Raw genomic sequence first — 57,671 nt, 5'->3', positions numbered from 1 at the left:
GGAGGTGTCGTCCCCCAGGGCAGCCGTCACAGGAACGGGGGGCGCGGCCTTCGTCATCGTCGACACTCCTTCATCGTCCGGACGCGTTCCGGCGGACGGTTGTGGCGCACGGGGCAGGCGGTGTCTCCGCAGGTTGACGGAGACACCGCCTCAGTGGTTCGGAGCCGAACGCCCGGCGGATCGGTTCAGGACACGTCGAACCCGTCGTCGACGGCCGGCTCGTCGGTGATCACGGCATCGCCGCTGCCCCAGATGACGTCGGCGTCGATGTTCCACGTCTCGTCGGTCTGCGACGTCAGCTCCTCGTTGAAGGAGTTCGTGGCCGTCCAGCTCGACGTGTCGGTGTTGTACGAGTCGTCCACGTCGAGGTGCGTCGAGCTGTCCGTCCAGGACGAGGCGTCGGTCGTCTCGTTGTACGAGTCGGTGATCGTGACGACGTGCGTCTCGTTGCCGATGTTCACGTCGCCCCCACCCGAGATCGTCGTCGAGTGGTCGACGCTCTGGCTGAGGTCGACGTCGTTCCCGGCGGCGACCGAGCCATCGCCGGAGGCGACGACGGCGTAGCCGCCGCTGCCCCCGCCGTAGCCGTCCGCGCCGTCGACGCTCTCGTTGTACGACTGGTCGACGATCGTGTTCTGGTTGTTCACCCACGTGTCACCACCGCCACCGCCACCGCCGCCCAGGCCGAGGCTGCCGATGCCGGTGCTGTAGTCGCGCGTGCCCACGTCGACCGAGTGGTCGTCGACGGACTCGTCGAGGTAGGAGTTGTACGACCCCTCGACCGTGCTCGTCGACCCGTCGTTGTACGACCCGTTGATCGAGCCGTCGCTGTTGTCGGTCTCGGAGTTGTCGCTGGTGTCCGTCCAGGAGTTGTCGCTGGTGTCCTCGGCGGAGTGGTCGGACCAGTCGTTGAACGACCCGCTCGTGTCGGCGCTCGTGTCGTGCGAGTCGACGTTCCCGACGTTGTCGAGGCTGACGTCGAGGTTGTTGCTGTCGTTCGTCGAGGAGTCGGTGTTGCCGACCTGGTCCAGGTCGACGCCCACGGTGGAGCTGGTGGTGGAGTTCGTCGTGTTGTTGGAGTCACGGACCCGGGAGTTGAACGAGTCGTCGTAGCTGGTCTCGCTGTAGTCGGCCATGATGGGTCGCTTTCGTCAGATCGAGTGGGGGTGGCACCCGGCCGTCGCGAGCTGCTCGCGTCGCGACGGCCGGGAAGGGTCAGCCGACGAAGGAGTCGTCGATGGCCGAGTCGCCGCTGTCGACGATCGCGTCGACGTCGATCGAGACGTCGGTGGACTGCCACTCGTCGGTGGTCTCGTTGAACGAGTCGTCCGCCGAGTAGGTCTCGGTCCACGAGTTGTAGGAGTCGGCCACAGAGGTGTCCGTCGAGCTGTCCTCCCAGCTGGAGGAGTCCTCGTACGTGTTGTACGAGCCGTCCACGGTGGTGATCGTCGTGTCGTTGTTCAGGTTCACGTCGCCCTCGGCCGACGAGATGGTCGTCGAGTAGTCGACGTCCGTCGTGACGTGCACGTCGTTGCCGGCCGCGATCGAGTCGTCGCCCGATGCGACCACGGCGCTGCTGCCGCTCCAGCCGCCCCCTGCGCCCGCAGCGTTGTAGGACTGGTCGACGATCGTGTTCTGGTTGTTGATCATCGTGTCGCCGTCACCGCCGGAGCCGCCGCCACCAGCGAGCGAGACGTCGCCGATGCCCGTGTCGTAGGAGCGCATCCCGACGACTGTCGAGTGGTCGTCGGTCGACGAGTCCGTCCACGAGTTGTACGAGTCGCTCACCGTGTCCGTCGACCAGTCGTTGTACGAGTCGTTGGTCGAGTCGTCGGAGTTGTCCGTCATGGAGTTGTCGGAGTTGTCGGTCATCGAGTTGTCGGAGTTGTCCGTCATCGAGTTGTCCGAGTTGTCGTTCCACGAGTCCGAGACGTCGGTGGTCGTGTCGTTCGAGTCCTGGTTGAAGGAGTCCGCGACATCCACGGCGACGTTGCCGCTGTCGTTCGTCGAGTCGTCCGTGTTGAAGGAGCTGTCGGCCGCCAGGCCGAGGGTGGTCGTGGTGGTCGTGGTCTCGGTGTTGCCCGAGCCCCAGACGCCTTGGTTGAACGACTCGTCGAAGTCGTCGATCTCGATGCTGTCCATGAGCCTTCTCCGATCCCGGGACTGTCCCTGAGGTGATGTGCCTCGAAGGTAGGAGCGGCCAGGGATCGGGCGAATCGGGGAGGACTCCGCGGCTCGCCGCCCCCTAGTAGGGGTTTTGGGGGAGCCACCGGGTAGGGCCGACCGGCTCATCGCCGCTGTGCGGCTCGGGCAGCTCGAGCACCTCAGGTGCGAGGCACGCGATCGCTCGCGAGAATCTTGGACTGTCGTAGCCGGTGCGCTGCTCGGGCGCCAGGCAGAGCTCCGGAACGCGTCGTTGAGCACGTCATCCGGTGCGAGCCCCAGTGGTCCACGTGGTCGGCTGCCGATGCTTCGCGGATGTTCTCGCGCAGGTGGTGTTCGCACCGCGTGACGAACGGAACCGGAAGCACCGCAGATGGGTCGGAGGGCCGGACCTGGCGTACGGCCTACGCAGCACTCGCGATCTGCCACAGACGGGCGCAGCAGCCCTACCGCCCGCAGACCGACCGGGACCACCGATCCTGAGAGATTTGCCAGGAACTCGACGGGCCGGGTTCGGAGAGCCGACCTAGCATCGCTGTGCCGGACCGGCGCCGGTCCGGCGCCACCGATCGAAGGACTCACGTGGGCATCCAGACCTCGCTCGACGCGCTCCGGGAGGCCGAGCGCATCGTCGACGGCATGCGGCTCGCTGACGAGCTCGCCTTCGAAAGTACCCGGGACCCCGGTGTCCGGACGATCCGGGTGCTCACTGGCGCCCTGCTCGATGACGACGAGCTGGTCGCGATCGCCGCGGTGCACGCGCTGGGCAAGATCGGCGACGACGAGGCCTCGCGCGCCGTGGCCCGGCTCCTGTCGGACGATCGGCGGTTCGTCCGCGAGCATGCCGCGTGGGTGGTGGGGTCCGGGCTGCCGCGCGCCGACGCGGTCGCGCGGCTGATCGGCATGACCGAGGCCGGCGGGTTCGGGGGGATGCTCGCCCAGCGCACCCTGGAGCAGTGGTCGGCCGGCGCCCCGGAGCCGGTGGCCGTGGGCCTGGAGGCCGCCCTGCTCGGGGTGACCGAGCCGGAAGCGCGGGCCCGGGTCGTGGAGACCCTGGGGCTCGTCCGGCACGCGGTCGCGGTCCGGCCCCTGCTCGCGATCGCCGCGGACGTCACCGAGGACGACCGGGTGCGGGGCGCGGCGGTCGCCGCGCTCGGCCAGCGTCCCGGCGACACCTCGGTGATCGGCCTGCTCGACCGGCTGGCCGCCGGAGACGACGAGCTGGCGGACGTCGCCCGGCTGTCGCTCGTCGACATCGGTGCGGCCGCGTCGTGGCGGCGCGAGCCCGGGCGCGACGGCCTGAGCGTCGCCCAGCTGTTCCTGCACGCGGACATCGACGCCCGGCTGAGCGCCGCCGGCGCCGGTGACAACGGCGGTATCGCGACGCTGCTCGTGCGGCTCGGGGACGCGCTGGTGGTCGGTGACGACCCGGTCCACCGGGTGCTCACCATCTCGCGCGGTTCGGTGGCCGAGGCGGCGGCCGATCTCGGCGCGCTGGGCGGCGGGGGGCACCACTACGGGCGGGTCCCGCTGCGCCGCGAGCCGGTGCCGATGGCGGCGGCCTGGTCGCTGCGGGTGTCGGCGCGCCGGGGGATCCGCCGCGTCCTGCGCGCCGCCGGCGGCGTCGACCTGATCCACCTGCGCATGGCGGACGTCGGCAGCCTGGCCGCCGCCGACGTGGCCAGCGAGCTCGACATCCCCGTCGTGTTCACGGTGGCGCCCGACCCGCACGCCGTCATCCAGTCGCTCGACCTCGCCGGCAGGCTCACGCGCCAGAACTTCGGCGTGGTCGACGAGGTGGAGCACTTCTGGTTCCGCGCCCGGCTGGTGCAGCGGCTCGCCGCCAACGCCGCGCACACCGTCCTGTTCCCGCGCCCGGCGCTGCGGCGTGACATGCGCGAGCTGGTCGGCATCGACGTCACGGCGCACCCGGAGCGGCACACGATCGTGCCGGAGGGCGTGGACCTCGTCGTGGTCGACCGTGCCGTGTCCGAGGCGGAGGCGCACGCGGCGGGCGACCAACCGGCGGAGGCGCTGCGCGAGCTGCGCGCCCTGATCGCGGACCTGCCGAGCGAACGCCGGGGGCTGCCGCTGATCGTGAGCGTCGGGCGGCTCCACCGGGTCAAGGGCGTGGCCACGCTGGTGCACGCGTGGGCCGACGGCTGCCTGCGCGAGCGCGCGAACCTGCTCGTCGTCGGGGGAGACCTGGCGAACCCGTCGGCCGACGAGCGGGAGCAGCTCGACCTCATCGACGCCGTCGTGCCCCCCGCCGAGCGCGCGGCGGCGGGCCTGCTGCTCCCCGGTCACCGCCCCAACGACGTGGTCGCCCGGTGGGTCGCGGCCGCGCGCACCGGCCTGCCGGGGCTCAGCGCGCCGCGGGGGATCTACGTGTGCGCGAGCCTGAAGGAGGAGTTCGGCATCGCGCTGCTCGAGGCGATGGCCTCCGGCCTGGTCGTCGTCGCGCCCGACGGTGGCGGTCCGGCCACCTACGTCGACGAGGGGGTGACCGGCTTCCTGACCGCCACCTGGCACGCCGACCGCCTCGCCGCCGCCATCGGGTCCGCGCTCGACGCGTCGCTCGCCGAGACGGACGCGCGCCGGGCGGCCCAGTCGCACCAGACCGTCGCCGAGAACTTCACCATCCAGCGCATGGCGGACACGCTCGGTGGCGTCTACCGACGGGTCGCGGCCGACGAGGTGGCGGCCCGGTCGGCCTTGGTGGGTCAGGGATGACCCTGCTGGTCATCAGCCCGGACTACGCCTCGCACCTGATCCCCCTGGCAGCCCTCGGCACGGCGTGGCGCGACGCGGGGGAGCGGGTGGTGGTCGCCAGCGGCGACGCGACCGCAGGCATCGTCGACTCGTTCGGCTACGAGCGGGCGCCTCTGCAGCTCGGGCGGGGATCCAACCCCGGCGTGATCCGGGCGGAGCAGCAGGCGGACGCGGAGGCGGACTCGCTGCGGGGGTTCTTCGACGCGACGCGGCGCGGGATGGTGCCGACCCTGGCGTACCAGGCCCGTGAGCGCCTGGTCGACCTCATGTGGCAGCCGGTCGAGAAGGCGCGCGCCACCCTGGCGGTGGTGGACGCGGTGCGGCCCGACGCCATCCTGGTCGACCACCTCGCTTACGGCGCGCGGCTCGGTCTGTGGGCGGCGCAGGTGCCGTACGCCGACGTGGTGCTCGGCCACCCGACGGCCCTGCCCGTGGGGGACGAGGTCTACGGGCGACCGCCGGTCTGGCCGCGCGCGTTCCGGCCTGACCCGGACGAGCTGGCTGAGCTGGACCGGCTGTGCCGCCGAGTGGCCGCCGGGTTCACGGCCGAGTGGAACACGGCCGGCGCCCAGCTGGCGTCGGGGGTCGCACCGGTGGACGACGCGTTCGCGCTGCACGGCCCGCTCGTGCTCTTCCACTACCCCGAGCTGCTCGCCGCGCCCGAGCGTGCCCCCGCCCTGCCGCCGCACGAGTACCTCGGGGGCAGCCTGCGGGCCGAGCCCGCCGACCCCGAGGTCGACGCGTGGCTGGCCGCCGGGGAGCCGTTCGTGTACGTCAGCTTCGGCAGCTTCCTGTCCGTCCGGGGCGACGTGCTGCGCACCGTGGCGGCGGCGCTGCGTGCAGCGGGCGTGCGGGCGGCGATCGCCAGCGGCGCCACCCCGATCGGCGACCTGGGCGAGCTGCCCGCGGGCTGGCTGGTGCGCGAGTACCTCCCACAGGTGCGCCTGCTCCGGGAGGCGGCCGTGCTGGTGACCCACGGCGGCAACAACTCGGTGACCGAGGCCGTGGGTACCGGGACGCCGATGCTGGTCCTGCCGTTCTCGACGGACCAGTTCGCCGGCGCCGCGGCGATCGAGCGGGTCGGGGTCGGCGAGGTGCTCGACCCGAACCGGGCGTCGGTGGGCGAGGTCCGCGCGGCCGTCGTTCGGCTGATCAGCGGCTCGGGCGCCGAGCTCCTGGCGTCCGCGGCCGAATCCCTCGCTCAGGACCCGGGGCCGGCCAGGGCGCTCCGCGCGGTCCGTGCCTCGGCGATCAGCTGAGCCATGGCGGTGCGGTCGGCCGCGGCCGCCTCGTAGCGCGCCATCAGGCGGGCGTTCGCGTCGTACTGAGCGCCGCGGCGCTCGGCCGGCACATGGTGCAGTGCGTACACGCGGCCGGTGATCCGCACGGGCGGTCGCCCGAGCATCGCCCGGTGGGCGAGATACCACGCGGCATCCTCGAAGCCCCACCCGCGGAACCGCTCGTCCTGCCCGCCGTGGGCGAACCACGTGCCGGGTGTCGTCACGGTGACCCCGGAGCACGCACCCCGCACCAGCTCGAAGTCGCACTCGTCGGCGGGAACTCCGGCGGCGTACTGCGCACTGCCGACCGCGCCGAACCATCGATACTCCGTGTACGGCAGGTGCACGGCCCGCACCGTCGCCGCCGCCTCGATCGCACGCAGCAGCGCTTCTCGCTCCGGGAGCGTGTCGGCGTCGTTGAGCACCACCACGTCGTCGACACCCTCGGCGCCCACCGCCTGATTGCGGCAGCGAGCGACGTTGAAGATCGCGTCGTCGGTGTCGATCGTGCGCAGCTCGACGTCCGGCAGGTGCCGCTGGTACCAGGTGACCAGCTGATCGAACGCGTCGAGCCGAGATGCCTGAGGTCGCCAGGGAACGACGACGACGACGTTGCTCATGGGCACACGCTACGGTCGCCCGGTTCCGTCGGCACGCGGGCTCGTTCGGTCGTGCACAAGCACCGCTCCCGCCGCATCGTTGGCGAAGATCCGGCTCGCCCACATCGACGTCCTTCTGGCGAGACCGACGCAGCGCCCCGCGCGCGAAGAGTCGGCCCGCCGACCTTCACCGAAGGGCCGACGGCATCGGACATGGCTCTCTGACGGCCCGGGCCCACGTCCGGCGTCACGGACGAGGCGCGCGCCTCGCCCACACGGCCCGTGCCACGAGCGTCGCGGCGGCGACGCCTCCGATCGCCGCGAGCACCCACGGACCGCCGACCACGACGGGCTCGAGCGGCTGGTGCACCCGGTCGACCCGGTGGCCCTCCGTGCGGGACCGCAGTCCGTGCCGACGGGCCTCGCTGAGCACGCCCGTCTCGGTGACCGGGTTGTCAGGGCGCGAAGTGAGGAGCGAGGAGGCGTGGTGCTCGACGGCGTCGATCCGGTCCGCGAGCACGAGCAGCAGCCAGTGTGCCGCGCGGGCTTCGCTGTAGCGCTCGTACGCGTGGGCGCGCACCACGCCTGAGAGCCCCCGCAGGGGTTGGACTGTGCCGAACACGGGCGTGAGGAAGGCGTGCTCGATCGACCGCTCGCGCGGAGCCAGCTCCTCCTGCCGGTCCGGGAAGTCCCAGTGGGCGCCGGTGTCGAGGTCGAACCTCTCCCGGGGCACTGCTGGGCGGTCCGCTGGGTCGAGGTCGGCGCCCCAGCCGGGGATGCGGGCCCGGAGCTGCTCGGTGGACTCGGTCAGCGGCGGCTTCTCCTGCGTGTACGCCATGGTGTCCCTCCTCAGGCCGCGTCCGGCACGACGAGCGTCTTGATGCACCCGTCGAGCTTCGCGGAGAACATGTGGTACCCCTCGGCGATGTCCTCGAGCGGGATCCGGTGGGTGACGATGTCGGACGGCTTGAGGTACCCGTTGCGGATGTGCTCGAACAGTCGCGGCCACTGCCGCTTCACCGGCGCCTGATTCATCCGCAGCGTGAGGCCCTTGTTCTTGGCGTCACCGAACTTCACGGCGCTGAACAGGGGCCCGTAGGCCCCCATGACGGAGACCGTGCCGCCCTTGCGCACCGAGTCGATGGCCCAGTTCAGCGCGACCGGTGAGCCTCCCTGCAGCTTGAGCTTGGCACTCGTGACGTGCTGCACCAGGTTCCCGTCCGCCTCGGCACCGACCGCGTCGATGACCACGTCGGCGCCGAGGTGGTCGGTCATCTTCTTGATGAGGACGACCAGGTCGTCGTGCTCGGCGAAGTTGATCGTCTCGGCGTACGCGAACGTCCTGGCCTTCTCCAGCCGGTAGTCGAGATGGTCGACGACGATCACGCGGCCGGCTCCCATCAGCCACGCCGAGCGCGCGGCGAACAGGCCGACCGGGCCGGCACCCAGCACGACGACGACATCACCTTCGTGGATGTCGCCGAGCTGCGCGCCGAAGTACCCGGTGGACAGCGCGTCCGTGAGCAGCACCGCGTCCTCGTCGTCCATCCACTCCGGGATGCGCTGCGGTCCGACGTCTGCGAACGGCACGCGCACGTACTCGGCCTGGGCACCGTCGTAGCCGCCGGTGGTGTGCGAGTAGCCGTAGATGCCGCCGACCGCCGTGGCGTTCGGGTTCACGTTGTGGCAGTTGGAGTACAGGCCGCGAGCGCAGAAGAAGCACGACCCGCAGTACACGTTGAACGGGACCATCACGCGGTCTCCGACGGACAGGTTCTGCACCGACGAGCCGACCTGGTCCACGACGCCGATGAACTCGTGCCCGAACGTGTGCCCGACGCGGGTGTCGGGCATCATCCCGTGGTAGAGATGCAGGTCAGAGCCGCAGATGGCGGCCAGGGTCACCCGGACGATCGCATCGTTCGGGTGCTCGATCCGGGGGACGTCCTTGTCCTCCACGCGGATCTTGTAGGGACCTCGATAGACCATCGCTCGCACGGCGCACCACCTCGACGAGTCGAGAGCGCCGCATCGCTGGACGCTCCGTCGAGCGTGCCACCGGCACGGGGCGGGCGCCTCTCGGAACGCTGCCGACGGCTGCGGGTTCGTCTGCCCGCGGTGGGCGAGGCGCCCGACGGACCGGGCCAGAGCGATCGGGCGCCGCCAACTCACCCACCTGAGCGCCCTGCCTCATCGCCCCGCGCGTGCGGTCAGACGGAGCTTGCCGACGCGGACGACATCCACCGCGTCGACGTGCAGCCCGTCGGGGATCTCCCGCACCGTCGGGTCGACCCAGACACCGGTGCTGCGCTGCCAGGGCAGGAGCTCGAGCCGCACACCGTGTCGAGCGATCGCGGACGCCCACGGCGTGAGGTCGACGTCCCAGTCGCGCCCGTGCCAGAAGTGGTCGCTGATCAGCTCGTCGCCCACGTACGCACGGCCGACGTCACCGGTCCAGCGCACCCGGAGCAGCGCGCGGTCGACGCCGTCGAACAGCTCTCGGGGGACCTCGACCTGCACGACGGCGGCGCCGGAGAAGTCCGTGGGCGCGCTGAGCCGGTCCAGGGGGCCGCCGCGCTCGGGGCGGGGGGCCGTCGCGTCGGGGCGCAGCCCGGAGATGAGCGTGCGGCGGCCGACCTGCGGCGCGCTCGCCCGCCATGACCGCCAGGGGCCGTCGTCGGACGGGTCGCTCAGGTGGCCACCCTCAGCCCGGAGGGCTTCGGGAGCGGGGAGGAGCGAGACGGTGAAGTCGGGGCTCTCCGTCTGCACGACGAGCTCGCCGCGCACGGCGTAGAGCGGCGCGGAGGACAGCACCAGCCGTTCCCGGCCGTCCACCTCGAGCAGGTAGAGCCGGTCGACGCTCTCCTGGTCGAGGACGATGATCCGCGCACCCTCGAGCTCGACGACGCACGTCGGGCCGGCCGGTGCGGCGAGGGAGATGATCGTCGCGCCCTCGCCGCGGACGGCGACACCCGCCCCGCCGACCTCGTGGTCTCCGTCGAGGACGAGTTCGACGGGGATGCCGTCGTAGGCGCCGAGCACGACGACCTCGCGGTCGTCGACGGTGACGCGGGCGAGGACCCGTGCGGTAGCACTCCGAAGGACGACACCCGGAGCGAGAGGGTACCGAAGTGGCCACACCAGCGAGACGCCGGCCGGGATCGTGACCGGCTCCGTGGGCACCGTGACGTCACCGCCGTCGAGGGTCACCGTGAGCTGCACGTCGCTCTGTTCCGGCAGCGCGGCCTTCGCCGGCTGGTACGTCGAGGCGAACAGGTAGCCGCTGCGACCGTCGGATCGCACCGCCCACCGAAGGATCTCCGGGTCGACGCTGCCCCCTCCGACCGTCGTGGCCATCGTGGCGATGCGGTGCCCGTCCTGCTGGAGCCACAGGTGCTGGGCCCGCAGGTGGTGGTGATGGGGGCGGATCTGACCGTGCTCACCGATCGGGGCGGCGAAGTCGTACGTCACGCGTGGGACGTCGTTGGGGTAGCCGGTGGCGTGAGACTCCTGCTCAGAGCCGTGTGCACCGGTGCGCTGCGTCCCGCCGGCGTACATGTAGTAGCCCTGCCAGATCGAGCCGCTGCCGAGCTTGGCCAGCGCGAGCGCGGCAACGTCGGCGGGAGCGACCATCGGCCTGCGGTGGTACGCGACGTGCATCCCTCCGCCGAGCTCGCAGGTCACGAAGGGCACGGCGTCATCGTCCTTCAACGGCACCGAGCCCGGGTCGAGGCTGATCCCGTCGAGAGCCTCGCGCAGGTCCGCCCCCACGGACAGGTCGTCGCGCACCGGGCTGTAGCGGAAGTGGAACGCAGAGAACTCAGGCCATTCCGTCTGCTCGTCGTCCCAGAATCCGTCGGAGTAGGCGCTGTACACGGGCAGCAGCGTGTCGGGGACCTGCGCACCGCCCCAGCCGGTCGCCGTCCAGATCGGGACCCGGAGCCCGAGCTCCTCGGCGAGCTCCCGCAACCGTGCCAGGTGCTGCGGCTGGTCGTAGAGCTCGTTGTCGACCTGGGCGGCGACGACCGGCCCGCCGTCGGCGTGGGCCAGACCCCGGAGCTGCGCGATGGTCTGCGCGTAGAAGGCGTGCACGAGGTCGAGGTACGCGGGGTCGTTGGTACGGGTAGCGAGCTTCCGCTCGACGAGCCAGTCGGGGAAGCCGCCGTACCGTGCCTCGCCGTGGGCCCAGGGACCGAGCCGGACCACGACGTCGAGGCCGTGCAGCCTGGCCTCCTCGATGAAGGCACGCAGGTTGAGCTGGCCCCCCCAGCGAAAGACCCCGGGCTCGGGCTCGTGGGCCTGCCAGAACACGTAGGTCGCCACGGAGGTCAGGCCGCCGGCCCGGGCGTGGCCCAGGACGTCACGCCAGCGATGGCGAGGGACTCGCGAGTAGTGGATCTCGCCGGTGAGGGGGAACCAAGGGGTGCCACCCCGCTCGACCCACCTGCTGGTCACCTCGATCCGGTCGTCGCCCGCAGGGGGCTCGCCGACGCTCAGGTGGCCGCGGCGCGGTGCCGTCGGAGCGACGACGGTGAGGTGGTGCGGCGCCACGAGGGTGCCCGGACGAACGACGCTGGTCATGTCTCTCCTTGGAGCAAGCCTGGATCCGTCGCTGAGTATGCCGTCGCTCAGCCCTTGTCGTGCGAGCGGTACGCGGTCGGGCTCATGCCGTGGATCCGGTGGAACTGGCGGGAGAAGTAGAGCGGGTCGCTGAACCCGACCTGCGCGGCGACCGACGCGACGGGGCGGTCGGTGGTGTCGAGGAGATCGCGCGCCGTGCCCATGCGCAGGCGGGTCTGGTACTCCAGCGCGCCGTAGCCCGTGGCCCGCCGGAACAGCGCGGAGTAGTGCGAGACGCTCAGCCCGGCCATGTCCGCGAGGTCGGCCAGCGAGATGCGGGTGGAGACGTTCGCGCGAAGGTGCTCGATCGTCGCCGCGACCGGATCCGACTGCTGCCTGCCGATCGCCCGACGGTCGGCCGCCAGGAGCGCCATCGCGTGCCAGGCAGCACCGGCGGACGCCAGGAGGGTCGCCATCGTCTCGTCGCGTTCCATCCGCCGGATGATGGTGTCGACGAGGGAGATGACGCGCGCCGGGTCGCCGAGGCCGACGACCGGCTGGTCGGGCGTCGCGCCGACCGCCGCCAGCAGGTCGGGCACCTGCTGGCCGATGAGGTGCATCCACCAGATGGTCCAGGGCTCGTCCGCGTCGGCCTCGTACCGGTGGGCCAGGCCCGCGGGGATGGCGACCGCCTGCCCCGCGTTCACCTGGTGCACGCCCGACGGCAGCGTGCAGGATCCTCGACCGGCTGCGCACACGATCACGATGTGCTGCGCGGCCCCGTTCATGCGGACACGCCCGTGGGCCGACGCATGCGGGAAGTACCCGACGTCGGTGACGAGCAGCTGCGACAGAGGCGGTGTTGCTGAGGCCCGCGCGACGAGCGGGCGCGGGAGCACGCGCATGCGCTGGCCGGGGAAGCCTTCCCGCCGGCGGGGCTGTGCCTCGAGCGCTGTGATCATCGATTCGTCCATGTGACTCGGGAGAATGCCCATTCTGCAGCATGGCGGCCGGAGCGTAGCGTCCTGCCCATGCTCGATGACGAGTCCCGCCTGGACCTGCCCGCCGTGCCCGCGCACCTCGTGGGCCAGGCCGTCGCCGCGTGGCGCCAGCCGGTCATGATGGACACGTACCTGCCAGACCCGCCGGACCGGTACCCGGCGTTCCTGGAGAACCGCGTCTACCAGGGCTCGTCGGGCAGCGTGTACCCGCTGCCGTTCCACGAGCGCATCAGCCCCACCAAGGCGCCCCACGCCTGGGACGCGATCCACCTCGAGAACCCGTGGATCCGGCTGATGATCCTGCCGGAGCTCGGCGGCCGCATCCACGTCGGGATGGACACCACCAACGGGTACGACTTCTTCTACCGCAACAACGTCATCAAGCCCGCGCTCGTCGGTCTGGCGGGGCCCTGGCTCTCGGGCGGCGTCGAGCTCAACTGGCCACAGCACCACCGCCCGGCGACGTTCCTCCCGGTCGAGGCGACGATCGAGCACGAGGCCGATGGCGCCGTCACCGTGTGGTGCTCGGACCACGACCCGTTCGCCCGCATGAAGGGGATGCACGGCATCCGCCTGCGTCCGGACTCCTCGGTGATCGAGCTTCGCGCCCGGCTGTTCAACCGCACCGACGAGGTGCAGACGTTCCTCTGGTGGGCGAACGTCGCGGCCGCCGCGAACGACGACTACCAGTCGTTCTTCCCGACCGACGTGCACGCCGTCGCCGACCACGCGAAGCGCGCCGTGACGGCGTTCCCCGCGGCCGACCGCCCGTACTACGGGATCGACTACCCGGCCCGCGCGGACGCCGACCACCCCGACGGCGACCGGATCGACTGGTACCGCAACATCCCCGTGCCGACGTCCTACATGGCGCTCGGGACGCAGGACGACTTCTTCGGGGGCTACGACCACGGCCGCCGGGCAGGCTTCGTGCACTGGGCCGACCACCAGGTGGCACCCGGGAAGAAGCAGTGGACCTGGGGAAACGGTGCGTTCGGCAAGGCCTGGGACGCGAACCTCACGGACACCGACGGGCCCTACGTCGAGCTGATGGCCGGCGTCTTCACGGACAACCAGCCGGACTTCACGTTCCTGGCACCGGGCGAGACGAAGACGTTCAGCCAGTACTGGTACCCCCTCCAGGAGACCGGTCCCGTCCACCAGGCCAACCTCGAGGCGGCCGTCCGGCTCGACGTGACGCCGGGCACCGCGGGCACGGCGAGCACCGTCGTCCGGGTCGCGGTCGCGATGACGCGGGTCCGCGCCGGAGTCGCCGTGCGCCTGACCGGACCGGAGGGCGAGACCCTCTGGCGCGTCGAGGCGGACTCGGGTCCGGATCGTCCGATCGTGCATGACCTGACTCTCGACGCTGCCTGGGCCCCCGAGGACCTGACCCTCGTCGTCGAGCACGGCGGTGCCGAGGTCATCGCCTGGCGACCCCGCGTGGTGCACGGCTCCCCGGCGATGCCCCAGCCGGCGCAGGAGCCCGCACCGCCCGCCGACGTCCCGTCCGTCGACGAGCTGTACCTCGTCGGCGTGCACCTCGACCAGTACCGGCACGCGACACGGTCGCCCGAGCCGTACTGGCTCGAGGCTCTGCGTCGCGACGAGGGTGACTTCCGCTCGAACCTCGCGCTCGCCGCACGGCGCTACACCGCAGGGCGGTACGCCGAGGCCGAGCAGCACGTGCGGGCAGCGCTCGCCCGCCAGACCCGGCTGAACACCAACCCGGGCGACGGCGAGGCGACCTTCCGCCTCGGCCAGGTGCTGGCGCGCACCGGTCGCCCGGACGAGGCGTACGAGGCGTGGGGCAAGGCGCGGTGGAACCAGGCGTGGCGAGGGACGGCGCTCCTCGCGATGGCCCGGCTCGACGCCGCACGCGGCCGCGACCGTTCCGCCCTCGACCACGCCCGCGGGGCCGCCGCGGACGCGGACAACCTGCAGGCCCAGGCGGTGCTCGTCGTCCTGCTGCGGCGCGCCGGCCGCGACGCCGACGCGGACGGCGTGCTGGCACGGGCGCTGGACCGCGACCCGCTCGACGTGTGGATCCGTGACCTGGCAGGTCACGACGTCGCGACGGACGCACCGACGCTGCTCGACGTCGCCCTCGAGTACGACTCGCTCGGCGCGTGGCGCGATGCGGTCCGGCTGCTCGAGGCCGCAGCCCAGGTCGAGCCTGCCCTCGGTCAGGTAGAGGTTCGACCGCTCGTGCACCTGCACGCCGCGCGGATCCTGCAGGCGGCCGGCGAGCACGACGACGCCGACCGCCACCGCGCCCTGGCGCGGACGGCACCCGCCGTGCACTGCCTCGCCTCGCGCCTCGACGACGCGGACATGCTGCAGGCGCACGTCGAGCGGCACCCCGACGACGCCCGGGCCTGGGCGTTTCTCGGCCACTGGCTGTACTTCCGGCGGCGCCACCACGACGCGATCGCCGCGTGGCGCACCTCCACCGACCTGGACCCGAGCGACCCGGTCGTGTGGCGCAACCGTGCGGTCGCGGCGTTCAACGTCCTGGCCGACCCGGACGCCGCGCGGCAGCACTACGAGAGTGCGCTCGCGGTCGCTCCCGGCGACCCCCGCCTGGTCTACGAGCGCGACCAGCTGGCCAAGCGGTCCGCCACGTCGCCCGAGGAGCGCCTCGCGGTGCTCGAGGGCGAGCGGTCGGCGGTCGACGCCCGCGACGACCTCACCGTCGAGCTCGCCCAGCTGCACACCGCCACGGGAAGACCGCAGATCGCGCTCGAGCTCCTCCGTGCCCGCAGGTTCCAGCCGTGGGAGGGCGGCGAGGGACAGGTGCTCTCGGCATGGGACGAGGCCCTGGTCGCGCTTGCCCGCCGCGCACTCGCCGCCGGTGACGGGCGGCTCGCGCTCGAGCACGTCGGTGCGGCCCTCGACCCCGTCGCGAGTCTCGGTGAGGCACGGCACCCGCTGGCCAACACCGCCCAGCTGCACCTCCTGCTCGGCGACGCCCTCGCCGCGACGGGTGACGACGCGGGCGCCTCCGCGGCCTGGTCGCACGCCGCCGGCTCGACGGGTGACTTCCAGAGCATGGCCCCGGTCGAGCTCTCCGAGATGACCTACTACGCCGTGCTGGGCTCGCGCCGGCTCGGCGACGACGTCCGCGCCGACGCCCTGGTCGACGGCCTCGCCGCGCACGCGGCGACGCTCCGCTCGACGCCCGCGACGGTCGACTACTTCGCGACGTCGCTGCCGACCCTGCTGCTCTTCCAGGACGACCTCCAGGCCGCGCAGACGACGACGGCGCTGCTCCTGGAGGCACAGGTCGCCGCGCTGCGGGGTGACGTCGGCGCCGCGGCAGCACGCCTCGACGACGTCCTGGCCCGCGAGCCCGGCCGGCTGCGGGCCCTCGACCTGCGGCGGGAGCTCGCCCGCCCGTGCCAGCATGAGCCGTGCTGAGCGTGAGCGTGATCGTCACCGCGTTCGACCAGGGCGGCCTGGTCGCCGACGCGGTCGAGTCGGTCCTGCGCCAGACCCGCGTCCCGGAGGCCGTCATCGTGGTCGACGACGGCTCGACCGACGACGAGTCGGTCGAGGTCGTCGAGCGGCTCCAGGCGGACGCTCGCGTCAGGGTGCTGCGTCAGCCCAACCGTGGTGTGGGCGCGGCCCGGAACGCGGGGATCGCCGCCGCGGGGACCGACCTCGTGGCCGTGCTGGACGGCGACGACCGCCTCGCGCCGACGTTCCTCGAGCGGACGGCCGCGGTCCTGGAGGGCGATCCCGGTGCCCGTGCCGCCTCGTCGTGGCTGCGGACGCACGGCGTGATCGACGCGGTCGTGCGGCCCGGCGGAGGGTCGGCGGTCGACTTCCTGCACCGCAACGCCTGCCCGGCGACCGCGGTGATCCGTCGCGGCGCCTGGCGTGCATGTGGCGGCTACGACGAGGACATGCGCAGCGGGTTCGAGGACTGGGACTTCTTCCTGTCGCTCGTCGGCGACGGCGGGCACGTCACCGTCGTGCCGGAGCCGCTCATCGAGTACCGGACGGCGCCCGCCTCCGCGAACCTGCGCTCCATGGACTCCCGGCTCGAGCTCTACGGCCGGCTCGTCGACAAGCACCGCGCCGTCTTCGAGCGGCACCTGCGGGAGGTGCTGCTGGCGCTCGAAGCCCGTGCCATGGACGCCGCCGGACGGTGGGAAGACCTCGTGGCCGCGGACCGCTCACTGCCGGTCGGGGACGTCACGTACGGCGACGGCGGCATGGCCGCCGCCGTCCGGATCGCGGTCCGCCGGGGCTGACACGACCCTCCGCGCCCTTGCGCCCTGGGTGCCGGGGGCATCGAGGCGGCGCAGGACCAGGAGCGCGATGCCCGCGGAGAGGAGCTCGCCCGCGGCGAGGCCGGTCCAGGTCCCGGTGGGGCCGGTGTGGCCCAGGGCGAGCACGAGCGGGACCTTGAGCAGAAGAAGGGTCCCGACGGAGAGGACGTAGGACGGTCGTGGTCTGCCCAGGGCCTGGAAGTACGCGGAGACCAGTGGTGTGACGCCGGCCGCGGCGAACCCGATCGCCAGGATGCGCAGCGCGGCGACGGACTCGGCCTGGACGGCGGCGTCGTCGACGAAGGCGGCGGTGATGGGCTCGGCGAGCAGCGCGACCGAGCCGGCGGCGACCGTGCTGTAGACGAGGGTGGCGCGCAGCGACAGGGTCCGGGCGCGTCGGACGCGCACGGTGAGCCGGCGACCGGCGTTGTACCCGACGATCGGCTGCATCCCCTGGCTGATGCCGAGCTGCGGCATCGCGACGAACGTCTGGAGGCGGGAGCAGATCGCGAAGGCGGTGAGCACAGTGGTGGCCGCGGCCACCCGGGAGAGCGTGGTGTTCACGACCACGACGAGCAGGGTGGTGCCGAAGCCGGCGAGGAACGACGGGGCGCCGATGCCGACGAGGGTGCGGACCGTCGGGAGGTGGGGCCGCAGGTCGGACCTGCGGACGCGGTAGGGGCGGTGCCGCTGGACGAAGAAGAACCACATGCTCATGGCGGCGGAGACGGCCTGGCCGCCGACCGTTCCCAGGGCGGCTCCACGGACGCCGAGATCGAGCCCGAAGATGAGCAGCGGATCGAGGGTGATCTGGACGGCGACCGGGACGACCCAGAGCATCGTGGCGAACCGCATCCGACCCTCGGCGCGCACCAGGCTGGAGAACCCGGTCGAGACGATCGCACCGGCCAGGATGACCACGGCGTAGTCGCGTGCGTAGTCGAGGGTCGGGCCGTGGGCGCCGAGCAGCCGCAGGAGCGGCTCGAGCCCGGTCAGCCCGATCACGGTGATCAGGACGGCGCCGGCCCAGAACGCCGTGAAGGCGTTCCCGGCGGCGCGTGCGGCGGTGCCCGTGTCGCCGGCACCGAGGTGCCGCGAGACGACCGAGGCTGCCCCGACGCCGAGGGCGGTCGAGACGGCGCCCAGCGCCAGGAGCAACGGGGCGACGAGGTTGACCGCCGCCATCGCGGTCGCCCCGACGCCGCGGGCGACGAACCAGGCGTTGGTCAGGGCGTAGATCCCGTAGACCCCGACCGCGATGGTGGTCTGGGTGCAGGCGTGCCAGAGCAGCCGCCCGACCGGGCGTTCGCCCAGGGCGGTGGCGTCGAGCGTGCGCCGCGCCGGCGCGCCGCGGTCCCTGGGGGTCACGGCTCGGTGAGCAGGCGCATCACTCGATCGATCTGCCCGCGTGCCCAGTCGTACTGGGTGGGTGTGGTGTGTCCGCGGTAGACGGTCTCGATCGCCATGATCACGACCAGGTGCAGGGTGTACAGGCGCCGGCGCGTCTGCTCCCTCGGCGTGAGGCCCGCATGGCCGTAGCCGCGCATGAACGCGGTCGGGTCGCCGAAGTCGGGCAGGTCGATGGCGGCGAAGCCGGCCTCCATCAGCGGGTCCCCGTACAGGGCGCGTTCGTGGTCGATGATCGTGACGATCCTGCCGTCGCGGACCATGACGTTGGAGTCCCAGAGGTCCCACTCGACGAACCTCGGTTCGGTGACGTCGTCGAGGACGTCGGCGTGCAGCGCGACGACCTTGCGGATCTCGTCGTAGTCCCGGCCGATGTCGACGCTGCGGGCCTCCCCGTCGGCGAGGTTGGCCTCCACGATGCCGATGAACGCGGATCGCCAGGACGGGTGACCCGGGCCGGAGAGCGGTCCGAACCAGCTGCCGCGGATGGAGTTCAGCTCGCGGTTGGCGACCCCGAGCGCCTCGTTGTACGCGTCGCGCTGCTCGGTGCTCAGGTCCTTGGTGATGATGCCGAAGTTGTCGGCGTCGACGAACGGCATGAAGAAGTAGTCGGCGTCCACGAGCTCGTGGCTCAGGTCGGCGTGGTCGACCTGCGGGACCGGGACGTCGGTGCGTTCCGCGATCAGCGCCAGCGAGTCGAGCTCGATGCGCATCGCGCCGCGCTCCGCAGTCATCACCGGCACGTCCCGCGGCGGCGCGATCTTCACGACGACGGCCCGGCCGTCGCGCAGCCGGATCCGGTACGCGACGTTGAACCAGCCGTGCCCCAGCTCCTCGAGCCAGGTGCCCGGCTCGCCCGTGGGCACCTGCTCGGCGCCGTAGGCGCGCTCGACCATCGCACGCAGCGTCGCGGGCGTCTGGCGGTTCTTCGTGATGCTCTCCATCGAGTCCTCATCGCGGTGCGGCGGGCTGCGGCCCTAGTGGTGTGGTCGTCCGGGGTCCCGACGAGTCGGAGGGTCAGCGCGGAGGGGGTCCGGTGCTCGCCCGGACGATGAGCTCCGTAGGCACGACCGTCAGGGCCGGCGGTGGTACGGACCGTGACCGGAGCTGACCGACGACGAGGGTGATGAGTGCGCGGCCGATGGCGTGGAAGTCCTGCCGGACGGTCGTGAGGGGCGGCGAGGTCCAGCCGGCGACGGCGATGTCGTCGAAGCCCACCACGGACACGTCGTCGGGCACGCGGCGGCCCGCCTCGTGCAGCGCCCGCACGAGGCCGAGCGCCATCTCGTCGTTGGCGCAGAACACGGCGGTGACGTCGGGGTCGGCCGCCAGCCGCAGCCCCGCCGCGTAGCCGTCGTGCGCGCTCCAGTCTCCGTACACCGGCTCGGGTGGACGGATCCCGGCTTCCAGCAGGCACCGGCGCCACGTGCCGCTGCGCACCAGGGCGTGCTCCGAGTCCCGGGGGCCTGCGAGATGGTGCACGGTGCGGTGTCCCAGGCCCAGCAGGTGGCGCATCGCATCCTCGCTGCCCTGAACCTGGTCGGCGGTGACGGTGGGGTAGTGGCCCGCGAACTTGGAGAAGGACACCGCGACGGGCATGCCCGCGGGGAGCGCGAGCGTCGCCGGCGACGCCTGCTCGGCCCGCATGATGACGAGGCCGTCGATGGCCTGGTGCGAGATGCGGTGCGCCGCGCTGTCCCAGCTCTCCCGAGCAGGGTTGCGCACGTGCAGGAGCGTGACCGAGTAGTCCTCGAGCGCGGCGGCCTCGACGAGGGCCTCGGCGGTGAGGGCCTCGCCGGTGCGCTGGAAGCCGGTCGAGAGCACCCCGATGGCGCCGAAGGTGCCGTTCCGCAGCGCCTGGGCCGCCCGGTTCGGCGAGTACCCGAGCTGGTCCATCGCGTGCACGACCTTCGCGCGGGTGCTCGGTCGGACCGAGTCGGCACCGGTCGAGACGCGCGAGACCGTTTGCGGCGAGACGCCGGCAAGCCGGGCGACGTCGCCGATCGAGGGGCCCGAACGGCGGCGGCCGGGCGCTGGCGCGGTTGTCATGGCGAGATGCTAGTGGTACGGAGCGATGGTGACGTCACCACATGCTCCAGCGAGGGCAAAATGCGTGTCTTTCCGTTACCAAACCGTCGCCGACGGAACCGGAACCCGCTGCTATGGTGACGTCACCAAATGCCAGAGAAGGTCGAGCGAACGCCCGCTTCGCTCGTGGTCGGAGTGGACCAGACCCCTGTGGCTTGGCGCTGGTAACCGCCTCACCACAGCACGGCGCACGACCTCACAACAGCACTGTCGACCTATCCCGCTCGACCGCCGCGACGTTGCGCCGGGGGAGTCGGGGCCGGCGACGCGGCGAGAGCCGGCACCGGTCAAGGACGACCAACAGCACGAAGGGATCACCCGATGAAGAAGACACGCACGCTCGGCGCGCTGGGCGCAGTCCTGTCGCTGAGCCTCGCACTCGCCGCTTGCAGCGGTGGAGACGGCGGCTCAGGCGGGGATGAGACGACTGGCGCGAGCGGTGGCACCGGCGACAACACCCTCACGGTCTGGGCCTGGGACCCGGCGTTCAACATCTACGCCCTCAAGGAGGCCGAGAAGGTCTACCAGGCTGACCACCCGGACTTCAAGCTCGACATCGTCGAGACGCCGTGGGACGACCTGCAGACCAAGCTGACCACGCTGGCCCAGTCGGGCGAGACCGACCAGCTGCCCGACATCTTCCTCATGCAGAACAACGCGTTCCAGAAGAACGTGATCAACTACCCGGACATCTTCGCGAACTTCGCCGACTCCAAGGTGGACTTCAGCGAGTTCCCCGATTCCGTGGTGGCGTACTCCACGGTCGACGACACGAACTACGGCGTGCCGTTCGACAACGGGACCGCCATCGGCGCGTACCGGACGGACCTCCTCGAGGCGGCCGGCTACACGATCGACGACTTCACGGACATCACGTGGGACCAGTTCCTCACCCTCGGCAAGGACGTGCTGGCGAAGACGGGCAAGCCGCTGCTCACCGGCCAGGCCAACTCGGCCGACACGATCATGATGATGCTGCAGAGCGCCGGCGCGAGCCTGTTCGACGACGAGGGCAACCCGACCATCACCGACAACGACGCGCTGCTGGCCGCCATCGACATGTACGGGCAGCTGGTCAAGTCCGGCGTCTTCGTCGAGGTGAACTCGTGGGACGAGTACATCAACACGATCGTGAACTCGAACACGGCCGGCGTCGTCAACGGCGTGTGGATCTCCGGCTCCATCCAGTCGGCCGCGGACCAGTCCGGCAAGTGGGCCGTCACCAACGTCCCGAAGCTCGACGGCGTCGACGGCGCGACGAACTACACCGCCAACGGTGGCTCGTCCTGGGCGATCACCCCGAACGGCAACGAGGCGCTCGCCAGCGACTTCCTCGACGCGACGTTCGCCGGCTCGACCGAGTTCTACGACACGATCCTCCCGAAGTCCGGCGCTCTCGCCAACTGGCTCCCGGCCGGTAAGTCGGACGTCTACAACGAGCCGCAGGCATTCTTCGGCGGGCAGCCGATCTACGCCGACGTCCTGAAGTTCGCCGCGGAGGTGCCCAGCAACAACACGGGTGCGTACTACTACGAGGGTCGCGACGCCGTGAGCGTCGCCATCACCAACATCCTCAACGGCGCGGACCCGAAGGCCGAGCTCGACCAGGCGCAGCAGACCGTCGAGTTCGCCATGGGGTGACCTCAGGGCGGGCGGCGGAGGCCAGCACACGTCTCCGCCGCCCGCTTCTGTGCCCCGTCCGTCGTCAGCGAAGAAGAGGTGAGCCGCTCGTGTCCGCTCCCACCGCACCGACCGAGGGCCGCGCGCCCAGCGCGCCCCCTCCCGGGACGAAGAAGTCCCGTCCGGCAAGGCCGCCCAAGGCGGCACCTCTGTCAGCGATACAGCGCCGCCGCAGCCTGACCGGGTGGACGTTCATCATCCCCGCCGCGGCCATCATCGTGCTGGTCAACTTCTGGCCGATGATCCAGGCGCTCTTCCTGTCGATGAAGACGGGACGCGGGACCAAGCTGACCTGGGCAGAGCCACTGTGGTTGAACTACCAGCGGCTGTTCCAGGACGACCAGTTCCGGCTGACGCTGAGCACCACGTTCATCTACCTGATCATCCAGGTCCCGATCATGCTCCTGCTCGCGATGCTGCTGGCGAACCTGCTCAACGCGCCGTGGTTGCGATGGAAGGCATTCTTCCGGACGGCCATCTTCCTGCCCTGCGCGGTGGGCCTCGTGTCGTACTCGCTGGTGTTCCGGCAGATCTTCGCGACGGACGGCCTCGCCAACGACCTGCTCACGCAGTTCGGGATACTCGACTCTCCCGTCAACTGGCTCGGCCAGACGGGCACGGCCCGGATGGTGATCATCCTCGGCCTGCTGTGGCGGTGGACCGGCTACAACATGATCTTCTTCCTGGCCGCCCTCCAGAACATCGACAGGTCGACCCTCGAGGCCGCCCGCGTCGACGGCGCGAACGGGTTCAAGACCTTCTGGTACGTGACCATGCCGCAGCTCAAGCCCATCATCCTGCTCTGCGCGATCCTCTCGACCAACGGGACGCTCCAGATGTTCGACGAGTCGTTCAACCTGACGGCGGGTGGCCCGGGCAACACGACGATGTCGGTGTCGCACTACCTGTACAACGTGTCGTTCCGCAACAGCCCGAACTTCGGGTACGCGGCCGCCATCTCCTACGCGATCCTCGTCATCGTGGCCATCCTGGCCGCCATTCAGCTGAAGGTGGGCGACAAGCGTGACTAGGACAACCCTTCGCCGGATTCCCGCATACCTGTTCCTGTCGGTCGCCGTCATCCTGTCGGTCTTCCCGCTCTACTTCATGACCGTGTCGGCGACGAACACGAGCAACGAGGTCCTCGCGTCCAAGCTGCTGCCGGGCGGCCACCTCCTCGACAACTTCAAGGCGCTCGTCGACGCCCAGCCCCTGGGGACGGCGGCCTACCACTCGGCTGTCAACGCCGTCGCGACGACCCTGCTCGCCCTGATCCTGTGCTCGATCGCGGGGTATGCGTTCGAGATCTACCACTCGCGGGCGAAGGACGCCGTCATGGGCCTCCTGCTCCTGGCGATCATGATCCCGTTCGCGGCGACGATGATCCCGTTGTTCCGCCTCTTCGCGCAGCTGGGACTGGTGAACTCGACGGTCGCGGTCATCCTGCCCCTCATCGCGACGCCGTTCCTGATCCTGCTGTTCCGGCAGGCCTCGCGAACGTTCCCGCACGAGATCATCGAGGCGGCGCGCCTCGACGGGCTGGGCGAGGTGAGCATCTTCGCTCGCATCTACCTGCCGACGATGAAGCCCACCCTTGCTGCCGCGGGTGTCATCACCTTCCTGTTCTCGTGGAACAACTTCCTGTGGCCGAAGGTGATCCTGGTCGACAACGCGTACCAGACCTTGCCGATGCTGCTCTCGAACATGCGCGCCGGGTACGTCACCGACTACGGGAGCCTCATGCTCGCCGTGTTCATCGTCTCGGTGCCGACGGTGGTCGTGTTCCTCCTGCTGCAGCGCAGCTTTGCCGAGGGCGTCACGGGGGCCATCAAGTGACCTTCGACCTCGACAGGATCGCCGACCCCGAGTACGTCAAGGAGAACCGGCTCGACGCGCACTCCGACCACCGGTGGTTCGCCTCCTCGCAGGAGGCGGCGACCGGGACGAGCTCCTTCGAGCAGTCCCTCAACGGGCTGTGGAAGCTGCACTACGCGAAGAGCCCCGCCCTCGTCGTCCCCGGCTTCGAGCGGGTGGACGTCGACGACTCCGGCTGGGACGACGTGCCGGTGCCGGCCCACGTGCAGCTGCTCGGCTACGACCGTCCGCAGTACACCAACGTGCAGTACCCGTGGGACGGCTACGAGCAGCTCGAGCCCGGGCAGGTGCCGCAGCGGTACAACCCCGTGGCGACGTACCGGCGGACGTTCGCCCTCGAGCACCCGCTCGAGCCCGGCGAGCGGCTGAGCGTGAGCTTCCACGGTGCCGAGAGCGCGGTCGCGGTCTGGCTGAACGGCGCCTACGTGGGCTACGGGACGGACTCCTTCACGCCGTCGGAGTTCGACCTCACCGACGCCCTGGTCGACGGTGACAACGTCATCGTGGCGCAGGTGGTCCGGTGGAGCGCCGGGTCGTGGGTCGAGGACCAGGACTTCTTCAGGTTCTCAGGCCTGTTCCGGGACGTCGTCCTGTACCGCCGGCCGAGCGTGCACGTCGAGGACGTCCGGGTGGTGACCGACGTCGCCGACGACCTCTCCGAGGCGACGGTGCGCGTCCGCGTCGCGCTGGCCGGTGACGGCAGGGTGGACGCCAGGGTCGGCGGTGCCGGACAGCTCCTCGGGGACGACGAGCTCGTGGTCCGCATCGAGAGCCCGCGGCTGTGGAGCGCGGAAGATCCCCACCGGTACGACCTCACGCTCGACGTGTACGACGCGTCGGGCCGGCTGTCCGAGCACGTCCCCGTGCAGGTGGGTGTGCGACGGTTCGGCATCGAGGACGGCCTGCTGAAGGTCAACGGGTCGCGCGTCGTGTTCAACGGGGTCAACCGGCACGAGTTCGGCCTCCAGGGTCGTGTGATGACCCGCGAGCAGACCGAGGCCGACATCCAGCTGATGAAGCGGCTCAACATCAATGCCGTGCGGACCAGCCACTACCCGAACAACTCGTTCTTCTACGAGCTGTGCGACGAGTACGGCCTGTACGTCATCGACGAGATGAATCTCGAGTCGCACGGGATGTGGGACCGGATCAGGTTCGCTGGGGCGGGGGTCGAGGAGGCGCTGCCCGGGGATCGTCCCGAGTGGCTGCCCACTCTGCTCGACCGCGCGGAGAGCATGCTCGAGCGGGACAAGAACCACCCGAGCGTCGTCATGTGGTCGTGCGGCAACGAGTCGTTCGGCGGGACGAACATCCTGGAGGTCGCGGAGTACTTCCGTCGCGCGGACTCCCGGCCGGTGCACTACGAAGGCGTCCACTGGGACCCGCGGCACCCGCAGACGACCGACGTCGTCTCGCGGATGTACGCGCCGGCGGCCGAGATCGAGGAGTTCCTCGCCACGCACCGGGACAAGCCCTACGTGCTGTGCGAGTACGCCCACTCGATGGGCAACTCGTTCGGGGCGGTCCACAAGTACGTCGACCTCGCCTATCGCGAGCCGCTGTTCCAGGGGGGCTTCATCTGGGACTTCGCCGACCAGGCACTTCGGCGGACCGACCCCGACGGCCGCGAGTACTTCGGCTACGGCGGGGACTTCGGGGACGCGCCGCACGACCGGGACTTCAGCGGCAACGGCATCGTCTTCGCCGATCGCACGCTCAAGCCGCTCACCCAGGAGGTGCGGTACCTCTACCAGGGCTACCGGCTGTCGGTGGGCAGCGACAAGGTCACGGTCGAGAACCGTCACCTCGCCACCCCGTCGTCGGTGCACGAGTGCGTCGTGACCCTCGCCCGGGAGGGCCGGGTGCTCCAGGAGGAGGTGCTCGAGACGGCCGTCGCCCCGGGGGCGTCGCAGATCTACGCGCTCCCCGTCACGGCGCCGACCGCGCCCGGGGAGTACACCGTCGACGTCTCCTTCCGGCTGCGGCGCACCACGCGCTGGGCGTCGGCCGGGTACGAGGTGGCCCACGAGCAGGCGGTCGTGGTCGTCCCGGCCCCGGCCTCGTCGCCGGCTCGCCGGCCCGCCGCACCCGAGGTCGTCCACGGCATCCACAACGTGGGCGTGCGGGGGCGGCACTTCACCACGCTGTTCTCGCGACTGCACGGGGGACTGGTCTCGTACCGCTACGGCCTGACACCGGACGGCGGCCGCGAGCTGCTGCGCTCGGTGCCCCAGCCGAGCTTCTGGCACGCACCCACCTCCAACGAGCACGGGTGGGGCGGCCCCGCGCAGGACGGCGCGTGGCTCGTCGCCAGCCGGTACGCGACGGCCGTCCGAGGCCCCGAGGAGCCCGCGGTCGAGCAGACGGACGCCGGCGTTCGCCTGCGCTTCCGGTACGAGCTGCCCGCACACGCGGGGGAGTGCGACCTCTCCTACCTCGTGGACGGTGACGGTCGCGTCGAGGTGACCCTCACGGTGAGACCCGGCGCCGGGTTGTCGGACATGCCGGAGCTCGCGCTCCTCATGACGACCGACCCCGCGTTCCGCCACCTGCGCTGGTACGGGGACGGGCCCGAGGAGTCCTACGTCGACCGTCGCGCAGGCGCGCGGCTGGGCGTGTGGGGGGCCGACGTCCGTACCTCGCTCACGCCCTACCTGCGTCCGCAGGAGGCGGGTAGCCGGACGGGCGTGCGTTGGGCGACCGTCACGGACGAGCAGGGTGCCGGCCTGCGGTTGGAGTCGGAGCAGGGCATGGAGCTGTCGGCCCTGCCGTGGACGCCGTTCGAGATCGAGAACGCCGCGCACCACACCGAGCTTCCGCCGATCTACCAGACGGTCCTGCGGCCGGCGCTCCAGCGGCGTGGGGTCGGTGGCGACGACTCCTGGGGTGCACAGACCCATGCCGAGTACCGACTGCCCACGGAGACCGAGCTGACGTTCCGGTTCGCCTTCCGGGGGCTCCTCTAGGCCGGGCCCGGACACAGGCGGACGGGACGTCGCCGACGGGAGCGCACGCGCTCCTGTCGGCGACCGGTTCACCGCGGCCGGGCGCAGTTTTCACCACCACGGAGAGACCACCATGGCTGTGCAGCACGACCGAGTGCGCTTCGGCGCGGCGTACTACTACGAGTACGCAGGCCCGGGTCAGGACCCGAAGCCCGAGACGCTCGAGCGCGACCTCGACCTCATGCAGGCCGCCGCGTTCTCGGTGATCCGGGTGGGGGAGTCGGTCTGGTCCACGTGGGAGCCGGACGAGGGCAGGTTCGAGCTGGACTGGCTCGAGCCCGTCCTCGATGCGGCGCGGGCCCGGGGGATCGACGTGGTGATCGGCACGCCGACCTACGCGCTGCCCCTGTGGATGGTCCGGCGCTACCCCGAGGTCGCCGGGGAGGACCGCACGGGCAGCCCGATGGGCTGGGGCGCCCGGCAGGAGGCCGACTTCACGCACCCCGTGTTCCGGCTCTACGCCGACCGGATCCTGCGCAAGATCGTCGAGCGCTACCGGGACCACCCCGCCGTGATCGGCTTCCAGGTGGACAACGAGCCCGGCCTGCACCTCCTGCACAACCACGGCGTGTTCCAGCGGTTCGTCGACCACCTCCGGCACACGTACGGCGACGTCGAGACCCTGAACCGGGAGTGGGGGCTGGTCTACTGGTCGCACCGGCTGTCGTCGTGGGCGGACCTGTGGACGCCGGACGGCAACGCCCAGCCGCAGTACGACCTCGCCTGGCGCGAGTTCCAGGCGACCCTGACCACCGAGATGATCGAGTGGCAGGCCCGTGCGGTCCGCGAGCTCGCCCGGCCGGACCAGTTCGTCACCACCTGCATCGCCTACGAGCGCCCGGCCCTCGACGACGCCGATCTCGCCGCCGTCCTCGACGTCACGAGCGGGAACCCCTACTACCGCATGCAGGACGGGCTCGCGCACCCCAGCGCAGCCGTGGTGCCGCAGTACTGGACGACCAACGGCACGTGGACGCTGTTCCAGTCGGGCGACACGATGTTCTCCAGCCGTGGTGAGCCGTTCCTGGTGACCGAGACGGATGCCCAGGCGATCGGTGGCCCGAGCTCGAACTACCCGGCCTATCCGGGCCAGTGGCGTCAGGCAGCCTGGGCGCTGGTCGCGCGCGGAGCACGAATGGTCGAGTACTGGCACTGGCACACGCTGCACTACGGCACCGAGACGTACTGGGGTGGCGTCCTGCCGCACAGCGGGCGCCCGGGTCGGGCGTACGACGAGCTCGCCCGCCTCGGTGGTGAGCTCGCCCAGGCGGGCGGCGCGATCGCCGACGCGACACCCGACGCCGACATCGCGATCCTGTCCTCGACGAAGGCGCGGTTCGCGCTCGCCGCGCAGCCACCGCTGCAGCTCGCCGACGGCTCCGGGGACCGCAACAGCTACGCCCGGATCGTCGCGTCCTTCTACCGCGGCGCGTTCGATGCCGGCCTCCAGGTGCGCCTGGTGCGCCCGCGCCACCTCTTCGACGAGGAGCCGGCGGACGCCGCCCGCACGCACCCGGTCCTCGTGGCGGCGGGCTACTACCCGGCCTCCGACCGCGACCTCGACTGGCTCCGCCGGTACGCCGAGGCCGGCGGGCACCTGGTCGTCGGGCCACGGACCGGGTACGCGGACGACGAGGCACGCGCGCGGGCCGAGGACCAGCCCGCGCGCCTCTCCGGGCCGGCCGGGGCCTGGTACGACGAGTTCTCGAACCTCGACGCGCCGGTCCCGGTGCGCGGGTCCGCCGCGTTCCCGCTCGACGAGGGCGCCGCGGCGACCGCCTGGGCCGAGTGCCTCGTCGCGGACGGCGCCGCCGTCCTCGCCACGTACGACGACCCGCACCTGGGAGCCTGGGCGGCCGTGACCACGCGGGCGTACGGCGCCGGTCGGGTGACGGTCGTCGGCACCGTGCCGGACCTGACGCTCGCCCGCAGCCTCGCCCACTGGCTGGTACCGACCCCGCTCGCCGGCTGGTCCGACCTGCCACCGAGCATCACCGTCCACAGCTCGACCCGACCCGACGGCGCGCGCGTGCACGTCGTTCACAACTGGTCCTGGGAGGCCATCGTGGTAACCGTTCCTACCGACCTCGACGTCATCGCGGCGCCGCACGGGTCCTGGCCGACCCCGGCCCGGTTCACCGCGGGCGACACCGTCACGCTCGGTGCGTGGGACGTGCTCGTGGCGGTGGCCTGGTGAGCGCGCGCTGGACCGGCCCGTGGCCCACCGAGGGCATCGCGTTCGGAGCCGACTACAACCCGGAGCAGTGGCCGGAGGAGGTCTGGGCCGAGGACGTCGCGCTCATGCGTGAGGCCGGCGTGTCGCTGGTGAGCGTCGGGATCTTCTCCTGGGGCGAGCTCGAGCCCGAGGAGGGACGGTTCGAGTTCGGCTGGCTCGACCGGATCCTGGACCTGCTGCACGAGGCCGGGATCGGGGTGGACCTGGCGACGCCCAGCGCGGCCCCGCCGGTCTGGCTGCACCTGAAGCACCCGGAGATGCTGCCGGTGGACGCCGACGGCCTGCGGTTCACGCACGGCAGCCGCGAGTCGTGGTGCGTGAGCTCGCCGGTCATCCGGCACCACGCCACGCGGATCGCCCGGGTGGTCGCCGAGCGGTACGGCCACCATCCCGCGGTGAAGATGTGGCACGTCTCCAACGAGCTCGCCTGCCACAACGGGCGCTGCTACTGCGACGTGTCCGCCGCCGCGTTCCGCGACTGGCTGGGCAAGGAGTACGCGGACATCGACGCGCTCAACCTGGAGTGGGGCACCGCGTTCTGGGGACAGCGCTACTCGTCCTTCGAGCAGATCCTGCCGCCCCGACGCTCCACCACGATCCCCAACCCGGGGCAGCGGCTCGCGTTCGAGCGGTTCTCCTCCGACGCGTTCGTCGCGCACCTCGAGGCCGAGGCGGCGGTGCTGCGCGAGGTGACGCCGCACCTGCCGGTCACCACCAACTACATGGTCATGGGCGACTTCCACCAGATCGACTACACGCAGACCACGCCGTTGGTCGACATCGTGTCCAACGACCACTACCTCTGGGGCGAGGACCCGCGCGGGTGGGCGGAGCTCGCCTTCAGCGCCGACCGGACGCGCGGGCTGGCCGGGGGCCACCCCTGGATCCTCATGGAGCACTCCACGAGCGCGGTGAACTGGCAGCCGCGCAACATCGCCAAGGAGCCCGGGCAGATGCTGCGCAACGCGCTGCAGCACGTCGCCCGGGGCTCGGACGGGGTGCTCTTCTTCCAGTGGCGGCAGTCCCGCGCCGGTGCCGAGAAGTACCACTCCGGGCTGGTTCCGCACGCCGGGCGCGACTCTGCGCTGTTCCGGGACGTCGTCGACCTGGGGGCCACCCTGGGCCGGCTCGCCGAGGTGGCCGGGAGCACGGTCGACCGGGCGCGCGTGGCCCTGCTCTGGGACACGCCGGCGTGGTGGGCCTCGGAGCTCGAGGCCCATCCCACCATCGACCTGCGCTACCTCGACCTCGCCAAGCGCATGCACGGCGTGCTGCTCGACGCGGGTGTCGCGGTGGACGTCCTGCCCGCCGCGTCGCCGCTCGACGGCTACGACGTCGTGCTGGTGCCCACGCTCTATCTCGCGCCGCAGGACCTGTCGGACCGGCTGACCGAGGTCGTGGCTCGCGGCGGACAGGTGCTCGTCTCGTACTTCTCGGGCATCGTCGACGGCTCCGACCGGGTCATCCTGGGCGGGTACCCCGGGGCGTTCCGAGACCTGCTGGGGGTGCGCGTGGAGGAGTTCGCGCCGTTGGCGGCCGAGCGGACCACCACGCTGAGCGACGGGAGCACCGGGGAGGTCTGGACCGAGCGGATGACGGTGACCGGCGCTGAGGTCGTGGCGACCTATGTCGACGGACCGTCGGCGGGCGGCCCGGCGGTCACGCGCCGAGACACGCGGTCGGGCGGTGCCGCGTGGTACCTGTCGACCCGCCTCGACGACCCGGCCCTCACCGCTCTGCTCGGACGCGTGCTCGCGGCGTCCGGCGTGTCGTCCCTCGTCCCGTCGCCGGGTGGCTTGGAGGTCGTCCGCCGGACGAGCGCCACCGGAAGCTGGCTGTTCGCGGTCAACCACACCGGCACCGACATCCCTCTGCAGGTCTCCGGGCACGACCTCGTGGCTGACCGACGGCACGAGGCGGGTGCGGGCGTCCCGGCACTGGGCGTGGTGGTGGTCCGAGAAGACTGAGCCGCGGTCACGGCCTGATGTGTGATCCCGTTCCCCTAGAGTCTCGTGCGATGGGACCGACCGCGCCGCGCAAGCGCCCGACGATCCGTGACGTCGCGGCTGCGGCTGGCGTGTCCCGGGGCACGGTCTCGCGCGTCATCAACGGTGGGCACTGGGTGTCCCCGGAGTCGCTCGCGGCCGTCGAGGAGGCGATCCGGACCACCGGCTACTCCGCCAACCTGCACGCACGCAGCCTGGTCACCGGACGGTCGAACTCGGTGGCGTTCCTGCTCACCGAACCTCAGCACCTGCTCTTCGAGGACCCGAACTTCTCGATCCTCCTGCGCGGGGCCGCCCAGGCGCTGGCCGCACGCCGCATGCCGCTCGTGCTCATGGTTGCGGGCACCCCCGACGAGCAGAAGCAGGTCTCGTCCTACGTGGGTGCCGGCCACGTCGACGGCGTCCTCGCGATCTCGTCGCACAGCGGCAACTCCCTGCTCGACGCGCTGGTGCGGCAGGGCATCCCGATGATCTCCTGCGGCATCCCGCTCGGCTTCGAGGGCAGCCTCGGCTACGTCGCCGCCGACGACCTCGGCGGCGGGCGGCGGATGACGCGGCACCTGCTCGACGTCGGCCGCACCAGGATCGCGACGATCACTGGCCCCCTCGACACCCCCGGGGGCAGGCTCCGGCTCGAGGGCTACCGCGACGAGCTCGGGTCGCTCTACGACGAGTCGCTCGTGGCGCACGGCGACTACTCCCGCGACGGTGGCGCGGCGGGGATGCGGACGCTCCTCGAGCGCCGACCCGACCTCGACGCGGTCTTCGTGGGCTCCGACCTGATGGCCGCGGGCGCCCTGCAGGTGCTCCGCGAGGCCGGCAGACGCGTCCCGCAGGACGTCGCGGTCGGAGGCTTCGACGACGCCGGGCTCGCAGCGACGCTCGACCCGCCGCTCACCACCATGCGGCAGCCGCTCGAACGGATCGCCGGCGAGATGGTGCGCCTGCTGGTCGAGCTGATCGAGGGCGGGGAACCGGCCGCCGTCACGCTGCCGACCTCGCTCGTCGTGCGCGCGAGCACCGTAGTGGTCCCTGTGACCCGTTCCTGACGAGCCGGTCCCAGCCGCTCCCTCACGCGTGTCGACGTCCGCCAGGGGACTGTGCACGCTCCCACCGATTGCGGCATACACCCCATCTTGACGCGTGCTTTCCTACGCTCCTACGGTGGCCGGGTGCTGTGCACGTGCACACTTCGATGAGACAAGGACGTCCCATGCCACCGATCAGCCGACGCCGAACCGCCACGCTCGCCCTCCTCGCCGCCGGGGCTCTCGTCCTCGGCAGCGCGGGACCCGCCCCGGCCGAGGAACCCGACGGCCTGGTCAACTTCGCACCCGTCCGCAGCAACCTCGCCGCGAAGCCCTGGGTCACGGTGAGCGCCAGTACGGCGCAGGCTGGTGCGGGACTCGCCGTCGACGGCGACCCGACGACCGCCTGGACCGCGCGCGGCAAGGGCCGGCACTCCCTCGTCCTCGACCTCGGCGGGGCCTACGACAACATCCGGAAGGTCGGTCTCGTCTTTCCCGACGCGCACGGCACCTACCGGTACATGGTCGCGGCCTCCGCGGACGGTCACCGGTGGGAGACCATCGTCGACCGCACCCGGAACGACCAGCCGGGTCGCGGCGAGGAGCACCTCGTCGCACACGCCGGGATCGCCTTCCTGCGCGTCACGATCACCGACGTGTCCCCGGGCGCCGTCGCCGGCATCAGCGAGCTGTCCGTGTGGAACTACCTGCGCGACGACGTCGTGCTGGGCGCGGACATCTCGTACGCCGACCAGGACGACGCGCAGGGCCTGACCTACGTCGTGGACGAGGGCGCCGCGCCCGTGCCGATCCTCGAGGCGGCAGCCGACGCGGGCATGGAGTACGTCCGCCTGCGCGTCTTCAACGACCCGCGCGACGAGCAGACGGGCGAGTACCTCGATCCCGCGTACCAGAGCCCTGAGCGCACCCTCGACGTCGCGCGCAAGGTGGTCGACCAGGGCATGGGCCTGGGCATCGACCTGCACTACGCCGACTCGTGGGCCGACCCGAGCAAGCAGGCGAAGCCCGCCGCGTGGAGCCAGCTGCCTTTCGAGGAGCTGACCCAGGCGGTCTATGACTACACGTACGCGACCATCGACGCGCTCGTCGCCCAGGGCACCACTCCCGACAAGGTCGCGGTGGGCAACGAGCTCATCAACGGGTTCATGTGGGGAAGCGAGCGTCCGCAGCCGTGGTTCGACGACTCGGAGTGGTGCGGCACGTGCTTCTTCAACCACGACCCGTCGTTCGTCTCGCAGCCCGGGGGCGGCCTGCTCTGGGACTACTGGGGCTCGGACGACCCGGCCGAGCAGGCCGCCTACGACGCAGCCTGGGACCGGTTCACCACCCTGCAGGCGTCGGGCATCAAGGCCGTCCGGGACGTCTCGGCGGCCCACGGCGCGGACATCCAGGTCGAGACCCACGCGATCATCGACAACGGGCGGGTCGACAAGACGCTCGAGTTCTGGGACCAGTTCCTCACCCGGCTGAACGCCAAGGGCCAGGACATCGACGTCATCGCGCACTCCTACTACCCCGAGTGGCACGGGACGCCCGAGCACTACGAGTCGAACCTGCACCAGATCGCCGCGGCGCACCCGGGCTACGCCATGGAGATCGCCGAGACGTCGCACCAGTCGAACGACTGGGACGGGCTCCCGGTCCCGAACTCGCCCTACCCCAAGACCGCGGAGGGTGCCGGACTCTTCCTCCAGGACGTCTTCCGGATCGCGAACGACCTGCCCGGCAACAGGGGCGCCGGCGTCCTGGTCTGGGAGCCCGCGAACTGGCAGGAGATGATCGACTGGTCGAACAGCGCCTGGCCGGTGCTCCGGTTCCACGAGACGATCGAGGTCTACGAGGCCAGCGACGCCGAGTTCGTGGTCGCCGACACCGTCTACCGGACGGTCCGCACCTCCAGCCCGCTCAGGCTGCCGGCCACCGTCGACGTCCTCGACTTCGACGGCACGCTCCATGCGGTGCCCGTGACCTGGGACGCGGTCCCGGCCCGCGCCCCGTCCCGCCCCGGACAGCTCGTCCTCAGCGGCACCACGGCCGAGCACGGTCCGGTGACCGCGGTCGTCGACGTCGTCCGCAGAGCGCTCGTCACCTCCTGAGCGCTCGCTCCTGACGTACCGCCGGCGGTGGCCCTTCGCGGGCCACCGCCGGTGCCGTGCGTGCTCCCTGTGGGCGACCCCCGAAGCGCTCCGCTTCGGTTGCGCCCCGGCGCGCTGCGGGGTCAAGATCGCCCGACGGCTGCAGCCGTCCCGATGAAGGAGGCGGCAGATGGCCACGACGGAGACGGCGATCCTGGCCGGGGGGTGCTTCTGGGGTGCGCAACAGCTGCTGCGCCGCCGCCCGGGAGTGATCTCCACGCGTGTGGGCTACTCCGGCGGCGACACCCCGAACGCCACGTACCGCAACCACGGCGACCACGCCGAGGCCGTCGAGATCGTCTTCGACCCCGAGCAGATCTCGTTCCGGGACCTGCTGGAGTTCTTCTTCCAGATCCACGACCCGTCGACCAAGAACCAGCAGGGCAACGACATCGGCCGCAGCTACCGGTCGGCGATCTTCTTCACCTCCGACGAGCAGCGTCGGGTCGCGCTCGACACGATCGCGGACGTCGACGCCTCCGGGCTCTGGCCCGGCAAGGTCGTCACCGAGGTCGAGCCGGCCGGTGAGTTCTGGGAGGCCGAGGAGGAGCACCAGGACTACCTGGAGAAGATCCCCTACGGATACACGTGCCACTACGTGCGCCCGGGCTGGCGGCTCCCGCACCGCGACGAGCAGCGGGTGGGATGACGCCGAGCAGCTCCAGGGTGTCGCATCAGGACCGATTCGTCCCGAGGTGACCACCAGGGTGCGCCGCGGGCGTGCTCGTCGTCGGCCCGAGTCCCCCCGTCTGGCGGGTCGACGGATCCCGTGCCGCGATGGGATCGTCGGACGACGCATCGCGGAGGACACCAGTGCTCGGACCACGACGGACGACCCAGGGTCGTCATTCGGCGCGCCCGCGGCACGGTCGGCGGCCGTGGGAGTCGGTCGTCGTCCTCGCGTCGATGGTGTTCCTGACGGCCGTCCTGGCCGCGCCGCCCATCGACGCCTCGCACTCCGCCGACGTCGCGCGGGCGGCGACCGGCGCCGAGGCGCCGGTCGCGCACGGGCCCACCGGACCGGCGTACACGCAGGCGCTGACGCGGCTCGACGACCGCGTGGCGGCCGTGGAGACGGCGACCGTCACGCTGGTCGGCCACCCGCTGGTCGACACGACGAAGGCCGCCTCGCGGTCGCTGTTCCGTCCCGACCTCGTCGACGCCACGGCCGCGCCCGTCACGTCGGGGCTGACCGCGGAGCAGCTCCCGGACCGGGTCCAGGGCGCGCGCCAGCAGGTGGCCTCCGGTGATGTCGCCGCGGCGGCCCGCGTGGTCGAGCGCGTCGAGACCGACGTCCTGCTGGTGGCGCTCGACCTCGGCGACCAGTCGGCGCAGAACGCCGCGATGACGCGCCTGCTGGTCGCCGCCGACCCGCACGTGGCGCTGCTCGACGCGGCCGTCGGTGCCACCCACGCCGCCGCCGAGGTCCGCGACGTCGTCGCGGCCGCCGCCTCCGCGGTCCAGGCCCGGGACGCCGCGGCCGGCATCACGGTCGCGGCGCAGCAGATCGCGGTGTCTGGGGACGAGGACGCGAAGGCGGCGGTCGCCAAGGTGGAGGAGCAGGCCCGGTCGACGGACGGCTACACCAACGGGACCATCCCCCTGAAGGTGCTCTGCACGGTCGCGTTCGCGCCGGGCCAGCACCTGCGCTGTGATGCGGCCGAGGCGCTGGCGCGGCTGAACGCGGCCTACCGGGTGGACTTCGGCCGCGACCTGAAGATCACGGGCTCGTACCGCACGCTCGAGGAGCAGATCAGCACCCGAGCGGCCAAGGGGACGATGGCCGCGGTGCCAGGCACGTCCAACCACGGCTGGGGCCTGGCGATCGACCTCGACCAGGTGAACGGCTACCGGTCCGCGCAGTACGCCTGGCTCAAGGCCAACGCGATGACCTACGGCTGGCACCACCCGACCTACATGGACGAGGGCGGCCGCGGCCCCCACGAGCCATGGCACTGGGAGTTCGGCACGTCGGACGACGCCGGCACCGGCACGTCGGTGCCGATCACCGTGGGTGTCCCAGCGCCGACCACTCCGCCCCAGGCCGCGCCCCCGCCGCCCGTCGTCGAGCAGCCGAGCGTCGCTCCCGCCGAGCCGGTGCCGGCGCCGAGCGCCACGCCGGTCCCGACGCCGACGCCGAGCAGCAGCCCGACCGCGTCCACGGGATCCTCGGCCCCGTGACGCACGGGTAGGCGCCGCCGAGCCCGAGGATGAGCCGCGCCTGGCGCCGAACCCGGGACAACGCGCGCCGCGGCACTCGAACGGCTGAGGTTCCGCTGCTCAGTGTCGGATCGACTGCCCGTCCCGCTCGACTGACGTGGCGACGGTCGCACCGAACGAGTTGTGGAACAGCTCGCGGTAAGCGGGGATCAGCTCACCCCACCGTGCCGTGAGGTCGCAACGTCCCCGGCCGTCGAGGTCGGCGGCGAGGTCCTCGGCGTGCACCTGCCAGCCGGCGCCGTAGGCCGCAAGCTCGTCGACGGGGAGCCCGCGTTCCTCGATCACCAGGACCGTCGTGTCACCCGCCGGCGTGAGGGTGACCTCGACGACGGAGTCCTCCCGCTCGCCCGTCTGCCTGGTCCGCACCACCAGCCGTCGCGGTGGTTCGCACGCCTCGACGCGCCCCGTGCCCTCCCAGCCGCTGGTGAAGCGGGCGCCGAACTCCCCGCCGACCCGCAGGTCTCCGGACACCACGGCGATCCAGCGCGCGAGGCGTTCCGGTGTGGTGCAGGCCGCCCACAGGTCGGAGATGTCGGTGGCGAAGACGTCCTCGACCCGGACCGCGCCGCGGCCGTCGTCGAGCGCGTGCAGGGTTCCGACGAGCTTCATGTCGCGGCCTTCTTTCCTCGGGCGATCTCGGTGTGCAGGGCGTCGAGCCGGTTCTGCCAGAGCGTGCGGTACGCCTCCAGCCACTGGTCCAGCTCGGCGAGCGGCTCGGGACGCAGGCTGTACACGCGGTGCTGCGCGTGCTGCCGGACCTCGACCAGACCCGCCTCCCGCAGCACGCGGAGGTGCCGGGAGACGCCGGGCCGGGCGATCGGCAGTTCCGCGGCGAGCTCCCCGGCGGTCGCAGGGTGCTCGCGCAGGATCTCGAGCAGGGTGCGCCGGGAGGTGTCGGCGATGGCGTGCAGGAGTGCGTCCATGACCCGAGCGTACCCAGTCGGTTACGTATCCGCCAGGGTACGGGCGACACCCTGCCCGACTAGCGCACCGAGGTCGTGGCCACCGCGCCGGCCACCACGACCTGGAGGCAGTCGTCGAAGAGGTCGTCGGGGGTGCGTCCGTCCCCGAAGTAGTCGGTGATCCCCGCGATCAGGGTGGGGTGGGCCGCCGCGAACTCGGCGAGATCCCAGCCCTCGAGCGCGGCCTGGTCGGGGCGGGGCGCCTGTTCTTCGAGCACGTAGCCGACGGTGAACCGCTCCGTGGCCAGGGTGATGACGCGCGCCTTGCGGAGCGGGACGCCCGCGGCGACGAGGGCACTCATGGCGCGCTCGGAGAGGGAGTTCATCGCCGCGGACAGCTGCGCGGCCGAGATGACCCGCGCTCCGTCCGGGTGGGCCAGCAACGCTCGGCGGAGCCCTCGGGCCAGACCTGAGAGCCAGTCCTGCCAGGCATCGTCCGGCGTCGGCGACGACAGCTGCTCGACGAGGTCGGCGAGGATCGCGTCGGCGATCGCGGTGACCAGGGCGGCCTTGTTCGGCACGTGCCAGTAGAGCGTGGGTGACTGCACGCCGAGGCGGGTGGCGAGCTTGCGCGTCGTCACGCCGTCGAGCCCGTCGGCGTCCAGGAGAGCGACGGCCTCGGCGACGACCTGGTCCCGGTCCAACGTCATCGCTCCACCCTTTCCCGATGGTTGCCTACCGCGAATCTATCAGTGATAGAGTCTCTATCGGTGGTAGAGACCGGGCTCGAGAACGGAGAGGTGGAGGCCATGTCGAAGGATGACGCCCTGCAGGGTGCGTGGCACGAGGCGACGCACCGCCTGCCAGGGGTTCCCCCGCACCAGGACCGTCCGGAGGGGCACCAGGGCGAGAGCCGTCACGGTCGGTCGCTCCAGGACCGCGGCGCCGGCTCGCACCAGGGTTCCGCCCCGGCGCACGATCGCCCGCCGCGGGTCCTGGTCGGCTGGCAGAACTGGATCGCCGGCCGGATTCCGCGCAAGGCCGACTGAGCGGCCCACAATGGGGGCGTGACCCTCTCGGCACGACGCCTCGGCCGGCTCGACCACGAGGCTGCTCGCGACATGTTCGCCCTGATGGCCGCGGTCTTCGAGGAGCCCTCGGAGCCGCTCGGTGACGCGTCCGTGCATCAGCTCCTGACGACGAGCTCGTTCTGGGCGGTCGCTGCCTTCGCGGGGGAGCGGGTCGTCGGTGGCATCACCGCGCACACGATCCCGATGACCCGGTCGCCCTCGTCGGAGCTGTTCATCTACGACCTCGCCGTGCACGACGGGTACCGCCGCCAGGGCGCCGGGCGGCTTCTCGTCTCCACGCTGTGCACGCAGGCACTGGAGGCCGGGGTCTCCGAGATCTTCGTCCCTGCCGACGACGACGACGTCGACGCGCTCGCGTTCTACCGCTCGCTCGGGGGCGAGGAGAGCGCCGTCACCTTCTTCACCTGGTCGGCGCCGCCCTCGTGACGCCCGCCGTCAGCCGGCCTCAGCCGTCGCGCTGCACCCGGTAGTCGAGCAGCAGGACACCGGTGCTCGTTCGCGTGCAGTCGGCGAGCCGCAGGCGCACCGGTCGCTCCGTCTCCCGGAAGAGGCGCTTGCCCGTCCCGAGCAGCAACGGGTGCACGAAGAGGCGGTACCCGTCCACCAGGTCGTGCGCGACGAGGTCCTGGACCAGGACGCCGCTGCCCAGCACCGCGATGGATCCGGAACCCTGCGCCTTCAGGCGGGTGACCGCGGGCACGAGCTCGTCGTCGAGCACCTGGGCGCCGTGCCAGGCGAGCTCGGAGGGCGTCCGCGTCGCGACGTACTTCGGCGTGGCGTTGAGGTGCGCGGCCATCGGATCCGTGTCGGGTTGGTACGGCCAGAACGCGGACATCTTGTCGTAGGTCCGGCGTCCGAACAGGTACGCGGTCGTGCCGGCCAGCCCCTCGGTCGCGGCGGCCGTCTGCACGTCGTCGCCGTAGGGCGCTGCCCATCCGCCGTGCTCGAAGCCGCCGTCGCGGTCCTCGTCCGGCGAACCCAAGCCCTGCATCACGCCGTCCAGCGTGATGAACTCGATGACCACGAGATTCCGCATGTCTGCACCGCCCTCCCGGGACCGGCGTCGTGCCGGTCTCTCGACACCTGTACGAACGGCGGCGGGCCAGATCGACAGTCGGCGAGCAGCCGGCATCACCGACCTTCGGAGTCCGGCCTGGGCTCAGAGCGTCTCGATGATGAAATCCGCCCCGGCCGACCAGGCGGCCCCGGCACGTCTCCGATGACCGCGCGGACCGAGCGCGTTTCGGTCTCGCCGCCGCTCGGTCACGCCCGGCTCACGCCCGGCCCGACAGCGGGCTGCACGGACGCGCCCGCGAGCGACCGGTCTGGTCCCCACGCGGCGGCGACCAGCAGGCACAGGCCCGCGGCGGCGGTGAACGACCCGGAGACCGCCTCCCACCACGGGCGGGTGTCGTAGTCGCCGATGGCGTAGGTCAAGGACGCGACCAGCGGCGAGGCCAGGAACAGCAGCACGGGCGTGGCGCGCGCCCATCCACGAGCGCTGACCGCGAACCTCACGAACAGGACCGGCGGCCCGAACACCCAGGCGCCCAACGTCCACCCGCCGAGCACCGGCGCGACCACCGCGCCGGAGAGCCCGGACCGGAGCACCGCCACGCCGACCGCGACGACTGCCAGCTCGGACGCGACCAGGACGACCGCGGTGACAGGCCCGGGTCGGCGCGGGTCGAGCGCCCAGGGCAGCAGCGGGAGCGCGAGCGCGAAGGCCAGCAGCGACAGGCCCGCCAGCTGAGCGGCGCTGCCCACGGGCACCCACGGCTCGGTCGGGGGGAGGAAGTCGACGAGGTGGTCCTGCCGCGCGGCGCAGGCCTCCGCGCCCGAGCACGACCCCCAGCGCTGCCAGGACGCCGCGAAGAGCAGCACGCCCGACGCCACGAGGGCGAGCGCGGCCACGAGCCTCAGCACCCTCCGTCGCATCGGACCCCTCTCTGGCCCCATTGTGCCGACGGCGCAGGGTGGACGGGAGGTGGACGGGAGGGAGGAGCAGGACCGGGCCCTCAGCGCTTCGCGGGTCGGCGGACCGGGTCCGTCGGCGCAGGGTGGCGCCAGCGCAGGGCGCGGACACTCTGCGACCGCCAGAGCGCGACGACTCGAGCCAGGAGGGACGCAGCACCCATGGAGACCCCCTTCGCGAGGTGACGCCGCCTGCAGGCCACTCTGCGCGCGGCGGCCGCAGGACGCACCTGGGCGGGCGCCGCGATGATGGAGGCATGGTCCTGCCCTCCGGCTATGCCCTCCACGTCGGGCCGCCGAGCCTCGACGACTACCTGCGCCTCCGCCGTGTCTCGGGTCTTCGCGCGAAGTCGCCGGAGCAGGCCGCAGGTGCGGTGCAGGGCAGCTGGTCGTTCTGCCACGTCACCGCGCAGGACGGGCACACGGTCGCGATGGGCCGCGTGCTCGGCGACGGCGGCTGGTACTTCGTCGTCGCCGACATGGCCACCGACCCCGATCACCAGCGCCGCGGACTGGGGCGCGCCATCCTCGACCACCTGCTCGGTGACATCCGGACGCGCGCCCCGGGTGATCCCTACGTGACGCTGACCGCCGACGCCGCCGGGGCCCGACTGTACGAGCACGCGGGTTTCACCGCCTTCACCTCCGACCAGACGGGGATGCAGCTGGTCCTCGCACCGGTTCCTCCGGCCTGACCCGGGCGGCGCCACGAACGGGGCGTATCTCGCGAATGCCCCGGCGCGCTACGGTCCACACAGGCATTCCGGCGGCGCCGGACGGTGTGGGGACCACGAGCGCGCGGCCTGGCCCGGCTCGGAGAGCGAGGGGCAGATGGCCGACGTCGCAACGAGGGCAGAGCCCGGACCGAGCCCGACCCCCGCCGCCGACCGCCGGCCCACCGTCGGCGACAGCAGGCGCCTCGACGACCGATGGCCCGACCGGTTCGCGGCGGTCATGTTCCTCGCGAGCGCACTCGTCCTCGTCGTGGCCGCCGTCCCGCCGTGGCGGCAGTACTTCGCGCGCGAGGACGACCTGGTCTCGATGCTCGTCCTCCCGATCATCCCGAACCTCGTCTACTCGGCCCTGCTCGCCAGCGTCGGGATCGCCCTGCACCGCCGGATGCGCGCGGCATGGTGGGTCCTGCTCGTCTGGTGGGTGGTCCTGCCGCAGCTGGACCGGCTGCTGCGCCTGCTGGACGGCGGCTCGCCCGTCAACGCCGTCGGCTTCGTGCTGATCACCGCGGTCCTGGTGCTCCTGCTGCGCGCGCGGCGCCAGTTCGGGGCCAAGGCGGTGCGGGGCAGCTTCCTGCGGGCGCTCGCCCTGTTCCTCGTCGGCGGCGCGGTGACGCTGGTCGTCGGGTCGTCGCTGGTCACGCGCTTCGGAGACGCACCCACGACGGCCTCGTCGGCCCTGTTCGTCTGGGACAACATGCTCGGTGACATCGGCTCGGTGGACGACGCCAGCATCGCGACCGCGCCGCTGTGGGTGCACGGCGTGATCAACCTGATGGCGGCGGCCACCATCGTGGGAGCCACCGTCCTGCTGTTCCGGTCGCCCACCTGGACCCACACCCTCGACGCCGCCGACGAGGCGCGCGTCCGCACGCTGCTGCGGGAGTTCGGCTCCGAGGACTCGCTCGGGTACTTCGCCACCCGGCGCGACAAGTCGATCGTGTGGGAGTCGGGGCTCGCCGCGACGGCGCGCGCCGGGGTGTCGTACCGGGTCGTCGGGTCGGTCAGCCTGGCCAGCGGGAACCCGGTCGGCGACCCGCAGCTCTGGGCCGCCGCGATCGACGAGTGGCGCCGGCAGGCGCGTACGAACGGCTGGTCGCTCGCCGTGATGGGGGCGGGCACCGCCGGCGCCCTCGCGTACACCGGGGCCGGCCTGACCGCATGGGAGATCGGCGACGAGGCGATCCTCGACATGCGGTCGTTCTCGCTGACCGGCCCGGGGATGAAGGCGGTGCGGCAGTCGGTCACCAGGCTGCAGCGTCGCGGGTACACCACACGCGTCTCGAAGCACGAGTCGGTCGACGCCGAGCACTTCGCGGCGCTGGACACGGCGGCCGCGGCCTGGCGTGGGGACGGCGGCGACGAGCGGGGCTTCTCGATGGCCCTCGGCCGGCTGGGCGACCAGCTGGACGGGGACTGCGTGCTGGTGGAGGCGTACGACGGCGACGGCGTGCTGCGCGCGTTCCTCAGCTTCGTGCCGTGGGGCCGCACGGGGGTCTCGCTCGACCTCATGCGCCGGGACCCGACCGCCGACAACGGGTTGGTCGAGCTCATGGTCTCGTCGCTGGCCGAGCGGGCGACCGCGTTCGGCGCCGGCCGGGTCTCGTTGAACTTCGCGATGTTCCGGGAGGCGTTCGAGCGGGGCGCCGAGGTCGGAGCCGGCCCGATCGCACGGCTCTGGCGGCAGTCGCTCGTCCTGGCCAGCAAGAACTGGCAGCTGGAGTCCCTGTACCGCTCGAACGCGAAGTACCAGCCCGAGTGGCAGCCGCGGTTCATCTGCTTCGAGTACACGTCGGACCTGCCGCGCGTCGGCACGGCGGCGGGCAGCGCCGAGGGCTTCCTCACCCGGCCGTCGCTCCGGCTGCTCAACCGTCGCGGCGGTCGGTCCACGGATGCCGAGGCGCTGGTCCGTGCCGGCGACGAGTACGCCGCCCAGGTGGAGGCGCAGATCCCCGAGGAGTCGGACGCGGTCGAGGAGGCGATGTCCGCGCACCGGCTGCCCGAGCAGCAGCGCGTCCGGCGCGCCAAGGCCGACCGGCTGCGCGCGCAGGGCATCGACCCGTACCCCGTGACCTACCCCCGCACGCACACGCTGGCGGTCGTCCGGGCCGAGGCGGGGGAGCTCCCGCCCGACACCGCGACCGGGCGGCAGGTCTCGGTGACCGGGCGGCTCATCCGCAAGCGCGACGGAGGCGGGCTGGGTTTCGGCACACTGCGCGACGGCAGCGGGGACCTCCAGGTCATGGTCGGCGCGGACGCCGTCAGCGCCGCTGACCTGGGGCTGTGGCGGCACGACGTCGACCTCGGCGACCACCTCGGCGTGACCGGCGAGGTCATCACCACGCGGCGCGGTGAGCTCTCGGTCCGCGCGACGTCGCTGCAGATCACCAGCAAGTCGCTGCGGCCCCTGCCCGACAAGCACAAGGGGCTCACGGACCCCGAGGCCCGCATCCGCGCGCGCTACGTCGACCTGATCGTCCGGCCGGCGGCCCGCGACATCGCCTACACGCGGGCGACGGTCGTGCGCAGCGTCCGGGACTCGCTGCACGCCCGCGGGTTCACCGAGGTCGAGACGCCGATGCTCCAGCTGATCCACGGCGGGGCCAACGCCCGGCCGTTCGAGACGCACATCAACGCCTACGACATGGACCTCTACCTGCGCATCGCCACGGAGCTGCACCTCAAGAGGCTGGTCGTCGGCGGCATGGAGAAGGTGTTCGAGATCGGTCGGCAGTTCCGCAACGAGGGCGTGGACTTCAAGCACAACCCCGAGTTCACGTCGCTCGAGCTGTACGAGACGTACGGCGACTACGACACCATGCGGGTGCTGACGCAGGAGATCATCCAGGAGGCCGCGACCGCGGTGTACGGCTCGCCGCTCGCCCGGCGGGCCGACGCGGACGGCGCGGTCACCGAGTACGACCTGTCGGGCACGTGGCCCGTCAAGACGGTCTGCCAGGCGGTCGGGGAGAAGCTGGGCGAGGAGATCACCGCCGACACACCCCTGACGGAGCTGCTCCGGCACGCCGACGCGATCGGGCTGGAGCTCGAGCCCGACGCCAGCTGGGCCGTGGTGCTGGAGGAGATCTACGGCGAGCTCTGCGAGAGCACCACGACGACGCCGGTCTTCTACACCGACTTCCCCAAGGAGAACTCGCCGCTCACCCGCCAGCACCGGGTGGACCCGCGCCTGGCCGAGAAGTGGGACCTGGTGATCTTCGCCGCCGAGCAGGGCACGGCCTACTCCGAGCTGGTCGACCCGCTGGAGCAGCGTCGCCGGCTCGTCGCCCAGTCGCTGCTGGCGGCGGCCGGCAACCCCGAGGCCATGCAGGTCGACGAGGACTTCCTCACCGCGCTCGAGTACGCGATGCCGCCGACGGGGGGCATGGGGATGGGCATCGACCGGCTGGTCATGAACCTGACCGGCCTGAGCATCCGCGACACGATCCTCTTCCCGCTGGTCAAGCCCACGGGACGCTGAGTGCGCCTCCTGCTGCTCGCCGACACCCACGTCCCTGCCCGCGCCCGGGACCTGCCCGCGGCCGTGTGGGCGGCCGTCGACGAGGCGGACGTGGTGATCCACGCCGGCGACTGGGTCGCGGAGAGCCTCCTCGACGGTCTCGAGGCCCGGACGAGTCGGCTGGTCGGCTGCGTCGGCAACAACGACGGCCCCGGGCTGCGGGCGCGCCTGCCGCTGGTCGCGCGGGTCGAGCTGGCGGGCGTGCGCGTCGGCGTCGTCCACGAGACCGGCCAGGCCGGCGGGCGCGAGCGACGGTGCGACGACGCCTACCCGGACCTGGACGTCCTCGTGTTCGGGCACAGCCACATCCCGTGGGACACGACGACCCCCGCCGGGATGCGGCTGCTCAACCCGGGCTCGCCGACCGATCGCCGCCGCCAGCCGTTCGCGACGTTCATGACGGCGTCGGCGGTCTCGGGTCGCCTGGAGGACGTGGTGCTGCACCGGGTCGAGCGTCCGGGGACCGTCAGGTGAGGATGTTGACCGCGCGCGCCAGGACCACGGCGAACGTGGCGAGCGAGACGACGGACTGCCACGCCATCAGCATCTTCGCGGTCCGGCTCAGCGGCATCGTGTCCGTGGGCGAGAACGCGACGAGGTTGGTGATCGACACGTAGAGGTAGTCGAGGAACCGCGGCTGCCAGCTGTCGAACTGGTCGGAGTACTCGCGGATCGCGTCCTGCGTGAACCAGAACGACGTCAGCTCGACCTCCGGCTGCGCCCGACCGGTCGGGCCGCCGCGGTCGAGCTGCCAGAACAGCAGGGCGAAGCCGACGGTCGTGACGACGAGGATCTGCGCCCCCTCCGCGAGCAGCTGCTGCACGCTGACCGGCCGGACCGTCAGGACGTCGGAGATCAGCAGGGCGGCCGACGAGGTGCCGGAGATCGCGAGCACCAGCGCGAGCGCGAAGCGCAGGAGGTCCACGAGCCGGGGCGACGCGCGCAGCACGCCGTCGACCAGGACGATCACGACGACGAGCGTGACCTCGATGATCGGCACCAGGAGGATCGGGCCGAGCACGATGCGGTCGCGCATCAGCACCTGGGCCAGCACGGCGACCGCCACGGCGCTCAGCGGTGCCAGGCGCGCGCCGAGCGAGGCGTACCGACGGGGGTTCGCCTCGTCCACGAGCACCTGCCTCCCCGGGTGGTCCGCCGCGTCGCCGCAACGAGGTGCTACGAGCTCGCCGACCCGTCGAGCAGCTCCCACAGCGCGACGGCCTCGCTGCGCGACGAGACGCCGAGCTTGCGGTAGCTCGAGATCGCCTGGGTCTTCACGGTGTTGCGGGAGACCCCGAGCCGCTCGGCGATGAGGGGGAACGTCAGGTGCGTCGCGAGCAGCGGCATGAGCCTGACCTCGGCGGGCGTCAGCGTGTCGGGCCGCCCGCGCGACGCGGCCTCGTGCACCTGCGCGCGCAGGGCTGCCACCCGGTCCGGCAGGTCGCCCAGCCCCGGCCGGCGGTGCAGGATCTCGTCCGCCTGCCGCACGGCGGCCGACGCGGCGTGGATGTCCCCGACTCCCAGCGAGGCCTGCGCCATGGTGAGCAGCGCCTGCGTGGACACCACGGGGAGGGCGTGCGTGAGCAGGGGGCGCAGCGCGAGCGCGTCGCGGGCGTGCCCGACCGCCTCCTGGCGGAGCCCGAGGTGCACGGCGGTGCGGGCCGACCACGCGTGCACCAGCGCGCTGGTCCAGTACGTCCGGTACCCGCCCTCGGCGACGATCCTCGAGGCGCGCCGGACGGCCCTGACCGCCGCGGACCAGTCTCCGCGCTCGACGGCGACAGCCGCGCGCTCGCACAGGTCCATCGCCACGACCGGGTCCGCGCGCGCGACCTCGGCCGACTCGATGGCCTCGACGAACAGGTCGTCCGCGCTGTCGAGGTCGCCGTCGAGCAGGTACGCGAGGCCCTCGGTGTGGAGCATCGCGGCACAGAACGGGCTCGCCGGCGACAGACCTGAGCGCGCAGCCCGGGCGTCGACCCGCATCTGCTCCGTGCCGTCGCGGCCCTCGATGGCCCGGAGGTAGGCGACGGTCCCGCTGACGGTGCTGCCGTCCGGGAGCGTCCCCGACCCGGGGGTCGTGAGGGCCAGCTCCGACCACCGCTGGGCGCGCGCCGCCTCGCCGAGGAGGCCGAAGACGAGGGCCGCGTGCGCGGCGATCGCGGGGAAGATGTCGACGTCCCTCGCCTCCTCGAGCCACGACATCCACTGCTGGACCGTGTCGATGCGTCCGGTCGTCCACGTCGGCTGGGCGAACAGGAGCACCAACCGGGCGAGCTCCGGGAGGTCGCCCCCCCGGTTGGCATGGTCGATGGCCTGGTCGGGCAGCTGCGCGGTGGTGTACCAGCGCGCCGCCCGGCGGTGGAGCTCGGGCACGAGCATGGGCTCCTTGCGGTGCAGCTCCGCGCTCAACAGCTCCCGGAGCAGCGGGTGGCAGCGGTACTCCTGCCCGTCTCGACCCACCGCCTGGATCACGCCGTGCGCCCCCAGGTGCTCGAGCGCGGCGCCCGACGACCGCACCCGCAGGACCGCGTCGCAGGCGGGCCCGGAGAGCTCGTCCAGCACCGAGCAGCGGACCAGCAGGGCCGTCTCGCGCGCACCCACGCCGGTGAGTATCTCGGTGCGCAGGTACTCCCGCATGAACCTGTCGTCGCCGGTGAACTCGAGCGGCTCGTCGAGCCACCCGCCGCGCTCCCGGATCGCCATCCCGGCCAGCTGCACTGCCACCGGCCAGCCCTCGGTCCGGTCGTGGAGGGCGGTCGTCGCCTCGGCGGAGAGGCTGACTCCCGAGCGCGCGAGGACTTGCGCTTCCTCGTCGGGGAGCAGCGACAGCTCAGCCACGCCGATCTCGAGGAGGTCGCCCGCGGCGCGGAGACGCGCGATCGGCAGTCGCGGCCGCGCCCGCGACGCGAGGCCCACGCGCCAGGAGTCGGGCAGCCGGTCGATGACGTCGGTGAGCACGTTGAGGCTGCCGGCCCGGGTGATCGCCTGCACGTCGTCCAGGAGCAGCGTCAGCGGCGGGCGGGCCCGGGCCGCCGCGGCCAGACCGGCAACGGTGACGATCCCGGGCCCCGCGCCGACCGCGTGGCCGAGCGCCGTCAGCAGCGTGGCGGGGTCGTTGTCCGCATCCGTGCAGGTGTGCCACGCTGCGCCGCTCCCGACGCGGTCGGCCCACTGGCCGAGGACGGTGGTCTTCCCGTACCCCGGCCCGGCGATCAGCGCGACGACGCGGACGGTGGAGGCGGAGAGGGTGTCGACGAGGGCGTCGCGGGGGACGAGACCGACCCCTGCGCGACGTCGACGTACCGTGACAGGCTCCGTCTGACGCGGGATCGCCGACGGCTTCTCCACGCTGGACGAAACGGGCCAAACGTGACGTTCCCCCACGTGACGTCACGCTACCGCTGAGGACCACCGGCGCCGCAACCCCTTCCGGGCGGCCGCACGGGCCACCATCATGCTGAGAGGGTGACGACGTGGCGGTACGCCCGTGCTGGACTCGTCGTGACCGGACGCGGGCGAGGATCGTGGAGGTCATGACGGTGGAGGAGGTCGTGATGCCGGTCGCGGCGGCCCATGCAGCAACCGGTGCGACGTCATGACGCCGGCCCCGCCCTCGGGCCGGCAGTACCGGATCGAGGCCGGCGACCACCACGCCGTCGTCACGCAGGTCGGAGCCACGCTCCGGGAGTGCGTGCTGGAGGGGCGCCCGGTGCTCGACGGCTTCGACGTCGGCGAACGGGCGCCCGACGGCCGCGGTCAGGTGCTGGCTCCCTTCCCGAACCGGCTGGCCGGCGGTCGGTACACGTTCGACGGGCAGACGTGCCAGGTGGCGATGGACGAGCCGGAGCGCGGTAACGCCATCCACGGCATGGTGCGCTGGCTGGACTGGGCCGAGGTGTCGTCGACGCCGGACGGCGTCGTCCTCGAGCGCGTCCTGCGCCCGCAGCCCGGCTACGCGTGGGAGCTGACCCTGAGGGTCGGTTACCACCTCGCCGACGACGGGCTCACGGTCTCCGCGTCGGCGAGCAACACCGGCGGCTCGCCCGCGCCGTTCGGGATGGGCTTCCACCCGTACCTGGGCCTCGGCGGGGCCGTCGACGGCCTCGAGCTGCAGGTGCCCGCCGACAGCCACTCCCCGGTGCCCGCCGACCGCGACGAGCCGCCGTCACCGGTCGACGTCACCGGCTCGCACCTCGACTTCCGCGAGCCCCGGACCATCGGGCCGGAGGTCCTCGACACGGTGTTCGGCGACCTCCGCCGGGGCGACGACGGACGTGCGGTCGCTCACCTGGTGGACCCGGCGACGAGCCGCGGCGTGCGCCTCTGGGTCGGCGAGGCGTTCCCGTACCTGATGGTCTACACGGCCGACGGAGTGGTCCCGGCCGAGCGCCGACGGCTGGCCGTCGCCGTCGAACCCATGACCTGCCCGCCGCACGCGCTCCGGTCCGGGGCCGACCTCCTCACGCTGGGGCCGGGGGAGTCCTGGAGCGGGGCGTGGGGGCTGTCGGTGGGATGACCGCCGTCGACGCAGCCCGCCGCGCACGGTCCGTGCTCGTCTACGGCGCCGGGCTGGTCCAGGGGCAGGCGCTGGTCTCCTTCCCCGCCGCGAGCGCGATCCTCCTCAGCCCCAACGGCTACGACCGCGGTGCCGCGTCCGCCGCCTGAGCGTGTCGCCGCCGGAACGGACAGACTGGACGGAGCCCGGGAGGTGCCATGAACGGAACGAGCAGCCCGCGTCACATCGCGCTCGTCGCGCACGACAACAAGAAGGTCGAGCTGCTGCGCTGGGCGGAGTACAACCGCGGCACCCTCGCGCGTCATCACCTCTACGCCACCGGCACGACCGGCACGATGCTGGAGTACGAGCTCGGGCTCCCGGTGCACCGGTTCCTGTCCGGTCCGGTCGGCGGTGACCAGCAGATCGGGGCCCGCATCGCCGAGGGCACCATCAGCATGCTGATCTTCTTCTGGGACCCCCTCGAGCCCCAGCCCCACGACCCGGACGTGAAGGCGCTGCTGCGTATCGCGACCGTCTGGAACGTGCCGATGGCGTGCAACGTGTCCACGGCGGACATGATCATCTCGTCGCCGCTCCTGTCCGGGGACTACGAGAACACGCGACCCGACCTGGGCCCCCGCACCTGGGAAGGAACCCCGGAAGAGGCCTGACGCGTCCTCACCGACCCAGGGCGCGGCCCCCCGACGCGGCCACCGTGCGCTCCGAGACCGCGATGTCGGCGCGGGCGCCCGCCGCCGCGCCGGCGGCCCACCCCCGGCCGGTGAGCCGACGCGTCGTTCGACGCACCCGAGGGAACGCCTCGGCCACGGCGGCGTCGACGTCGCGGTCGCGCGCGGCCAGGACCAGCTCGCTCGACGTGCCTTCCGTCTCCGCCTCGGTGAGCACCTCGGCGTAGAACCGACGCAGACGGCCGGCGACGATCGCGGCGAACCCGGCGGCGAACGCGCGCTTGTCGCTCGCCGTGCCGCCGTGGGCGTACATCTCGGCCAGCATCTGCGGCTCGAGCGACCCGGCCAGGACGGCCGCCATCGACATGTCCGCCGCGAACCCGAACGCGACGAAGTCCGTGCCGGTGCCGCGCCGCACCCGCAGCGGCCGGCAGCCGAACGCGCCGTAGACCGCGTTGCGCAGCTCGATCCGGTCCGCCACCCACGAGCCGGTGACCGGCACGTCCGTGCGGACCGGCTGGCGCGCCCGCTCGCTCGTCATCCGGACCGCGGCCTCGTCGATGCTGTGCCGGAGCATCAGCTTCTCGGCGCGAGCCCGGGCGAGCTCGCGCTCCGGCTCGTGCGGTGACCCGCCGTCCGCGATCGCCAGCAGCGTGCGGATCAGGGCCAGGGTCTCGTCGGCGGACTTGGGCATCGGGGCTCCCGGGGGTGCGGTGGAGTCGCCACCGTAGGGGTCGGCTCCGACAGGACGCCCACCGTTGTGCACAGCGGGCCCGACGGGTGGGTCGGGCCTGGCAGGCTGGGCGCGTGACCACCCGCGACGCCGCCCTCGCCGTCCTCCGCCGTCTGGTGGGCAACCCCGACGCCGAGTTCCACGAGGGGCAGTACGAGGCGATCGAGACGCTCGTCGACGAGCACCGCCGCGCGCTCGTCGTGCAGCGGACCGGGTGGGGCAAGTCGGCGGTGTACTTCGTCGCCACCATGCTGCTGCGCCAGCGCGGCGCGGGTCCCACCGTCCTCGTCTCGCCGCTCCTCGCGCTCATGCGCGACCAGGTCGCGGCCGCCGAACGCGCCGGCGTGCGGGCCGTCGCCATCAACTCGACCAACGCGCACGAGTGGGACCAGCTGCTCGCGCGGCTCGCCGCGGACGAGGTCGACGTCCTGCTCGTCTCGCCCGAGCGGCTCAACAACCCCGCGTTCCGCGAGAACCAGCTCCCGGCCCTCGTGCGGCGCCTCGGGATGCTCGTCGTGGACGAGGCGCACTGCATCAGCGACTGGGGCCACGACTTCCGGCCCGACTACCGGCGGCTGCGTGACCTCATCGCGACGATGCCCGCGGGCGTCCCCGTCCTCGCCACGACCGCCACGGCCAACAGCCGGGTCGTCGCCGACGTCGCGGAGCAGCTGGGCAGCGCGGGGGATTCGGCGGTCGACGTGCTCACCATCCGCGGGCCGCTGGCCCGCAAGTCCCTGCGCCTCGGCGTGCTCCGGCTGCCGGACGCGCGGACGCGGCTCGGCTGGCTGCTCAGCCACCTGGGCGACCTGCCGGGCTCGGGGATCATCTACACGCTCACGGTCGCCGCGGCCCAGGACACCGCCCGGCTGCTGCGCGAGGCGGGGCACGACGTCCGCGCGTACACCGGGCAGACGGACCCGGCGGATCGCGAGGACGCCGAGGCCGCGCTCAAGGCCAACGCGGTGAAGGCGCTGGTCGCGACGAGCGCGCTCGGCATGGGGTTCGACAAGCCCGACCTCGGCTGGGTGCTGCACCTTGGCGCGCCGTCCTCGCCCGTCGCCTACTACCAGCAGGTCGGCCGCGCGGGGCGCGCGACCGACAGCGCCGACGTGCTGCTGCTCCCCGGCGCGGAGGACGCCGACATCTGGCAGTACTTCGCGACGGCGTCGATGCCGCAGCAGGCGCGGGCCGAGAAGGTGATCGCGGAGCTGTCGGACCGCCCGCTGTCGACGCCGGCGCTCGAGGCGCTCGTCGACGTCCGGCGCACCCCCCTGGAGCTGCTGCTCAAGGTGCTCGACGTCGACGGCGCGGTGCGCCGCGTGCAGGGCGGCTGGGTGGCCACCGGGCAGCCGTGGACGTACGACGCCGAGCGCTACGCGCGGATCGCCGCGGCCCGCGAGGCCGAGCAGCGGCACATGCTCGACTACGAGCGCACCGACGGCTGCCGCATGGAGTTCCTGCAGCGGACGCTGGACGACGAGACGGCCGCCCCGTGCGGGCGCTGCGACGGCTGCGCCGGGCCCTGGTACCCGGTGGACGTCGTCGACGGCGCTGCGGCGTCGGCCGAGCGCTCGCTCGACCGCGTCGGCGTGCCGGTCGAGCCCCGGGTCCAGTGGCCGGTCGGCGCCGACCGCCTCGGCCTGCCCGTGCGCGGCCGGCTCGCGGAGGGCGAACGGGCCCTCGAGGGCCGGGCGCTGGCCCGGCTCACCGACCTGGGCTGGGGGACGGCGCTGCGCGCGGTGTTCGCGGCGGGCGCGGCCGACGCGCCGGTCACCCGGGCCATGCTGGACGGCTGCGTCCGCGTGCTCGCGCAGTGGGGCTGGGACGAGCGGCCCGTCGCGGTCGTCGCCCTGCCCTCCCGACGCCGTCCGCTGCTGGTCGACTCGCTCGCGCGCGGGCTCGCCGAGATCGGCCGGCTCCCGTACGCAGGCGCGCTCGCGCTGCGGGACGACGGTCCGCGGGGCGAGCCCGGGGGCAACAGCGCGTTCCGGCTGGCGAGCGTGTGGGAGCAGTTCGACGCCTCCGCCCTCGAGGTGCCGGGAGGACCGGTCCTGCTCGTCGACGACCTGGTCGACAGCCGCTGGACCATGACGGTCGCCGCGCGCGAGCTGCGCCGGGCCGGCGCCTCGGCGGTCCTGCCCTTCGCGCTGGCCCTGCGCGGGTGATCGCACGAACGCGCAGGCGTTCTGCGCACCTGTTGCGCACGGGTCGGCGGTCTGCGCTAGACGGTCCTCGTGCAACGCCCGCGGTGCGACGACCAGCGTGATCTACCGGGACCGCGACGTGGTGCCCAAGGGCGCGAGCGGGTACGTGTACACGTTCTGCTGACGTCGCCGGGGCGGGCGGGTCAGGACGGCCCGCCCGCCTGGGGCCGGGGCATCTCGCCCGCGTGCAGGGGGGTCGAGTGCCGACGCCACACCTGCCAGCCGTCGGGCGTCGACAACCAGGTGTCGGTGAGGATGAAGATCCCGCTGCGGTCGGCGCCGGCCACGGTCGCGGCCATGTAGACCTTCTGCAGGTGGACCGCGACGCCGTCGTGGACGTCCCACGCGGACTCGAGCAGCTCCCACCCGGTCACGACGTAGGTCGGCAGGGTGGCCAGCCACTCGGCCCGCGCCACGCGCGCCGGAGCCGGGTGCACGAGCACGAGCGCGTACTCGGGGTGCAGGTACGCGGCTGCCGCGTCGGCGTCCCGGACCGTCCACGCGGCGTGCCAGGTCGCGTCGGCCTGCTGCGGCGTCATGGCCATGGCCCGACCCTACTCACGGATGTCGAGTCGTCTTCGTCACAGTGCCCATCGCCTGGACTCACCGGACCGGATCGGGCTGCGTGCCCTAGTTTTGGCCCGTGACCGCACCTCTTCCCCCCAGCGACGCCACGCAGACCGCTGCGCAGAGCCTCGCGAGCCACGAGGTTCCCGAGCCGCTGCGCAACGACGTCCGCGTGCTGGGCGAGTTCCTCGGACGCGTGCTGCGCGAGGCCGGCGGCGACGACCTGCTCGCCGACGTCGAGGCCCTGCGCGAGCTCGCCATCCGGGCCCACAACGGGCCGGACGCGGAGGCCCTGGCGCAGGCCGAGGACCTGGTCGCGGGCTTCAGCATGGCCCGCGCCGAGGAGGTCGCCCGGGCGTTCACCTGCTACTTCCACCTCGCCAACACGGCCGAGGAGTACCACCGCGTGCGCGTCCTGCGGGAGCGTGAGGCCAGCCTGCTGCCGCACCACCTCGCGCCCGACGACTCGCTCCCGGCGGCCGTCGCGCAGCTGGCCGACGAGGTCGGCGAGGACGTCGCCCGGCAGCGCCTGGCCGAGCTCGAGTTCCGACCGGTCTTCACGGCGCACCCGACGGAGGCGCGCCGACGTGCCGTCTCCGGTGCCATCCGGCGGATCGCGGAGCTCGTCGCCGAGCGCGACCTGCGCTACATCGGCGGGATGTCGCTCGCCGAGAACGACCGTCGTCTGCTGGGCGAGATCGACACGCTGTGGCGCACCGCGCCCCTGCGCGAGGCCAAGCCGTCGGTCCTCGACGAGGTCCGCACGGTGATCAACGTGTTCGAGGCGACGCTCGCCGACGTGCTGCCGGCGGTCTACCGACGCCTCGACGACTGGCTGCTGGCCGACGCGGCCGGCACGACCGCACCGGCCGTGCGGCCGTTCGCCCGCCTCGGTACCTGGATCGGTGGCGACCGGGACGGGAACCCGAACGTCACCGGGCAGATCACCGAGGAGGCCGCGGCGATGGCGTCCGAGCACGCGCTGCTCGAGCTCGAGTCGTCGGCGCGCAAGACCGCGCACGGGCTCACGCTCGCCGCGTCGGGCACCCCCGCGTCGAGCGAGCTGAGCTCGCTGTGGCAGAAGCAGCGCGGCCTGTCGGCGCCGCTGGCCTCCCGCATCGCCGGAGACGCCCCGAACGAGCCGCACCGCCGGGTGGTCTACTTCCTGGCCGAGCGCATCGCCGCGACCCGGACGCGCAACGCCGATCTGGCCTACGGCTCCGCGTCCGAGCTCGAGGCCGACCTCGACGTGGTGCAGCGCTCGCTCGCGGCCGCCGGCGCGCCCCGGTCGGCGTACGGCGACCTGCAGCGGCTGATCTGGCAGGTGCAGACGTTCGGGTTCCACCTGGCCGAGCTCGAGGTGCGCCAGCACTCGCAGGTGCACGCCGGCGCGCTGGCTGACCTGGCGAAGAACGGCGTCGACGGCACGCTGGAGCCCCGCACGGTCGAGGTGCTCGACACGTTCCGCGCCATCGGTGCCGTGCAGCGGCGCTACGGCATCCTCGCCGCGCGTCGCTACATCGTGTCGTTCACGCAGTCGGCCGAGCACCTCGCGGCGGTCTACGAGCTCGCCGACTACGCGTTCGCCGGCGTCGACGCGCCGATCATCGACGCCATCCCGCTGTTCGAGACGTTCGCCGACCTCGAGGCGTCGGTCGACATCCTCGAGGGCGCGCTCCAGCTCCCGCAGGTGCAGCGCCGCCTCGCGGAGAACGGCCGCCGGGTCGAGGTCATGCTCGGCTACTCGGACTCGTCGAAGGACGTGGGCCCAGTCTCGGCGACGCTCACGCTCGATGCCGCCCAGCGCCGGATCACCGAGTGGGCGCGTCGCAACGACATCCAGCTCACGCTGTTCCACGGCCGCGGCGGTGCGCTCGGGCGCGGCGGCGGCCCCGCCAACCGAGCGCTGCTCGCCCAGCCTCCGGGTTCGGTCGACGGCCGGTTCAAGCTCACCGAGCAGGGGGAGGTCATCTTCGCCCGGTATGGCGACCCCGTGATCGCCGCCCGGCACATCGAGCAGGTCGCGGCGGCGACCCTGCTGGCCGGTGCGCCGTCGGTCGAGCGACGCAACGCCGGGGCGACCGAGCGGTTCGCGCCGCTGGCCGCCCAGCTCGACGAGACCTCGCGGGTCCGGTTCCACGAGCTGGTCAAGGCGCCCGGGTTCCCGCAGTGGTTCGCCGAGGTCACGCCGCTCGAGGAGGTCGGGATGCTGCCGATCGGCTCCCGGCCCGCGCGCCGCGGCCTCTCGGTCGAGTCGCTCGACGACCTGCGGGCCATCCCGTGGGTGTTCTCCTGGTCGCAGGCCCGCATCAACCTGGCCGGCTGGTACGGCCTGGGCACCGCGCTGGCGGCCACCGACGACCTGGCCGAGCTGCGCGAGGCGTACGCCCAGTGGCCGCTCTTCGCCACGATGATCGACAACGTCGAGATGTCGCTGGCCAAGACGGACGAGCGGATCGCGGAGCGCTACCTCGCCCTCGGGGACCGCGACGACCTCGCGAGCCTCGTGCTCGAGGAGATGGTGCTGACCCGCGACTGGGTCCTCGCCATCACCGAGAGCGAGGCGATCCTGTCCCGCCGCCGGATCCTCGGCCGGGCCGTCCAGCTGCGCAGCCCTTACGTCGACGCGCTGTCGCTGCTCCAGCTGCGCGCGCTGCGCGGCCTGCGCACGGGCGACGCCCCCGAGCAGGCGGACGACCTCCGCCGGCTGTTGCTGCTGACCGTGAACGGCGTCGCCGCCGGGCTGCAGAACACCGGCTGAGAGGCCGCTACGGCCCCGTCGGGCCGAACCGCTCGGTGCGGATGCGCTCCGGGTCGTGGCCGAGGTCGACGAGGGTGTCCGCGACCAGCTCGACGAACGGCGTGGGTCCGCACACGAACACGTGCGCGCGCTCGTCGGGCGGGAAGCACGCCTCGCGCAGGACGTCGGGGTCCACCCGACCGATCCGTCCCGTCCACCCGTCGGGTCCGCGCCGCGTCCACACCCGCGTGATCTCGACGTCGGCGCCGAGCGCCTCGAGCTCGTCGGCGTAGATGGCGTCGACCGGCGTGCGGACGGAGACGACCAGCCGGAACGGTGCCACGCTGCCTGCCAGCTTCCGGGTGCGCAGCATCGACATGAGGGGCACCAGGCCGGAGCCGCCCGCGACCAGCTGGACGGGGTGGGGGTCGGTGGGCTGCCAGACGAACCAGTGCCCGACGGGTCCGCGGAGCTCGAGCTCGTCGCCGACCTGCAGGTCCTCGGTGAGGTACGGCGAGACCTCGCCGTCGTCGACCACCTGGACCGTCAGCGCGATCCTGGGGTCGTGCGCGGTGGGGTCGAGGGTCATTCCCGGCAGGCCCATCGTGCCGGGGGAGGCCAGCGAGTACGAGCGCTGCGTCGAGTAGCCGTCCTCGGCGGTGAGCCGGACGTCGACGTGCTGCCCGGACAGGGCGCCGCGCCAGCCGGGGACGTCGAGCTCGAGCGTCATCGCGGTGGGCGTCTCGGCGGCGCGGGCCACCAGGGTGCCCACCATCCAGGGCAGCGCGTACAGGTTCTCGTCGGGGGTGTCGGAGGGCACGCTCAGTCCCCCCAATACCGCTGCTCCTTCCACGGGTCGCCGTAGGCGTGGTACCCGAGGCGCTCCCAGAACCCCCAGGTGTCTTCCGTCATGAGGTCCAGGCTGCGCACCCACTTCGCGGACTTCCAGAAGTAGAGGTGCGGGACCAGCAGCCGCGCCGGGCCGCCGTGCTCGGGCGGGAGCGGGGCGCCGTCGTACTGGTACGCGATCCAGGCCTTGCCACCCCGCAGGTCCGCGAGCGGCAGGTTCGTGGTGTACCCGCCGTCGCAGTGCGCCATCGCGTACTGCTCCTCGGGCGCGATCTCGACGCCGTCGAGCAGGGTGTCCAGCGAGATGCCGCGCCAGGCCGAGTCCAGCTTGGTCCACTTGGTGACGCAGTGGATGTCCTTGACGATGTCGTCGTGGGGCAGGTGGGTGAGCTCGGACCAGGTCCAGCTGGCCCGCGTCGCCCCGCCGCCGGTGATCGAGAACGTCCAGGTGGACAGGTCGGCGCGCGGCGTCGGACCGGCGGACAGCACCGGGAAGCCACGCTCGAGGTACTGGCCGGGAGGGATGCGGGGGTCGACCTCGCGCTTGCCGCGGAACCCGCGGGAGATGATCGCCATCAGGCGGCCGTGCGGTGGGACATGGTCACTCCCGTGGGTCGGAGACGCTCCGACTCATCATGGGCCAGGGTCCCGCAGACGCGCCAGAGGCCGGCCCGACGGGTGTCGGAACCGGCCTCTGATCAGTGCGTATTGCGTCAGCCGCGCGAGTAGACGACCCGCGGGCCGCCCGACGCCGAGCCGGAGCCKCCGCCGGCGCCACGGCCGCTGCCGCCGCGGCGACGACGCTGGCCGGACG

Annotated in this window: 46 protein-coding genes (1 of these 46 running past the window's edge); 24 read left to right on the top strand and 22 right to left on the bottom strand. The window is 72.3% G+C overall.

Features of this window, described 5'->3' with window-relative positions; genetic code table 11:
• From AC1DT4_RS14370 to AC1DT4_RS14360, 3 genes are all read right to left on the bottom strand, one after another.
• On the bottom strand, positions 1–57 hold the beginning of the coding sequence (locus AC1DT4_RS14370; protein WP_477090477.1) for a dynamin family protein. The gene continues 1,830 nt to the left of window position 1, outside the view; the window shows 57 of its 1,887 coding nt (coding positions 1–57); the start codon lies at positions 55–57; its stop codon lies off the left edge, out of view.
• Positions 58–185: 128 nt separating this feature from the next.
• Positions 186–1,136: a hypothetical protein gene (locus tag AC1DT4_RS14365; protein ID WP_477090476.1), complete on the bottom strand. Its 951-nt coding sequence runs from the start codon at positions 1,134–1,136 to the stop codon at positions 186–188.
• A gap of 79 nt (positions 1,137–1,215) precedes the next feature.
• Complete coding sequence (locus tag AC1DT4_RS14360; protein WP_477090475.1) at positions 1,216–2,142, bottom strand: hypothetical protein; 927 nt, start codon at positions 2,140–2,142, stop codon at positions 1,216–1,218.
• Positions 2,143–2,745: 603 nt separating this feature from the next.
• Here AC1DT4_RS14360 and AC1DT4_RS14355 point away from each other — a divergent pair.
• Both AC1DT4_RS14355 and AC1DT4_RS14350 read left to right on the top strand, forming a co-directional pair.
• Positions 2,746–4,896 (top strand): glycosyltransferase, encoded by a 2,151-nt coding sequence (locus AC1DT4_RS14355; protein WP_477090474.1) that lies wholly within the window; start codon positions 2,746–2,748, stop codon positions 4,894–4,896.
• On the top strand, positions 4,893–6,194 hold the full coding sequence (locus tag AC1DT4_RS14350; protein ID WP_477090473.1) for a nucleotide disphospho-sugar-binding domain-containing protein: 1,302 nt from the start codon (positions 4,893–4,895) through the stop codon (positions 6,192–6,194). The genes AC1DT4_RS14355 and AC1DT4_RS14350 overlap by 4 nt, the downstream gene beginning before the upstream one ends.
• Here the strand turns inward: AC1DT4_RS14350 and AC1DT4_RS14345 are convergent.
• From AC1DT4_RS14345 to AC1DT4_RS14325, 5 genes are all read right to left on the bottom strand, one after another.
• Positions 6,137–6,835: a hypothetical protein gene (locus AC1DT4_RS14345; protein WP_477090472.1), complete on the bottom strand. Its 699-nt coding sequence runs from the start codon at positions 6,833–6,835 to the stop codon at positions 6,137–6,139. The two genes, AC1DT4_RS14350 and AC1DT4_RS14345, sit on opposite strands and share 58 nt — an antisense overlap.
• A gap of 226 nt (positions 6,836–7,061) precedes the next feature.
• Positions 7,062–7,652, bottom strand: coding sequence for a hypothetical protein (locus AC1DT4_RS14340; RefSeq protein WP_477090471.1), 591 nt, complete (start codon positions 7,650–7,652; stop codon positions 7,062–7,064).
• A gap of 11 nt (positions 7,653–7,663) precedes the next feature.
• Positions 7,664–8,812 carry a zinc-dependent alcohol dehydrogenase gene (locus AC1DT4_RS14335; RefSeq protein WP_477090470.1) on the bottom strand — a complete coding sequence of 383 codons (1,149 nt, stop codon included), beginning with the start codon at positions 8,810–8,812 and terminating at the stop codon, positions 7,664–7,666.
• A 192-nt stretch (positions 8,813–9,004) separates the two neighbouring features.
• Complete coding sequence (locus AC1DT4_RS14330) at positions 9,005–11,395, bottom strand: beta-galactosidase (protein WP_477090469.1); 2,391 nt, start codon at positions 11,393–11,395, stop codon at positions 9,005–9,007.
• A 47-nt stretch (positions 11,396–11,442) separates the two neighbouring features.
• Positions 11,443–12,336: a helix-turn-helix domain-containing protein gene (locus AC1DT4_RS14325; protein ID WP_477090468.1), complete on the bottom strand. Its 894-nt coding sequence runs from the start codon at positions 12,334–12,336 to the stop codon at positions 11,443–11,445.
• A gap of 69 nt (positions 12,337–12,405) precedes the next feature.
• Here AC1DT4_RS14325 and AC1DT4_RS14320 point away from each other — a divergent pair, with 69 nt between their 5' ends.
• Both AC1DT4_RS14320 and AC1DT4_RS14315 read left to right on the top strand, forming a co-directional pair.
• A complete protein-coding gene (locus tag AC1DT4_RS14320) occupies positions 12,406–15,795 on the top strand; it encodes a DUF5107 domain-containing protein (RefSeq protein WP_477090467.1) in 3,390 nt (1,129 codons plus the stop codon).
• A gap of 2 nt (positions 15,796–15,797) precedes the next feature.
• Entirely contained in the window at positions 15,798–16,634 is an 837-nt protein-coding gene (locus tag AC1DT4_RS14315; RefSeq protein WP_477090466.1) for a glycosyltransferase family 2 protein, read from the top strand.
• Here AC1DT4_RS14315 and AC1DT4_RS14310 read toward each other — a convergent pair.
• The 3 genes from AC1DT4_RS14310 to AC1DT4_RS14300 all read right to left on the bottom strand — a co-directional run bounded on the left by AC1DT4_RS14310 (position 16,557) and on the right by AC1DT4_RS14300 (position 20,108).
• Complete coding sequence (locus tag AC1DT4_RS14310; RefSeq protein ID WP_477090465.1) at positions 16,557–18,020, bottom strand: MATE family efflux transporter; 1,464 nt, start codon at positions 18,018–18,020, stop codon at positions 16,557–16,559. The two genes, AC1DT4_RS14315 and AC1DT4_RS14310, sit on opposite strands and share 78 nt — an antisense overlap.
• The gene (locus AC1DT4_RS14305; protein WP_477090464.1) at positions 18,017–19,003 is read right to left on the bottom strand and encodes a phosphotransferase family protein; all 987 of its coding nucleotides are present in this window, start codon (positions 19,001–19,003) and stop codon (positions 18,017–18,019) included. The genes AC1DT4_RS14310 and AC1DT4_RS14305 overlap by 4 nt, the downstream gene beginning before the upstream one ends.
• Before the next feature lie 73 nt (positions 19,004–19,076).
• Complete coding sequence (locus AC1DT4_RS14300; RefSeq protein WP_477090463.1) at positions 19,077–20,108, bottom strand: LacI family DNA-binding transcriptional regulator; 1,032 nt, start codon at positions 20,106–20,108, stop codon at positions 19,077–19,079.
• 360 nt (positions 20,109–20,468) lie between these two features.
• Here AC1DT4_RS14300 and AC1DT4_RS14295 point away from each other — a divergent pair, with 360 nt between their 5' ends.
• The 10 genes from AC1DT4_RS14295 to AC1DT4_RS14250 all read left to right on the top strand — a co-directional run bounded on the left by AC1DT4_RS14295 (position 20,469) and on the right by AC1DT4_RS14250 (position 36,314).
• Positions 20,469–21,788, top strand: coding sequence for an ABC transporter substrate-binding protein (locus AC1DT4_RS14295; RefSeq protein WP_477090462.1), 1,320 nt, complete (start codon positions 20,469–20,471; stop codon positions 21,786–21,788).
• A gap of 89 nt (positions 21,789–21,877) precedes the next feature.
• Positions 21,878–22,858, top strand: coding sequence for a carbohydrate ABC transporter permease (locus AC1DT4_RS14290; protein WP_477090461.1), 981 nt, complete (start codon positions 21,878–21,880; stop codon positions 22,856–22,858).
• Positions 22,851–23,663 (top strand): carbohydrate ABC transporter permease, encoded by an 813-nt coding sequence (locus AC1DT4_RS14285; RefSeq protein WP_477090460.1) that lies wholly within the window; start codon positions 22,851–22,853, stop codon positions 23,661–23,663. The genes AC1DT4_RS14290 and AC1DT4_RS14285 overlap by 8 nt, the downstream gene beginning before the upstream one ends.
• Positions 23,660–26,668, top strand: coding sequence for a beta-galactosidase, LacZ type (lacZ, locus tag AC1DT4_RS14280; RefSeq protein ID WP_477090459.1), 3,009 nt, complete (start codon positions 23,660–23,662; stop codon positions 26,666–26,668). Before AC1DT4_RS14285 ends, lacZ begins: the two co-directional genes overlap by 4 nt.
• Positions 26,669–26,780: 112 nt before the next feature.
• Entirely contained in the window at positions 26,781–28,904 is a 2,124-nt protein-coding gene (locus tag AC1DT4_RS14275) for a beta-galactosidase (protein WP_477090458.1), read from the top strand.
• Positions 28,874–30,910 carry a beta-galactosidase gene (locus AC1DT4_RS14270; RefSeq protein ID WP_477090457.1) on the top strand — a complete coding sequence of 679 codons (2,037 nt, stop codon included), beginning with the start codon at positions 28,874–28,876 and terminating at the stop codon, positions 30,908–30,910. Before AC1DT4_RS14275 ends, AC1DT4_RS14270 begins: the two co-directional genes overlap by 31 nt.
• 50 nt (positions 30,911–30,960) lie before the next feature.
• On the top strand, positions 30,961–31,998 hold the full coding sequence (locus AC1DT4_RS14265; RefSeq protein WP_477090456.1) for a LacI family DNA-binding transcriptional regulator: 1,038 nt from the start codon (positions 30,961–30,963) through the stop codon (positions 31,996–31,998).
• Between the two features lie 164 nt (positions 31,999–32,162).
• The gene (locus tag AC1DT4_RS14260) at positions 32,163–34,094 is read left to right on the top strand and encodes a glycosyl hydrolase 53 family protein (protein ID WP_477090455.1); all 1,932 of its coding nucleotides are present in this window, start codon (positions 32,163–32,165) and stop codon (positions 34,092–34,094) included.
• Between the two features lie 169 nt (positions 34,095–34,263).
• Positions 34,264–34,782 (top strand): peptide-methionine (S)-S-oxide reductase MsrA, encoded by a 519-nt coding sequence (gene msrA, locus AC1DT4_RS14255; protein ID WP_477090454.1) that lies wholly within the window; start codon positions 34,264–34,266, stop codon positions 34,780–34,782.
• 257 nt (positions 34,783–35,039) lie between these two features.
• On the top strand, positions 35,040–36,314 hold the full coding sequence (locus tag AC1DT4_RS14250) for a M15 family metallopeptidase (RefSeq protein ID WP_477090453.1): 1,275 nt from the start codon (positions 35,040–35,042) through the stop codon (positions 36,312–36,314).
• A gap of 99 nt (positions 36,315–36,413) precedes the next feature.
• Here the strand turns inward: AC1DT4_RS14250 and AC1DT4_RS14245 are convergent, their stop codons facing one another.
• From AC1DT4_RS14245 to AC1DT4_RS14235, 3 genes are read right to left on the bottom strand one after another with little or no spacing between them, the layout of a single operon-like run.
• Positions 36,414–36,962 carry an SRPBCC family protein gene (locus AC1DT4_RS14245; RefSeq protein WP_477090452.1) on the bottom strand — a complete coding sequence of 183 codons (549 nt, stop codon included), beginning with the start codon at positions 36,960–36,962 and terminating at the stop codon, positions 36,414–36,416.
• Positions 36,959–37,276: an ArsR/SmtB family transcription factor gene (locus tag AC1DT4_RS14240; protein ID WP_477090451.1), complete on the bottom strand. Its 318-nt coding sequence runs from the start codon at positions 37,274–37,276 to the stop codon at positions 36,959–36,961. The genes AC1DT4_RS14245 and AC1DT4_RS14240 overlap by 4 nt, the downstream gene beginning before the upstream one ends.
• Before the next feature lie 59 nt (positions 37,277–37,335).
• Positions 37,336–37,965: a TetR/AcrR family transcriptional regulator C-terminal domain-containing protein gene (locus AC1DT4_RS14235; RefSeq protein WP_477090450.1), complete on the bottom strand. Its 630-nt coding sequence runs from the start codon at positions 37,963–37,965 to the stop codon at positions 37,336–37,338.
• Positions 37,966–38,064: 99 nt separating this feature from the next.
• On the opposite strand from AC1DT4_RS14235, the gene AC1DT4_RS14230 reads away from it, so the two are divergent.
• Together AC1DT4_RS14230 and AC1DT4_RS14225 are read left to right on the top strand one after the other, a co-directional pair.
• Complete coding sequence (locus AC1DT4_RS14230) at positions 38,065–38,304, top strand: hypothetical protein (protein WP_477090449.1); 240 nt, start codon at positions 38,065–38,067, stop codon at positions 38,302–38,304.
• A gap of 18 nt (positions 38,305–38,322) precedes the next feature.
• Positions 38,323–38,772, top strand: coding sequence for a GNAT family N-acetyltransferase (locus AC1DT4_RS14225; RefSeq protein ID WP_477090448.1), 450 nt, complete (start codon positions 38,323–38,325; stop codon positions 38,770–38,772).
• 19 nt (positions 38,773–38,791) lie between these two features.
• On the opposite strand, the gene AC1DT4_RS14220 is transcribed toward AC1DT4_RS14225, so the two are convergent.
• Positions 38,792–39,382 carry a dihydrofolate reductase family protein gene (locus tag AC1DT4_RS14220; RefSeq protein ID WP_477090447.1) on the bottom strand — a complete coding sequence of 197 codons (591 nt, stop codon included), beginning with the start codon at positions 39,380–39,382 and terminating at the stop codon, positions 38,792–38,794.
• Positions 39,383–39,609: 227 nt separating this feature from the next.
• Positions 39,610–40,284: a hypothetical protein gene (locus AC1DT4_RS14215; protein WP_477090446.1), complete on the bottom strand. Its 675-nt coding sequence runs from the start codon at positions 40,282–40,284 to the stop codon at positions 39,610–39,612.
• 293 nt (positions 40,285–40,577) lie between these two features.
• Here AC1DT4_RS14215 and AC1DT4_RS14210 point away from each other — a divergent pair, with 293 nt between their 5' ends.
• From AC1DT4_RS14210 to AC1DT4_RS14200, 3 genes are all read left to right on the top strand, one after another.
• A complete protein-coding gene (locus AC1DT4_RS14210; protein ID WP_477090445.1) occupies positions 40,578–41,015 on the top strand; it encodes a GNAT family N-acetyltransferase in 438 nt (145 codons plus the stop codon).
• Positions 41,016–41,151: 136 nt separating this feature from the next.
• Positions 41,152–44,532 carry a bifunctional lysylphosphatidylglycerol synthetase/lysine--tRNA ligase LysX gene (lysX, locus tag AC1DT4_RS14205; protein WP_477090444.1) on the top strand — a complete coding sequence of 1,127 codons (3,381 nt, stop codon included), beginning with the start codon at positions 41,152–41,154 and terminating at the stop codon, positions 44,530–44,532.
• Positions 44,533–45,045, top strand: a complete 513-nt coding sequence (locus AC1DT4_RS14200; protein ID WP_477090443.1) for a metallophosphoesterase family protein — start codon at positions 44,533–44,535, stop codon at positions 45,043–45,045.
• Here the strand turns inward: AC1DT4_RS14200 and AC1DT4_RS14195 are convergent.
• Both AC1DT4_RS14195 and AC1DT4_RS14190 read right to left on the bottom strand, forming a co-directional pair.
• Positions 45,038–45,700, bottom strand: a complete 663-nt coding sequence (locus AC1DT4_RS14195; protein WP_477090442.1) for a hypothetical protein — start codon at positions 45,698–45,700, stop codon at positions 45,038–45,040. The genes AC1DT4_RS14200 and AC1DT4_RS14195 overlap by 8 nt on opposite strands.
• Positions 45,701–45,747: 47 nt before the next feature.
• On the bottom strand, positions 45,748–47,922 hold the full coding sequence (locus AC1DT4_RS14190) for a winged helix-turn-helix domain-containing protein (RefSeq protein ID WP_477090441.1): 2,175 nt from the start codon (positions 47,920–47,922) through the stop codon (positions 45,748–45,750).
• 247 nt (positions 47,923–48,169) lie between these two features.
• Between AC1DT4_RS14190 and AC1DT4_RS14185 the strand changes: the two genes are divergently transcribed.
• The 3 genes from AC1DT4_RS14185 to AC1DT4_RS14175 are packed head-to-tail and all read left to right on the top strand — an operon-like array spanning position 48,170 to position 49,743.
• Positions 48,170–49,090, top strand: a complete 921-nt coding sequence (locus AC1DT4_RS14185; protein WP_477090440.1) for an aldose 1-epimerase family protein — start codon at positions 48,170–48,172, stop codon at positions 49,088–49,090.
• Complete coding sequence (locus tag AC1DT4_RS14180; protein ID WP_477090439.1) at positions 49,087–49,239, top strand: hypothetical protein; 153 nt, start codon at positions 49,087–49,089, stop codon at positions 49,237–49,239. Before AC1DT4_RS14185 ends, AC1DT4_RS14180 begins: the two co-directional genes overlap by 4 nt.
• Before the next feature lie 48 nt (positions 49,240–49,287).
• Complete coding sequence (locus tag AC1DT4_RS14175; protein WP_477090438.1) at positions 49,288–49,743, top strand: methylglyoxal synthase; 456 nt, start codon at positions 49,288–49,290, stop codon at positions 49,741–49,743.
• 7 nt (positions 49,744–49,750) lie between these two features.
• On the opposite strand, the gene AC1DT4_RS14170 is transcribed toward AC1DT4_RS14175, so the two are convergent.
• Entirely contained in the window at positions 49,751–50,455 is a 705-nt protein-coding gene (locus tag AC1DT4_RS14170; protein WP_477090437.1) for a DUF2786 domain-containing protein, read from the bottom strand.
• Between the two features lie 113 nt (positions 50,456–50,568).
• Here AC1DT4_RS14170 and AC1DT4_RS14165 point away from each other — a divergent pair, with 113 nt between their 5' ends.
• A complete protein-coding gene (locus AC1DT4_RS14165) occupies positions 50,569–52,662 on the top strand; it encodes a RecQ family ATP-dependent DNA helicase (RefSeq protein ID WP_477090436.1) in 2,094 nt (697 codons plus the stop codon).
• A gap of 182 nt (positions 52,663–52,844) precedes the next feature.
• Here the strand turns inward: AC1DT4_RS14165 and AC1DT4_RS14160 are convergent, their stop codons facing one another.
• Complete coding sequence (locus AC1DT4_RS14160; RefSeq protein WP_477090435.1) at positions 52,845–53,246, bottom strand: nuclear transport factor 2 family protein; 402 nt, start codon at positions 53,244–53,246, stop codon at positions 52,845–52,847.
• Positions 53,247–53,344: 98 nt separating this feature from the next.
• On the opposite strand from AC1DT4_RS14160, the gene AC1DT4_RS14155 reads away from it, so the two are divergent.
• Positions 53,345–56,029, top strand: coding sequence for a phosphoenolpyruvate carboxylase (locus AC1DT4_RS14155; RefSeq protein WP_477090434.1), 2,685 nt, complete (start codon positions 53,345–53,347; stop codon positions 56,027–56,029).
• Between the two features lie 7 nt (positions 56,030–56,036).
• Here the strand turns inward: AC1DT4_RS14155 and AC1DT4_RS14150 are convergent, their stop codons facing one another.
• Positions 56,037–56,828, bottom strand: a complete 792-nt coding sequence (locus tag AC1DT4_RS14150; protein ID WP_477090433.1) for a ferredoxin reductase — start codon at positions 56,826–56,828, stop codon at positions 56,037–56,039.
• Positions 56,829–56,830: 2 nt separating this feature from the next.
• On the bottom strand, positions 56,831–57,433 hold the full coding sequence (locus AC1DT4_RS14145; protein ID WP_477090432.1) for a sulfite oxidase-like oxidoreductase: 603 nt from the start codon (positions 57,431–57,433) through the stop codon (positions 56,831–56,833).
• Positions 57,434–57,671: the final 238 nt, after the last annotated feature.

It is taken from the genome of Cellulomonas sp. P4_D11, from assembly GCF_056401915.1.
This window is presented reverse-complemented; position numbering and strand designations above follow the sequence as displayed.

Coding starts and splice junctions, on each gene's coding strand:
- AC1DT4_RS14365 (WP_477090476.1), bottom strand. CDS start 1,136: ATGGCCGACTACAGCGAGACCAGCTACGACGACTCGTTCAACTCCCGG.
- AC1DT4_RS14360 (WP_477090475.1), bottom strand. CDS start 2,142: ATGGACAGCATCGAGATCGACGACTTCGACGAGTCGTTCAACCAAGGC.
- AC1DT4_RS14350 (WP_477090473.1), top strand. CDS start 4,893: ATGACCCTGCTGGTCATCAGCCCGGACTACGCCTCGCACCTGATCCCC.
- AC1DT4_RS14345 (WP_477090472.1), bottom strand. CDS start 6,835: ATGAGCAACGTCGTCGTCGTCGTTCCCTGGCGACCTCAGGCATCTCGG.
- AC1DT4_RS14340 (WP_477090471.1), bottom strand. CDS start 7,652: ATGGCGTACACGCAGGAGAAGCCGCCGCTGACCGAGTCCACCGAGCAG.
- AC1DT4_RS14330 (WP_477090469.1), bottom strand. CDS start 11,395: ATGACCAGCGTCGTTCGTCCGGGCACCCTCGTGGCGCCGCACCACCTC.
- AC1DT4_RS14325 (WP_477090468.1), bottom strand. CDS start 12,336: ATGATCACAGCGCTCGAGGCACAGCCCCGCCGGCGGGAAGGCTTCCCC.
- AC1DT4_RS14320 (WP_477090467.1), top strand. CDS start 12,406: ATGCTCGATGACGAGTCCCGCCTGGACCTGCCCGCCGTGCCCGCGCAC.
- AC1DT4_RS14305 (WP_477090464.1), bottom strand. CDS start 19,003: ATGGAGAGCATCACGAAGAACCGCCAGACGCCCGCGACGCTGCGTGCG.
- AC1DT4_RS14300 (WP_477090463.1), bottom strand. CDS start 20,108: ATGACAACCGCGCCAGCGCCCGGCCGCCGCCGTTCGGGCCCCTCGATC.
- AC1DT4_RS14295 (WP_477090462.1), top strand. CDS start 20,469: ATGAAGAAGACACGCACGCTCGGCGCGCTGGGCGCAGTCCTGTCGCTG.
- AC1DT4_RS14275 (WP_477090458.1), top strand. CDS start 26,781: ATGGCTGTGCAGCACGACCGAGTGCGCTTCGGCGCGGCGTACTACTAC.
- AC1DT4_RS14265 (WP_477090456.1), top strand. CDS start 30,961: ATGGGACCGACCGCGCCGCGCAAGCGCCCGACGATCCGTGACGTCGCG.
- AC1DT4_RS14260 (WP_477090455.1), top strand. CDS start 32,163: ATGCCACCGATCAGCCGACGCCGAACCGCCACGCTCGCCCTCCTCGCC.
- msrA (WP_477090454.1), top strand. CDS start 34,264: ATGGCCACGACGGAGACGGCGATCCTGGCCGGGGGGTGCTTCTGGGGT.
- AC1DT4_RS14250 (WP_477090453.1), top strand. CDS start 35,040: ATGGTGTTCCTGACGGCCGTCCTGGCCGCGCCGCCCATCGACGCCTCG.
- AC1DT4_RS14245 (WP_477090452.1), bottom strand. CDS start 36,962: ATGAAGCTCGTCGGAACCCTGCACGCGCTCGACGACGGCCGCGGCGCG.
- AC1DT4_RS14240 (WP_477090451.1), bottom strand. CDS start 37,276: ATGGACGCACTCCTGCACGCCATCGCCGACACCTCCCGGCGCACCCTG.
- AC1DT4_RS14235 (WP_477090450.1), bottom strand. CDS start 37,965: ATGACGTTGGACCGGGACCAGGTCGTCGCCGAGGCCGTCGCTCTCCTG.
- AC1DT4_RS14230 (WP_477090449.1), top strand. CDS start 38,065: ATGTCGAAGGATGACGCCCTGCAGGGTGCGTGGCACGAGGCGACGCAC.
- AC1DT4_RS14220 (WP_477090447.1), bottom strand. CDS start 39,382: ATGCGGAATCTCGTGGTCATCGAGTTCATCACGCTGGACGGCGTGATG.
- AC1DT4_RS14215 (WP_477090446.1), bottom strand. CDS start 40,284: ATGCGACGGAGGGTGCTGAGGCTCGTGGCCGCGCTCGCCCTCGTGGCG.
- AC1DT4_RS14210 (WP_477090445.1), top strand. CDS start 40,578: ATGGTCCTGCCCTCCGGCTATGCCCTCCACGTCGGGCCGCCGAGCCTC.
- lysX (WP_477090444.1), top strand. CDS start 41,152: ATGGCCGACGTCGCAACGAGGGCAGAGCCCGGACCGAGCCCGACCCCC.
- AC1DT4_RS14185 (WP_477090440.1), top strand. CDS start 48,170: ATGACGCCGGCCCCGCCCTCGGGCCGGCAGTACCGGATCGAGGCCGGC.
- AC1DT4_RS14180 (WP_477090439.1), top strand. CDS start 49,087: ATGACCGCCGTCGACGCAGCCCGCCGCGCACGGTCCGTGCTCGTCTAC.
- AC1DT4_RS14175 (WP_477090438.1), top strand. CDS start 49,288: ATGAACGGAACGAGCAGCCCGCGTCACATCGCGCTCGTCGCGCACGAC.
- AC1DT4_RS14170 (WP_477090437.1), bottom strand. CDS start 50,455: ATGCCCAAGTCCGCCGACGAGACCCTGGCCCTGATCCGCACGCTGCTG.
- AC1DT4_RS14160 (WP_477090435.1), bottom strand. CDS start 53,246: ATGGCCATGACGCCGCAGCAGGCCGACGCGACCTGGCACGCCGCGTGG.
- AC1DT4_RS14145 (WP_477090432.1), bottom strand. CDS start 57,433: ATGGCGATCATCTCCCGCGGGTTCCGCGGCAAGCGCGAGGTCGACCCC.